The sequence below is a fragment of the Sneathiella sedimenti genome, assembly GCF_017313765.1.
Lineage (GTDB): Bacteria > Pseudomonadota > Alphaproteobacteria > Sneathiellales > Sneathiellaceae > Sneathiella > Sneathiella sedimenti.
In genome coordinates, this window is sequence record NZ_JAFLNC010000004.1 from 333510 (window position 1) to 390076 (window position 56567).

The 56567-nt window shown below is 57.0% G+C and carries 57 protein-coding genes and 1 pseudogene (2 of these 58 cut by a window edge); 37 read left to right on the forward strand and 21 right to left on the reverse strand.

Annotated elements, in window-relative coordinates:
* Window positions 1–69, forward strand: the final stretch of a protein-coding gene (locus J0X12_RS13415; RefSeq protein WP_207046607.1) for a hypothetical protein. 357 nt of this gene lie to the left of the window's left edge; only the last 69 of its 426 coding nucleotides appear in the window; the start codon falls outside the window, past its left edge; the stop codon is at window positions 67–69.
* Window positions 70–77: 8 nt separating this feature from the next.
* Here J0X12_RS13415 and J0X12_RS13420 read toward each other — a convergent pair whose 3' ends face one another.
* Window positions 78–491: a PaaI family thioesterase gene (locus J0X12_RS13420; protein ID WP_207046608.1), complete on the reverse strand. Its 414-nt coding sequence runs from the start codon at window positions 489–491 to the stop codon at window positions 78–80.
* A gap of 174 nt (window positions 492–665) precedes the next feature.
* Here J0X12_RS13420 and J0X12_RS13425 point away from each other — a divergent pair, with 174 nt between their 5' ends.
* A complete protein-coding gene (locus J0X12_RS13425; protein ID WP_207046609.1) occupies window positions 666–2225 on the forward strand; it encodes a long-chain-fatty-acid--CoA ligase in 1560 nt (519 codons plus the stop codon).
* A 15-nt stretch (window positions 2226–2240) separates the two neighbouring features.
* Here J0X12_RS13425 and J0X12_RS13430 read toward each other — a convergent pair whose 3' ends face one another.
* A complete protein-coding gene (locus tag J0X12_RS13430) occupies window positions 2241–3902 on the reverse strand; it encodes an OmpA family protein (RefSeq protein WP_207046610.1) in 1662 nt (553 codons plus the stop codon).
* 187 nt (window positions 3903–4089) lie between these two features.
* On the opposite strand from J0X12_RS13430, the gene ilvD reads away from it, so the two are divergent.
* The 3 genes from ilvD (at window position 4090) to J0X12_RS13445 (ending at window position 7478) form a co-directional block, all read left to right on the forward strand.
* Window positions 4090–5943 carry a dihydroxy-acid dehydratase gene (gene ilvD, locus J0X12_RS13435; RefSeq protein ID WP_207046611.1) on the forward strand — a complete coding sequence of 618 codons (1854 nt, stop codon included), beginning with the start codon at window positions 4090–4092 and terminating at the stop codon, window positions 5941–5943.
* Window positions 5944–6117: 174 nt separating this feature from the next.
* Window positions 6118–6597, forward strand: coding sequence for a hypothetical protein (locus tag J0X12_RS13440; protein ID WP_207046612.1), 480 nt, complete (start codon window positions 6118–6120; stop codon window positions 6595–6597).
* A 212-nt stretch (window positions 6598–6809) separates the two neighbouring features.
* The gene (locus J0X12_RS13445) at window positions 6810–7478 is read left to right on the forward strand and encodes a hypothetical protein (RefSeq protein ID WP_207046614.1); all 669 of its coding nucleotides are present in this window, start codon (window positions 6810–6812) and stop codon (window positions 7476–7478) included.
* 16 nt (window positions 7479–7494) lie between these two features.
* Here J0X12_RS13445 and J0X12_RS13450 read toward each other — a convergent pair whose 3' ends face one another.
* The 3 genes from J0X12_RS13450 to erpA all read right to left on the reverse strand — a co-directional run bounded on the left by J0X12_RS13450 (window position 7495) and on the right by erpA (window position 9649).
* Complete coding sequence (locus tag J0X12_RS13450; RefSeq protein ID WP_207046616.1) at window positions 7495–8400, reverse strand: hypothetical protein; 906 nt, start codon at window positions 8398–8400, stop codon at window positions 7495–7497.
* A 65-nt stretch (window positions 8401–8465) separates the two neighbouring features.
* Entirely contained in the window at window positions 8466–9233 is a 768-nt protein-coding gene (xth, locus tag J0X12_RS13455; RefSeq protein ID WP_207046618.1) for an exodeoxyribonuclease III, read from the reverse strand.
* 65 nt (window positions 9234–9298) lie between these two features.
* On the reverse strand, window positions 9299–9649 hold the full coding sequence (gene erpA, locus J0X12_RS13460; RefSeq protein WP_237688140.1) for an iron-sulfur cluster insertion protein ErpA: 351 nt from the start codon (window positions 9647–9649) through the stop codon (window positions 9299–9301).
* Window positions 9650–9768: 119 nt separating this feature from the next.
* Here erpA and J0X12_RS13465 point away from each other — a divergent pair, with 119 nt between their 5' ends.
* From J0X12_RS13465 to J0X12_RS13535, 15 genes and pseudogenes are all read left to right on the forward strand, one after another.
* Complete coding sequence (locus tag J0X12_RS13465; RefSeq protein WP_207046620.1) at window positions 9769–10794, forward strand: DALR anticodon-binding domain-containing protein; 1026 nt, start codon at window positions 9769–9771, stop codon at window positions 10792–10794.
* Window positions 10795–11670, forward strand: coding sequence for an SPOR domain-containing protein (locus J0X12_RS17600; RefSeq protein WP_207046622.1), 876 nt, complete (start codon window positions 10795–10797; stop codon window positions 11668–11670).
* Window positions 11663–12697, forward strand: coding sequence for a beta-N-acetylhexosaminidase (gene nagZ / locus J0X12_RS13475; protein WP_337925159.1), 1035 nt, complete (start codon window positions 11663–11665; stop codon window positions 12695–12697). The genes J0X12_RS17600 and nagZ overlap by 8 nt, the downstream gene beginning before the upstream one ends.
* On the forward strand, window positions 12697–13383 hold the full coding sequence (locus J0X12_RS13480) for a site-2 protease family protein (protein WP_207046627.1): 687 nt from the start codon (window positions 12697–12699) through the stop codon (window positions 13381–13383). Before nagZ ends, J0X12_RS13480 begins: the two co-directional genes overlap by 1 nt.
* Before the next feature lie 49 nt (window positions 13384–13432).
* Window positions 13433–14233 (forward strand): segregation and condensation protein A, encoded by an 801-nt coding sequence (locus J0X12_RS13485; protein ID WP_337925154.1) that lies wholly within the window; start codon window positions 13433–13435, stop codon window positions 14231–14233.
* Window positions 14223–14831, forward strand: a complete 609-nt coding sequence (gene scpB, locus J0X12_RS13490) for an SMC-Scp complex subunit ScpB (RefSeq protein ID WP_207046629.1) — start codon at window positions 14223–14225, stop codon at window positions 14829–14831. The genes J0X12_RS13485 and scpB overlap by 11 nt, the downstream gene beginning before the upstream one ends.
* Before the next feature lie 163 nt (window positions 14832–14994).
* Window positions 14995–16680 carry an ABC transporter permease gene (locus tag J0X12_RS13495; protein WP_420497082.1) on the forward strand — a complete coding sequence of 562 codons (1686 nt, stop codon included), beginning with the start codon at window positions 14995–14997 and terminating at the stop codon, window positions 16678–16680.
* Window positions 16680–17765, forward strand: coding sequence for an ABC transporter ATP-binding protein (locus tag J0X12_RS13500; RefSeq protein WP_207046633.1), 1086 nt, complete (start codon window positions 16680–16682; stop codon window positions 17763–17765). The genes J0X12_RS13495 and J0X12_RS13500 overlap by 1 nt, the downstream gene beginning before the upstream one ends.
* A gap of 148 nt (window positions 17766–17913) precedes the next feature.
* Window positions 17914–18069 (forward strand): annotated as a pseudogene (tatA, locus tag J0X12_RS13505) (twin-arginine translocase TatA/TatE family subunit); the annotation flags it as partial.
* 131 nt (window positions 18070–18200) lie between these two features.
* Window positions 18201–18683: a Sec-independent protein translocase protein TatB gene (gene tatB / locus J0X12_RS13510; RefSeq protein ID WP_207046637.1), complete on the forward strand. Its 483-nt coding sequence runs from the start codon at window positions 18201–18203 to the stop codon at window positions 18681–18683.
* The gene (gene tatC, locus J0X12_RS13515; RefSeq protein WP_288900641.1) at window positions 18680–19552 is read left to right on the forward strand and encodes a twin-arginine translocase subunit TatC; all 873 of its coding nucleotides are present in this window, start codon (window positions 18680–18682) and stop codon (window positions 19550–19552) included. The genes tatB and tatC overlap by 4 nt, the downstream gene beginning before the upstream one ends.
* Window positions 19553–19690: 138 nt before the next feature.
* Complete coding sequence (gene serS, locus J0X12_RS13520) at window positions 19691–20962, forward strand: serine--tRNA ligase (protein ID WP_207046638.1); 1272 nt, start codon at window positions 19691–19693, stop codon at window positions 20960–20962.
* 25 nt (window positions 20963–20987) lie between these two features.
* Window positions 20988–21746: a 5'/3'-nucleotidase SurE gene (gene surE / locus J0X12_RS13525; protein WP_207046641.1), complete on the forward strand. Its 759-nt coding sequence runs from the start codon at window positions 20988–20990 to the stop codon at window positions 21744–21746.
* Window positions 21746–22390: a protein-L-isoaspartate(D-aspartate) O-methyltransferase gene (locus J0X12_RS13530; RefSeq protein ID WP_420497083.1), complete on the forward strand. Its 645-nt coding sequence runs from the start codon at window positions 21746–21748 to the stop codon at window positions 22388–22390. Before surE ends, J0X12_RS13530 begins: the two co-directional genes overlap by 1 nt.
* A 72-nt stretch (window positions 22391–22462) precedes the next feature.
* Complete coding sequence (locus J0X12_RS13535; RefSeq protein ID WP_207046645.1) at window positions 22463–23629, forward strand: LysM peptidoglycan-binding domain-containing M23 family metallopeptidase; 1167 nt, start codon at window positions 22463–22465, stop codon at window positions 23627–23629.
* Window positions 23630–23633: 4 nt separating this feature from the next.
* Here the strand turns inward: J0X12_RS13535 and J0X12_RS13540 are convergent, their stop codons facing one another.
* Entirely contained in the window at window positions 23634–24047 is a 414-nt protein-coding gene (locus J0X12_RS13540) for a PaaI family thioesterase (RefSeq protein WP_207046647.1), read from the reverse strand.
* A 90-nt stretch (window positions 24048–24137) separates the two neighbouring features.
* Window positions 24138–24776 (reverse strand): thiopurine S-methyltransferase, encoded by a 639-nt coding sequence (tmpT, locus tag J0X12_RS13545; protein WP_420497084.1) that lies wholly within the window; start codon window positions 24774–24776, stop codon window positions 24138–24140.
* 78 nt (window positions 24777–24854) lie between these two features.
* Between tmpT and J0X12_RS13550 the strand changes: the two genes are divergently transcribed.
* Window positions 24855–25268, forward strand: coding sequence for a helix-turn-helix domain-containing protein (locus J0X12_RS13550; RefSeq protein ID WP_207046651.1), 414 nt, complete (start codon window positions 24855–24857; stop codon window positions 25266–25268).
* Between the two features lie 11 nt (window positions 25269–25279).
* Here the strand turns inward: J0X12_RS13550 and J0X12_RS13555 are convergent, their stop codons facing one another.
* Entirely contained in the window at window positions 25280–26137 is an 858-nt protein-coding gene (locus tag J0X12_RS13555; protein ID WP_207046653.1) for an ATP-binding protein, read from the reverse strand.
* Window positions 26138–26383: 246 nt separating this feature from the next.
* Between J0X12_RS13555 and yajC the strand changes: the two genes are divergently transcribed.
* The 5 genes from yajC to J0X12_RS13580 all read left to right on the forward strand — a co-directional run bounded on the left by yajC (window position 26384) and on the right by J0X12_RS13580 (window position 30467).
* A complete protein-coding gene (gene yajC / locus J0X12_RS13560; protein WP_207046655.1) occupies window positions 26384–26743 on the forward strand; it encodes a preprotein translocase subunit YajC in 360 nt (119 codons plus the stop codon).
* Between the two features lie 12 nt (window positions 26744–26755).
* Window positions 26756–28336 carry a protein translocase subunit SecD gene (gene secD / locus J0X12_RS13565; RefSeq protein ID WP_207046657.1) on the forward strand — a complete coding sequence of 527 codons (1581 nt, stop codon included), beginning with the start codon at window positions 26756–26758 and terminating at the stop codon, window positions 28334–28336.
* 12 nt (window positions 28337–28348) lie between these two features.
* Window positions 28349–29317, forward strand: a complete 969-nt coding sequence (gene secF, locus J0X12_RS13570) for a protein translocase subunit SecF (protein WP_207046659.1) — start codon at window positions 28349–28351, stop codon at window positions 29315–29317.
* A 29-nt stretch (window positions 29318–29346) separates the two neighbouring features.
* Window positions 29347–29724: an Mth938-like domain-containing protein gene (locus tag J0X12_RS13575; protein ID WP_207046661.1), complete on the forward strand. Its 378-nt coding sequence runs from the start codon at window positions 29347–29349 to the stop codon at window positions 29722–29724.
* A 128-nt stretch (window positions 29725–29852) separates the two neighbouring features.
* Window positions 29853–30467, forward strand: a complete 615-nt coding sequence (locus tag J0X12_RS13580) for a urate hydroxylase PuuD (RefSeq protein ID WP_207046663.1) — start codon at window positions 29853–29855, stop codon at window positions 30465–30467.
* A 53-nt stretch (window positions 30468–30520) separates the two neighbouring features.
* Here the strand turns inward: J0X12_RS13580 and J0X12_RS13585 are convergent, their stop codons facing one another.
* Window positions 30521–31111 (reverse strand): superoxide dismutase, encoded by a 591-nt coding sequence (locus J0X12_RS13585; RefSeq protein WP_207046665.1) that lies wholly within the window; start codon window positions 31109–31111, stop codon window positions 30521–30523.
* 169 nt (window positions 31112–31280) lie between these two features.
* Between J0X12_RS13585 and J0X12_RS13590 the strand changes: the two genes are divergently transcribed.
* Window positions 31281–32114 (forward strand): phytoene/squalene synthase family protein, encoded by an 834-nt coding sequence (locus J0X12_RS13590; RefSeq protein WP_207046667.1) that lies wholly within the window; start codon window positions 31281–31283, stop codon window positions 32112–32114.
* 18 nt (window positions 32115–32132) lie between these two features.
* Here the strand turns inward: J0X12_RS13590 and J0X12_RS13595 are convergent, their stop codons facing one another.
* From J0X12_RS13595 to uvrA, 3 genes are all read right to left on the reverse strand, one after another.
* Complete coding sequence (locus J0X12_RS13595; RefSeq protein WP_207046669.1) at window positions 32133–33071, reverse strand: hypothetical protein; 939 nt, start codon at window positions 33069–33071, stop codon at window positions 32133–32135.
* Window positions 33072–33259: 188 nt separating this feature from the next.
* The gene (trmFO, locus tag J0X12_RS13600; RefSeq protein WP_207046671.1) at window positions 33260–34597 is read right to left on the reverse strand and encodes a methylenetetrahydrofolate--tRNA-(uracil(54)-C(5))-methyltransferase (FADH(2)-oxidizing) TrmFO; all 1338 of its coding nucleotides are present in this window, start codon (window positions 34595–34597) and stop codon (window positions 33260–33262) included.
* 5 nt (window positions 34598–34602) lie between these two features.
* Window positions 34603–37497 carry an excinuclease ABC subunit UvrA gene (gene uvrA, locus J0X12_RS13605; protein ID WP_237688142.1) on the reverse strand — a complete coding sequence of 965 codons (2895 nt, stop codon included), beginning with the start codon at window positions 37495–37497 and terminating at the stop codon, window positions 34603–34605.
* Window positions 37498–37702: 205 nt separating this feature from the next.
* On the opposite strand from uvrA, the gene ssb reads away from it, so the two are divergent.
* The 3 genes from ssb to J0X12_RS13620 all read left to right on the forward strand — a co-directional run bounded on the left by ssb (window position 37703) and on the right by J0X12_RS13620 (window position 40708).
* Window positions 37703–38209 (forward strand): single-stranded DNA-binding protein, encoded by a 507-nt coding sequence (ssb, locus tag J0X12_RS13610; protein WP_207046673.1) that lies wholly within the window; start codon window positions 37703–37705, stop codon window positions 38207–38209.
* A 93-nt stretch (window positions 38210–38302) separates the two neighbouring features.
* Entirely contained in the window at window positions 38303–38686 is a 384-nt protein-coding gene (locus J0X12_RS13615) for a VOC family protein (protein WP_207046675.1), read from the forward strand.
* 21 nt (window positions 38687–38707) lie between these two features.
* Window positions 38708–40708 (forward strand): hydantoinase/oxoprolinase N-terminal domain-containing protein, encoded by a 2001-nt coding sequence (locus J0X12_RS13620; protein WP_207046677.1) that lies wholly within the window; start codon window positions 38708–38710, stop codon window positions 40706–40708.
* On the opposite strand, the gene J0X12_RS13625 is transcribed toward J0X12_RS13620, so the two are convergent.
* Window positions 40705–41163 carry an Lrp/AsnC family transcriptional regulator gene (locus J0X12_RS13625; RefSeq protein WP_207046679.1) on the reverse strand — a complete coding sequence of 153 codons (459 nt, stop codon included), beginning with the start codon at window positions 41161–41163 and terminating at the stop codon, window positions 40705–40707. The two genes, J0X12_RS13620 and J0X12_RS13625, sit on opposite strands and share 4 nt — an antisense overlap.
* A 150-nt stretch (window positions 41164–41313) precedes the next feature.
* On the opposite strand from J0X12_RS13625, the gene J0X12_RS13630 reads away from it, so the two are divergent.
* The 6 genes from J0X12_RS13630 to tgt all read left to right on the forward strand — a co-directional run bounded on the left by J0X12_RS13630 (window position 41314) and on the right by tgt (window position 47822).
* Window positions 41314–41577, forward strand: coding sequence for a DUF6356 family protein (locus J0X12_RS13630; protein WP_207046681.1), 264 nt, complete (start codon window positions 41314–41316; stop codon window positions 41575–41577).
* Window positions 41578–41755: 178 nt separating this feature from the next.
* A complete protein-coding gene (gyrA, locus tag J0X12_RS13635) occupies window positions 41756–44467 on the forward strand; it encodes a DNA gyrase subunit A (RefSeq protein ID WP_237688143.1) in 2712 nt (903 codons plus the stop codon).
* Window positions 44468–44529: 62 nt separating this feature from the next.
* Window positions 44530–45042, forward strand: a complete 513-nt coding sequence (gene coaD, locus J0X12_RS13640) for a pantetheine-phosphate adenylyltransferase (RefSeq protein ID WP_207046683.1) — start codon at window positions 44530–44532, stop codon at window positions 45040–45042.
* Between the two features lie 49 nt (window positions 45043–45091).
* Window positions 45092–45574, forward strand: coding sequence for a peptidylprolyl isomerase (locus tag J0X12_RS13645; protein ID WP_207046685.1), 483 nt, complete (start codon window positions 45092–45094; stop codon window positions 45572–45574).
* Window positions 45575–45663: 89 nt separating this feature from the next.
* On the forward strand, window positions 45664–46695 hold the full coding sequence (gene queA / locus J0X12_RS13650) for a tRNA preQ1(34) S-adenosylmethionine ribosyltransferase-isomerase QueA (RefSeq protein WP_207046687.1): 1032 nt from the start codon (window positions 45664–45666) through the stop codon (window positions 46693–46695).
* The gene (gene tgt / locus J0X12_RS13655) at window positions 46692–47822 is read left to right on the forward strand and encodes a tRNA guanosine(34) transglycosylase Tgt (RefSeq protein ID WP_207046689.1); all 1131 of its coding nucleotides are present in this window, start codon (window positions 46692–46694) and stop codon (window positions 47820–47822) included. Before queA ends, tgt begins: the two co-directional genes overlap by 4 nt.
* A 308-nt stretch (window positions 47823–48130) precedes the next feature.
* Here the strand turns inward: tgt and J0X12_RS13660 are convergent, their stop codons facing one another.
* Complete coding sequence (locus J0X12_RS13660) at window positions 48131–49429, reverse strand: hypothetical protein (protein WP_207046691.1); 1299 nt, start codon at window positions 49427–49429, stop codon at window positions 48131–48133.
* 178 nt (window positions 49430–49607) lie between these two features.
* On the opposite strand from J0X12_RS13660, the gene J0X12_RS13665 reads away from it, so the two are divergent.
* Complete coding sequence (locus J0X12_RS13665; RefSeq protein ID WP_237688166.1) at window positions 49608–49952, forward strand: Spx/MgsR family RNA polymerase-binding regulatory protein; 345 nt, start codon at window positions 49608–49610, stop codon at window positions 49950–49952.
* On the opposite strand, the gene J0X12_RS13670 is transcribed toward J0X12_RS13665, so the two are convergent.
* From J0X12_RS13670 to J0X12_RS13700, 7 genes are all read right to left on the reverse strand, one after another.
* Window positions 49949–50764, reverse strand: a complete 816-nt coding sequence (locus tag J0X12_RS13670) for a PAS domain-containing protein (RefSeq protein ID WP_207046700.1) — start codon at window positions 50762–50764, stop codon at window positions 49949–49951. The genes J0X12_RS13665 and J0X12_RS13670 overlap by 4 nt on opposite strands.
* A 16-nt stretch (window positions 50765–50780) precedes the next feature.
* Window positions 50781–51431, reverse strand: coding sequence for a hypothetical protein (locus J0X12_RS13675; protein ID WP_207046702.1), 651 nt, complete (start codon window positions 51429–51431; stop codon window positions 50781–50783).
* A gap of 34 nt (window positions 51432–51465) precedes the next feature.
* Window positions 51466–52161, reverse strand: a complete 696-nt coding sequence (locus J0X12_RS13680) for a ParA family protein (RefSeq protein WP_207046704.1) — start codon at window positions 52159–52161, stop codon at window positions 51466–51468.
* Between the two features lie 190 nt (window positions 52162–52351).
* On the reverse strand, window positions 52352–53110 hold the full coding sequence (locus J0X12_RS13685) for an NAD kinase (RefSeq protein WP_207046706.1): 759 nt from the start codon (window positions 53108–53110) through the stop codon (window positions 52352–52354).
* Between the two features lie 6 nt (window positions 53111–53116).
* The gene (moaA, locus tag J0X12_RS13690; protein ID WP_337925156.1) at window positions 53117–54109 is read right to left on the reverse strand and encodes a GTP 3',8-cyclase MoaA; all 993 of its coding nucleotides are present in this window, start codon (window positions 54107–54109) and stop codon (window positions 53117–53119) included.
* A 97-nt stretch (window positions 54110–54206) separates the two neighbouring features.
* Window positions 54207–55322, reverse strand: a complete 1116-nt coding sequence (locus J0X12_RS13695) for a DUF2336 domain-containing protein (RefSeq protein WP_207046708.1) — start codon at window positions 55320–55322, stop codon at window positions 54207–54209.
* 105 nt (window positions 55323–55427) lie between these two features.
* Window positions 55428–56567: the 3' portion of an ATP-binding protein gene (locus J0X12_RS13700; protein ID WP_207046716.1), read on the reverse strand. 450 nt of this gene lie beyond the right edge of the window; 1140 of the gene's 1590 nt are visible here — the last part of the coding sequence; its start codon lies beyond the right edge, outside the window; its stop codon occupies window positions 55428–55430.

Below are 56567 nucleotides of genomic sequence, written 5' to 3' on the forward strand. Positions count from 1 at the left end.
CTTGCAACACCGAAACTGTCCGACCGCCTGATCGATGATCATCGTCAGGGATCTCTGTTTAAAAAGTAACGGCTGTCCTAAAGCAGCATGACACTGGTTGTCACATGGGCGACCGGCTTTGACGCGTCTCCCATATGCAGATTGACTTCCCCGTAAACCAGACGCTTGCCGGACTTGATGACGCGGGCCTCTGCTAACATCTCTGTACCCTCCGCCGGGCGCAGGAAGGTCGTCTGCATATTTACCGAGGTCATGGAGACAAAGGAGCCTGCATTGGCGGCTACCGCAAACACCATGGCGGTATCGGCGAGCGCCATGATCGCCTGGCCGCAGATCATGCCGCCGAGGCGGTTGATCCGGGATGTCGCGGGTATCCGGAGCGTTGCGTTGCCTTTCGAGATCGAGGTGAGGGTGATATCCAGCTCCTTGATCCAGTCCGAGAAGCTGTTCTCATAGAAGTCTTGCGCTTCCTTTAAGGTGATTTCTGACATAGGGGCCTGTCTTGCTGAAGGAATTGAGGGAACAGGATGGCCTATGTTCGGGCGGCAGGCAATATCCAATCAAGAGGCCTGCTTTTTCATCGCATTATGATCAGCCGCTACACAGCCCCTTTACCTTCGACGCGAATTCTCTAATACTTCTGGAATACAGACAGGGAGCAGGGAATGTTTATTTCACAACTTTTGACGCGCGCGGTCCAGACCAAGCGCGATAGCATCGCCACCATCTGCGCCGGGAGGGAGAGGACCTACGGCGAGTTTGCCGAGCGGGTGCAGAGATTTGCCGGCGCGCTTCGGGAACTCGGGATCACGACCGGGGAGCGCGTGGCCATCCTCGCGCTGAATTCCGACCGGTATCTGGAGTTTTATTATGCGACACCCTGGGCGGGCGGGGTGTTCGTCCCGGTCAACACGCGCCTTGCGGTGCCGGAGTTCGCCTATTGGCTGAAAGATTCCGGATCGGAGATCCTGCTGGTCGATGATGCGTTTACCGGCGTTGTGGGCGAGCTTCGGGCGCAGGTTCCGTCGCTGCGGGAGGTAATCTATATCGGCGATGGCGATACGCCCGAGGGTATGCTGAATTATGAGGCGCTGGTCTCCAGTCACGATCCGGTCGCGGATGCCGGGCGCGGCTATGATGACATCGCCGGGCTGTTTTACACCGGCGGGACAACCGGCGTCTCCAAGGGCGTGATGCTGAGCCATACGAACTTTATCACCAACACCCTCAATGCCATGCCCTGCTTCAGCTTTGAGGAGGATGCGCGCTGGCTGCATGTGGCGCCGATGTTTCATATCGCTGATGGCGCCGCGGTCTTCGGGACGACCATGGGGCTCGGCGTGCATGTCTTCATCCCTGGCTTTACGCCGAAAGGAACAATGGAGGCTATCCAGAAATTCCGGATCACCAACACGCTTCTGGTGCCGACCATGGTCAATATGGTGGTCAATGACCCGGCCATTGGCGATTTTGACATGAGCAGCCTGAAAGCGATCATATACGGCGCGTCGCCGATGCCCGAGGCGGTGATCAAGAAGGCCCTGGAGGTATTGCCGGGCGCGGGCTTCACCCATGCCTATGGCCAGACGGAGTGTGCGCCGCTGGTCACCTTCACCGGGCCGGAGTTTCATGTGTTGGACGGGCCGAACGCGGGCCGCTTCAAATCGGCCGGCCGGCCGGTCTATGGGGTCGAGGTGCGCATCTTCGATGCGAATGATGAGGAGGTGCCCTATGGGACCGTTGGCGAAGTTTGCGTGCGCGGCGCCAATGTCATGCTCGGCTATTGGAACAAGCCCGAGCAGACGGCCGAGGCGCTGCGGGGCGGCTGGATGCATTCCGGTGACGGCGGCTATATGGATGAGCAGGGCTTCGTCTATATCGTCGACCGGGTGAAGGACATGATTATTTCGGGTGGGGAGAATGTCTTCTCCGCCGAGGTGGAGAACGCCGTATACCAGCATCCGGCGGTGGCCGAATGTGCGGTCATCGGTATCCCCCATGACACCTGGGGTGAGCAGGTCCACGCGGTTGTCCGCCTGCATGAGGGGCAGGCGGCGACGGACAAGGAGATTATCGAGTTCAGCCACACCCTGATTGCCGGGTTCAAATGTCCGCGCAGCGTCGATTTCACTAATGACCCGCTGCCGCTCTCCGGGGCAGGGAAGATCCTCAAGACCGAGCTGCGCAAGCCGTACTGGGCGGATCGGGAAAAGCAGGTCAGCTAGCCACGCCCGGCGGCATCACGGCCCGCGCGAGCAATCACGGATCTCCACCCGTCGCCGGGGGAGGTTGCTGCTGCTGTCCTCGCCCCGGCCGATCATATAAAGGGCCGTCTCGTCGAGCCCGGCATCCGCCATCAGGCGGGTGACCGCGGCCGCGCGCTGCCGTGACAGGCGATAGTTATCGAAGCTCGACCCGCTCGGGTCCGAATGGCCGGAGATAACGATGAAATGGCTGCCGGCCTCCCTGTAATCGGAGGCGAGTTTGCGAATAAGGCTTATGGGCTCCTTGCTGGTGATCTGGGTTGATCCCACGCCGAAGGTGACGATCATTTGCGGCGACTGGTCCCAGCAATAGTCCGGGATGGTGGCGACGATCCGTTTTGAATGATCGTGTTCTGCCGCGTTCAGCGCGTAGCTGATCCGGCCGAGACCCTCCTCAAGGGTATCGAGCACCGCTGCGGATTTCGCCGCGCTCCGTTCCAGCGTATCGAGCTTCAGCTTAAGGCTGACGGTGTCTGCCTCTGCGCGTTGCCGGGTTGTCTTGGCGAGGGTTGCGATTGTTTCGGTATTCTCCTGCGCCAGCTTCTCGATGGTCCCGATCCGGTCGTCAAGGGTCGTCAGCTGGCTGTTGTCCTCCCTGTTTTCGCCGGCAAAGAGGGGGCCGAGATTTTCAATCGGAACGGCGAAGGGCAGGCGGGTGCTGCCGTTGAAGAACAGCTCGAAGCGGGAAGTGGAGCCGAGATAGAGAACCGGTTCGGAATCTACGCCCTGGTTCAGATGCACCACCGGAAAGCTGAAAAAGCCGGCCAGCGTTTTCCGGAATTTAGACGACACATCCACATCTTCCGGCAGGTCCGCAAGGTCGCCATGGCAGATATTGGACATGTTCAGTCCCGGATAGAGCCTTGGCGTCTCCGGCGTGGCGGATACGATCTTCTTGTCTGCCACCATGATGATACATTCGCGTAGCTCGCGTGCCTGATGACCGGCATAGATAATCGAACCGGTGGACGCCAGCATCAGGACCAGCACCGTCACGAAGAAACGATGATTGTTGAAAGTGCAGACCGCCAGAAAACGGCGGTAGATATTACGGGCGACTTCCGTCCCGTCAGGGCTGGTGGCGGAACGACCCCCGCTTCTGTGGCGCTGCAGGGACAGCGCCAGATGTTCGCGCCCGATCAGGATTTGCGAGGGTTGCCGGCGGTTGCGCTTGGGCAGCAGGAAAACGAACATATGCAGCACGTTAAGCACAAATATACCGAGGCTGAGGCCGATGATCTTGAGCCGCCGCACGGGCTTCAGGTGCTTGTGCGAGGTGATCATCGTGATCCTGACCACAAGCCAGACACCGAAGATCACCGCAAGGATGGCCGTATAGATAGCCCATGATTTCAGGACGATGACCGTCAGGACTCCGCCAATTCTGAGGGCACTGATAAAGAAATCATCAAGGCCCGCATATTTCAGATACTGCAGGTCGAAGACGCCATAATGCAGGGTTTCGAAGAACAGACCGAACAGAAAGAAATAGCAGAGCATCAGCGTGGTCAGGAAGGGGACCAGCAACGCGAGATTATAGGTGCGGTTTACCCTCAGATGCACTTCGCAGAAAATTTCATCGTCCAGGGCCTTGTTTCGACAGCGCTGTCCGGCGCGTGTTACTCCTTCACATTGCATTGTTCGGTGCCTCTAGTTTTTATCTGATGTAAATAATCTTAAAAATAGTAAATAAAAATCTACAAACAAGTATAAGTAGTATTTTTAGGGAAAATTTCCCCCGGGGCCCCGTTAATCCTGGCAAATGCTTGTCCTGGCCCCCGGATCGTATTAACTAGAGGGCATAGATTTCACGAAAGAGAACCGCATGCCCCAATATAGATCAAGAACCACAACACAGGGACGTAACATGGCTGGCGCCCGGGCGCTCTGGCGGGCCACAGGCATGAAAGACGGCGATTTTGAAAAGCCGATTATCGCAATTTCCAACAGCTTTACGCAGTTTGTGCCCGGCCATGTGCATCTGAAGGATCTCGGCCAGATGGTCGCGCGGGAAATCGAGAAATGCGGCGGTGTCGCCAAGGAATTCAATACCATCGCCGTCGATGACGGGATTGCCATGGGCCATGACGGCATGCTCTACAGCCTGCCGTCGCGCGAGGTGATTGCCGACGCGGTGGAATATATGGTCAACGGCCATTGTGCCGATGCCCTGGTCTGCATCTCCAACTGTGACAAGATCACGCCGGGCATGTTGATGGCGGCGATGCGGCTCAACATCCCGACGGTCTTTGTCTCCGGCGGCCCGATGGAGGCCGGCAAGGGCATGGCCGACGGCAAGGAGATCGGCCTCGACCTGATTGACGCCATGATTCAGGCGGGCGATCCCAACGTGAGCGACGAGCAGGTTGCGGAAGTCGAACGCTCCGCCTGTCCGACCTGCGGCTCCTGCTCGGGCATGTTCACCGCCAACTCCATGAACTGCCTGACCGAGGCACTCGGCCTCGCGCTGCCCGGAAACGGCAGCATGCTGGCGACCCATGCCGACCGCAAGCAGCTGTTCCTCGATGCGGCGCGGACCATTGTTGATATCACCCGCCGCCATTATGAAATGGACGAGCCGGGGTTGCTGCCACGAGAGATCGCGTCGTTCAAGGCGTTCGAGAATGCCATGTCGCTTGATATCGCCATGGGCGGCTCGACCAATACGGTGCTGCATCTCCTCGCTGCCGCGCAGGAAGGGGAGGTCGATTTCACCATGAAGGATATCGATCGCCTGAGCCGCGGGATACCGAACCTGTGCAAGGTCGCGCCCTCAACGCAGAACTATCATATGGAAGATGTGCACCGCGCCGGCGGCATTATGGCGTTGCTGGGGGAGCTGTCCCGCGCCAAGCTTCTGCACACGGACGTCCCGACGGTGCATTCGCCGAGCATGGCGGAAGCAATCGAGCTTTGGGACGTCGCCCAGACCCGCAGCAACACCGTGCAGGAATTTTACCGTGCCGGCCCCGGCGGGGTTCGCACGACGGAGGCGTTCAGCCAGGCTAAACGCTATCCGAGCCTGGATACGGACCGGGAGAACGGCTGTATTCGGTCCAAGGAACATGCCTACTCGCAGGACGGCGGGCTTGCCGTTCTCTACGGGAACATTGCGCTGGATGGTTGTATCGTGAAGACGGCTGGCGTCGATGAGAGCATTCTCAAATTCTCCGGCCCTGTGCGCCTGTTCGAGAGCCAGGACGAGGCGGTCGATGCCATTCTCGGGGACAAGGTCGTCGCCGGTGATGTGGTCGTGATCGTTTATGAGGGACCGAAGGGCGGCCCCGGGATGCAGGAGATGCTGTACCCGACCTCCTACCTGAAATCGAAGGGCCTCGGCAAGCAATGCGCGCTGCTGACGGACGGACGTTTCTCCGGCGGAACCTCCGGCCTGTCCATCGGTCATGCCTCCCCGGAAGCGGCGGAAGGCGGGGCGATCGGCCTGGTGCAGGAAGGGGATATCATCGATATCGACATCCCGAACCGGACCATAAACTTGCGCATTTCCGACGAGGAACTGGCCGACCGCCGGATCAAGATGGATGCGAAGGGGGACAAGGGCTGGGCGCCAACAAAACCGCGCGCCCGGAAAGTCTCCCAAGCGCTTCGTGCCTATGCGGCTCTCACCACCAGTGCCGCAAGAGGTGCCGTCCGCGACGTGAGCCAGCTCAAGCGCTGAGGCAGCGTAAACCAATGAAAAGCCCGTCGGCATCCCCGGCGGGTTTTTTTATGGTTAACGCGCAATTCTCGTAAAAGTTTTTCCAAATTCTCTTGACCGCGTGGGATTCAGCACCTTTAATGGTTGAAAAAGAAGTCTTTGTTTGCACGGATTTTTATTGCGTAAGGGGGGTAGATGTTTCGCCGTTACATGTTCTTGCTGGCACTCATTTTGCCGATTGCCGGTTGTGCAGCACCGGAGCCGATTGGTCCGGTCACCTATCGGCATTTTGATTCAGGGTATCAGAAAACAGACCTTCTTTTACGCGGAAGCTTCACGGGAACAAGTACGGAAGTCTATTTACGCGCCGGGAAATCGGGCGCGAACCTCGAAGTTTGCGGTTTCTATATCAGACGGGGTGGCAATGAGGATAGCTGGATTGTGGATTGGCTCGAGGACGCGGAGGTTACCCTAAATGGTGAGGGAATTGTCTCCGCCGGATTTATAAATTCCCAATATCAGCCTGATTCCGCAAAAGCCGCCTGCGTTGTGACAGCCACGAAATACCAGGAAGACCAACCAAACGGATTTCTTACAATTTCAGAAGGTTGTCACAGTGTCATCTTGTTCGGGTTTCGGCGCAGCACATTCTGCTTCGAAAGGACGAGCTTTTAGCCGAGGTTTAAGTGGCATCACAAGTCTTTAAAAAATACTGTTCGCCTCTTTGGGCGCTGTTAGAGAACAGGGGGTAGTCAGTGTCTAATGCTAAATCAGTCTGTCGGTATTTAGTCGCAATCGCATTTCTTTTCCTTCTCTCCGCCTGCCAGACGCCTCAGAAGAGTGTGCCTGTCTTCAGTGATGCAGAAGTCCAGAGGATGGTGTCACTGATGGAGCAAAGCGAACTTGAAGGACGCACTTTAAGCGCAAAACAGATCAAGGCGTTTTTTGAAGGGACGAATGTTCGGGGTATTTCTCGTTTTGGTGAAAGAATTGGCTTTTCCCTCTCCAAAGAGGGAGACAAGATGTTCGAGTTATTGGCATCTTTCTACGATGAAAACGGGAATGTAATCCGGAAAGACGCGGGTTTCTGGTGGACGGCAGGTGACAAAAAGCTTTGCGGTAAGTTGAAATCTTATGACAGATACAGGTCACATTGCTTTATCGTTGGATGGAAAGAAGACGAATATTTTCTGACCGATATTCGGGAGGAGCAAGTTTACTGGTTTAAAATTGTCAGCCTATATGATCCCTCGGGGAGCGCCAAGCCCAATGCCAGCAAAAGTTCGCGCGCCAGTGACAAAGAGCCAGGCGAGTATCATGTAGGGCGTATTATCGGCTATAGCGAGGTTTGTAGTGAGTTTCGCGGAATTGCGGCTGATCCACAAATTCTTCAGACCATCAAGCAACTGTTTGGTGCCAATCCGGACTTCAAGCGTGGCTATGCCGAGTTCGACAATTTCACGGGATTTGACTTCGTGACAGGCCTGACAGAATGCGAGGAAGCGAAGGCAGGCGTTGAAAAAGCATACAGCATATTAAAGTCCAAGGGGGGCTAGGGACGATACACCCCCCTCACAAACTCTTCACATATTGATGGGCGTCGGTGAGCGATAGGCCGTGAATTTCGCGCGCGAGGGCAGTGGCGCCGATGGCGTCGCCGCGACGGACCATCTCACGGAGGCGATCGTCCTGTGCCTCCTTTGAGAGGGTGAGGAGCGGGGCCTCCTCCTCCGCTTCATCCGTCTGCGTTCGGTAGAGGCCGTCCAGAATGGCCTCCGCCGCCGTCATCGATGGGGTGAGACGGGTCTTGCGCGTTGTCCAGTCGATACGGATCCCGCCGCTGTCAGGCAGAAATTTAATATCCGCCCCCTTGGCGCGGGACGTTACGCCCTTGATCCATGTCGAGGTCTTGCGACGGCGCTCCTCATTGAGGGCCGTCTCTATCGGTGCGAGATCATTCCCGTAAAGGGCCACGTTGAGCCATTGCTCATTCTGGAGGTGTTTATCTTCCGGGATGTCCCTATCGCCGATCATGCGGGTTTTCTGCCCTATGAACCGCATCCTGCGGATTTCCCGGGCAGGGATAAAGGCGACGATGGGATCGGCGGCGTTCAGGCGATAATCGCTGTAATGGCGGAGTTTGAGATAAAGCCCCTCCGGCACGGCGCGCAGGGTCCAGTTGCTCTTTTTCATGGCAGCAAGAGCGGAGGAGAGAAAGACAAGGCCGACGAGAGTGCAGATCAGGACAGTCGCGCTGCAGATGAACCAGATAAAGCTAACAAAGACCATGCCGAAGAGGGAGCCGCCCGTGCTGAACAGGTCATTCATCGCGAGAAATGCCGGAAAAGCGACACTCCAGCCAAGAAGGAACAGCGCGACGATCAAATGCCCTTTCCAGGACATTTTCGCGGTCAGAAGCGCCGGGTTTTTCAGCGCCTCCTCCTCAGGGATCAACTCAATTTTGCCATAACGGCCCATATGTCGTGCACCTTAGGTCTTTAGATGCGCGCAGGATAGCCGGAATTCCTTAATATTCTTTTGAGTCAGTCCGCGAGATCGACCCAGATCGGCGTGTGGTCGGAGGGCTTTTCCTGTCCGCGCGGGCCCTTGTCGATGCCGACTTCCGTCATCCGGTCGGTCGCTTGCGGCGAGAGGAGGAGATGGTCGATGCGGATGCCGTGATCCTTGGCCCACGCCCCGCGCTGATAATCCCAGTAGGTGTAGTTCACCTCGGTCGTGAAGGCGCGGTAGGCGTCGGTATAGCCAAAATTGAGAAGCTGGCGGAAACGGTTGCGGCTCTCCGGGCGGGTGAGGGCGTCACCCTCCCAGGCCTTGGGGTCGTAGCAATCCTCATCCTGCGGGATCACGTTGTAGTCGCCGGCGAGGACGGTCGGCTCCTCCAGAGTGAGGAGGTATTTCGCGCGGGCGATCAGCCGGTCCATCCAGCCCAGCTTGTAGGGGAACTTCTCCGTATCCGTCGGGTTGCCGTTCGGCAGGTAGATGGAGGCGATGCGGACATTATTGACGGTCGCCTCGATATAGCGGGCCTGTTCGTCCGTGTCGTCGCCCGGCAGGCCGCGCATGATATCCTCGATCGGGTGCTTGGAGAGGATTGCCACCCCGTTGTAGGTTTTCTGGCCGTGGGTCTCGACATTATAGCCCAGTTCCTCGACCTCCAGCCGCGGGAAGTTGTCGTCAATGACCTTCAACTCCTGCAGGCAGAGCACATCGGGGGCGTAGTCCTTCAGGTAATCGACAAGCCGCGGCAGGCGCGCTTTCACCGAATTGACGTTCCAGGTGGCTATCTTCATCTCTTACCCCACAAAAAAGCCCGGTCTTCCGCCGGGCCTTTTTTCTAACATTTTTAGGGAGTCAATCAAATGGCAAATGACGATCCGCAGGAGCAGGAAGCCGTCGCGTTCGGGTTCTTGATCTGGAACGACGCGCCGATCATGTCCTCGACAAAATCGATTTCCGATCCCGCGAGATACATCAAGGACAGCTGGTCGACAAGCAGGGTCGCCCCCTTGTTAATGACCGCTACATCGTCCGGGTTTTGCGTATCTTCCAGGTCGAAACTGTACTGAAAACCGGAGCAGCCGCCGCCATTCACCGCGACGCGCAGCATTTTCTTGTCGGACTTCATTTCCTCGACAATGGCATTGATCCGGTCGGCCGCCGATTCTGACAGTTTGACAGGGGGTTCCATTGTATCCATGACAGACATTGTATTTAAATTCCCAAATTACAAAGACAACTGGCCTTCGTTATAGAGACTATATAGCAAATGATGTATTAATCCTAAGCATGTTTGTCAATCGACGGTCCCGAAAAGTATCCTGCATAATGTCCATCAGCTATATAACCCAGGCCCGTACGGCGCTTCAATCTGCCCTCGATGCGGTTGAGCTGCCCGAACCGGGGGCGAAAGCGGCGTTACAGCGGGATATTACCCTGCGTCCGCCAAGGGAAGTGTCCTATGGTGATATTTCAACAAATGCCTGTATTATACTGAAATCAAACAAAAATATTGACTTCGAAAAGACATCAAAGGCGGTTGTCTCGGCCTTGAAGGAGTTGGATGGGATCGCAACTGTCCGGCTGGAAGATAACGGCTATATCAACCTCTTTTATTCTCATAAATACTGGTTAAATAATATTATACCGGTATTGAAAGAAGGGTCTGACTTCGGGCTTGCCGGAATGGCAAAAGAAAAATGCGAAAGTCCCGTTCCGGCAGAGGTTCTCGATCTCGCCAGCTACCGCGAACAGGCAAATGCAGAGGCGCTGGAGCGTATCGCGGCGCTCATGGGGGCGGAAGTAGAGCGCGTAACCCTGCCGCAGCGGGCGGCGGCAGGTTATCCGCTTGCCTCCGCGATTGCGAAATGCAGCGAGGGGAAAACGCGATTTGCCGTTCTTGCCAATCCGCCCGGCTTTATTGATGCGTTCAGCCCTATTTTAGCCATAGACCGGCATTATGATAACCCGGTTTTCGCGATCCCTTATGCGCGCCTGATGCTGCACCGGCTCGGGGCGACAGCAGAGGAGGCGAAAGCCGGGATAAGCGACGGGGTGGATATGTCAGTTCTGAAATTGCCGGAAGAGGTGGCGCTGGCGCGGCGAATAAGCGACTGGCCGCTGGCGCTTGAGCGTGCGGTAAGGAAGCGGGACGCATTTTATCTGGCCTCTTTCCTCCAGGAGCTTTCCTTGCTATTTTTCCGTCTCAATAAGCGGGTGCATCTTATATCGTCGACCTATCTGACGGCGGAGGCGGAGCGGTCGGCACGTGTTGGGTTGCTGGGCGCGCTCGATGTGATTTTAATCGGCGGCGTGACACTTCTCGGCGTTGATACAGTAAAGGAGTATGGTTAAGTGACTGGCGAAGATGACTACCTGGACGACGACTTCTACGACGGCGATGACGAGCCACGCTTCAGCCGCAAAAAATGGATCGGCGGCATTCTCGCCCTCCTGATAATCGGCGGTTTCGGAATTGGTATCTGGTATGCCTATGACCAGGGCGTGAAAAAAGGCGTTCAACTCGCCCCGCCCATCATCAGCGCCGACACATCACCCGTCAAGATAAAGCCTGACGATCCGGGCGGGATGGACATTCCCAACCAGGACAAGCAGGTCTTTAACGTTCTTCAATCCGGCGATGCGCCCGAAAAGGTGGAAAAGCTGATGCCGCCGCCGGAAGACTCGATAAAGGATGAAACGGCAGAGCAGGCGCAGGATTCCGCGATGACAACCGCGGAAAAGGCGGCCGATGAAAGCAAGCTTGAAACCCTGATCGAGAAGGCAACGAAAGACGCCCCGGCGGCCGATGCAGCAGCGTCGCAGGCGGCTGACAAGGCGGCGGGCGGCGAGAGCGCCTCTAACGCGATCAAGTTGCCGGAGGTTGTTGTCCAGAAGGTGGAGGCCAAGCCGGTTGAGGAAAAGACCGAGGTGGCAGCGGCGTCTGCCCCTGCAAAGGTCGAGGAGCCAAAGACCGGCGGCCCGTTCTATCGTGTTCAGGTTGGCTCTTTCCGGTCACCTGATGCGGCTGAAAAACAATGGTCGACGCTGTCCAGCAAATATAAGTCGCTACTCTCCGGCCTCACCTATCGGGTGCAGGACGTTGCGGTCAAGGACAAGGGCACCTATTACCGCTTGCAGCTTGGCGCCTATGACAGCCGCGATGGGGCCAACAAGCTGTGCAGTGACCTGAAGGCACAAAAGCAGGATTGTCTCGTTGTCAGTGGTTGATTTAACCAACTGCCGCTCTGTCATTTTTGGCTGTGAAGGAACGACTCTATCCGCCGCGGAGAAGAAATTCTTCAAGGCGGAGCAGCCTGTCGGCTTTATTCTGTTTTCCCGGAATGTAGAGACGCCCAAACAGCTCAAGAAACTCGTCAAATCCCTGCGCACCGCGGTTGGCCGACCCGATGCCCCGGTGCTGATCGATCAGGAGGGTGGCCGGGTGCAGCGCTTGCGGGCGCCGCACTGGTTCGAGGCGAAGTCTTTCGGCCATTTCGGGGATCTTTACCAGACCGATCCGGAGCGGGCAATTGAGGCGCTGCGCCTGACCGCGCGCCTGATCGCGGCAGACCTGCGGGAGGCGGGGATCACTGTCAACTGCACCCCCTGTCTCGACCTTCACCTGCCGGAGACGGTGGATGCCATCGGCAATCGCGCCTTCGCCGACAACCCGCAGGTTGTCGCCCGTCTCGGCGCGGTGGTGGCGGAGGAAATGCTGACCGCCGGGATCATTCCCGTGGTCAAGCATATGCCGGGCCATGGCCGGGCCACCATCGACAGCCATCATGCCTTGCCTCATGTCGGCGCGCCGCATGATACCCTGCAGGAAACGGATTTCGCCCCCTTCAAGACACTCTCCGTGCTCCCCTGGGGCATGACCAGCCATATTGTGTTTGACGCCATCGACCCGGATCACCCGGCGACCCAGTCCGCTGCCATTATCAAGGACGTTATTCGCGGCGAGATCGGCTTTAGCGGGCTGCTCCTGACCGATGACCTTAATATGGAGGCGCTTTCTGGCAGCCTGGCGGAGCGGGCGACGGCCGCGCTGGAGGCCGGTGTGGACATCGTGCTTCATTGCTCGGGCGTGCTGACGGAGATGCAGGAGTTGGCGGCGGTCTGCCCGCCGCTGACGGAGGAGGCGCAGGCGCGGATTGAACTTGGCAACCGGGTATTTGATCACACGCCGGACAAGATAGACGCGAAGGCGGATCTCGCGCGGCTTAACGATCTTCTGGAAACGGACATCGCCTGATGGACTTTGGTCATATTCTCTACCAGATTTCCGTCTGGATCGTCCCGGCGCTTGCCGCGATTACCCTGCATGAGGCGGCGCATGGCTTCGTTGCCTGGAAACTCGGCGATGACACGGCGAAGCGGCAGGGGCGTGTGACCTTCAATCCGTTCAAGCATATCGACCCGATGGGGACCATTATTATTCCGGGTATCCTGTTGCTGGTGAAGGCGCCCTTCCTGTTCGGCTATGCCAAGCCGGTTCCGGTGAATTTCGGGCGTCTGAATAATCCGCGCCGCGATATGGTCTGGGTGGCGCTGGCGGGACCGGGAATGAACTTCCTGCTTGCCTTCCTCTTCGCCCTCGGCTTTCACCTGCTGGCGTTTATGCCGGTGGGGGCCATGGCCTGGTTCGCGGAGAATTTTAAAAACGGTATTATTCTCAACGTTGTCCTTGGTGTTTTTAACCTTTTGCCACTGCCGCCGCTGGATGGCGGACGGGTGGCCGTCGGCATTCTGCCCGACAGGCTCGCCCTGCCGCTTGCCCGGCTGGAACGCTATGGGTTCTTTATTCTGATCGGCGTTATTTTCCTTCTTCCCATGATCACGCGCCAACTCGGCATGGAGGTTGATCTGCTGAACTGGCTGTTCACCGGACCCATCAGCTATGTGGTCAATCTGATTGCCAATCTGGCGGGTCTGGGCTAGGCTTTTGTGATGTTGACATGGTCACGAAAAGCAGTTGAGGCGCCGCGCCGTGGATAAGGGATCCTTCGACGACGCGGGGCAGAAAAACACCGAGGTTATTCCGCTTCCCTCCCATGCCCTGCTGGTTGATCTTGACGGGTATGAGGGACCGCTGGATGTGCTGCTGGTGCTCGCACGGGACCAGAAGGTCGATCTTCTCAAAATCTCCATCCTACAACTGGCGGAGCAGTATCTCGCCTTTATCGAGCAGGCCCACGCGCTCCGTCTGGAAGTGGCGGCGGATTATCTGGTGATGGCGGCCTGGCTCGCCTATCTGAAATCGCGTCTGCTGCTCCCGGTGGAGGATGATGACGGCCCCAGCGGGGAGGAGCTTGCCGATCGGCTGGCGTTCCTGCTGAAAAAGCTGGAGGCCATGCGCGAGGCGGCGGAAAAGCTGATGAACGGCACTGTCGTTGGGCGGGACAGGTTGCAGCGCGGCCGGCCGGAAGCGATCCGGATTACGCGGCACTCAAAATATGAATGCAGTTTGCGCGACTTGTTGCAGGCCTACGCCGAACAAAAGGAACGCAAGGGCATTATCAACCCGCTGCGCCTGATGCGGGATACCGTCTTCACCGTTGAGGCCGCACTGGACCGGCTTGAAAAGATGCTCGGCACCCTGCCGGAATGGACCGATCTGATGGCCTATCTGCCGGAAAATCTCTCCGATCCGTTCAGCCGCCGCTCGGCCCAGGCCTCGACCCTGCTGGCAAGCTTGCAGATGGCAAAAGAAGGACAGCTTGAACTACGTCAGGGCGCGACCTTTGGCCCCATTCAGGTAAAAAAGAGGAATAACGGGAATGAGTCTTGATCCCGAACATGTGAGAATGGCGGAAGCCCTGCTGTTTGCCTCAAAGGAACCGCTGGATGAGGCGGCACTGGCAGAACGACTGCCCGAGGGCGCCGATATTCCAGCGATCCTCGCCACGATCGAGGAGCATTACCGGCACAAGGGGGTCAACCTGACGCGCCTTGCCGGGAAATGGACCTTTCTGACTGCGCCTGATCTTTCCTGGCTGCTGGAGGAGGAGCGGGAGACAACCCGCCGTCTCAGCCGCGCGGCGTTGGAGACCCTTGCCATTATCGCCTATCACCAGCCGGTGACCCGCGCCGAGATCGAGGAAATTCGCGGCGTCGGATTGAGCCGGGGCACCATGGACGTCCTGTTCGATGCAGGCTGGATCCGCCCGCGCGGGCGTCGCCGGACACCGGGGCGGCCGGTCACCTACGGGGTGACGGAAGACTTCCTTATTCATTTCGGTCTGGATGACATCAAGGACCTGCCGGGCTTTGACGAGATGAAGGCGGCGGGGCTGTTGAATACGGAACCGACCGGCATCTTCAGGGACCTTGCCCGTGCCAACGAGGAGGAAGACAGCCTCGAAGACCCGGAGGAAGAGGAGCTCTAGCCGGGTTTCGGCGCGGCGATTTGCCGCTTGATATCTTTCTTTTCTTTGCCAATGCAAATGATTACTATTTACGGATAGCGCCATGTGGCTTAGATAAGCCTCTGAGTGCGAACCGGAAAGAGGAACATTTTTGGCTGTTCTGGAATTTGAAAATCAGCAACCCCTGACAGGGCTGGGGCGGCGGCGCAAGGGCGCGTCCGCGGCGACAGCTTTTGTGTTGCTGATCGCGCTGGTCCTGTCGATCCCGGTCCTGGTCGTCCTCGGTTACGTCTTCGTGCCGGCGCAGGACATCTGGGCCCATCTCGCCAGCACGGTTCTCCCGGTTTATCTCTACAACACGGTACTGCTGGCGCTTGGCGTGGCCGCAATGGTGCTGGTTATCGGGGTAGGGGCGGCCTGGCTGGTGACCATGTGCGAGTTTCCGGGACGCAGGATATTCTCCTGGGCGCTGTTCCTGCCACTAGCCATGCCCGCCTATATCATCGCCTACACCTACACCGGGATGTTCGATTTCGCCGGGCCGATCCAGACAATGCTGCGCGACAGCTTCGGCTGGAGCCGGGCCGATTACTGGTTCCCTGCGATCCGCAGTCTCGGCGGGGCCATCGTCATGCTTGGCCTTGTGCTCTATCCCTATGTCTACCTGGTCAGCCGCGCTGCCTTTCTGGAACAGTCGATTTGCGCGCTGGAAGTGGGGCGCACTTTGGGGCGCGGCCCCTGGCGCGGGTTTTTCTCGATCGCGCTGCCGCTTGCCCGTCCGGCCATTGTGACCGGGCTGGCGCTCGCCCTGATGGAGACCCTGAGCGATTTCGGCACAGTCGAGTATTTCGCCGTCGATACCTTTACCACCGGCATCTACCGTACCTGGTTCGGACTTGGCGAACCGGCGGCGGCGGCGCAGCTCGCGGCGATCCTGATGCTCTTTGTCTTCACCCTGATCCTGATCGAGCGGTTCAACCGGGGAAAGCGCAAATTCCATCACACGACCGGCCGGTACCAGAAGATCACCCGCTACCGCCTCGGCAAGGGCCGTCAGACTCTCGCGTTTGTGGCCTGTGCGCTGCCGATCCTTCTCGGCTTCCTGCTGCCGACGGGCTGGCTGTTGAAAGACAGTATTTCCCATTCGAGCAGCGCCTTTAACGCGCATTTCCCGACCCTTGTCCTGAACAGCGTGACGGTCGCCCTGATTGCGGCGGGGTTGTCGTTGCTGCTGGCGCTGCTCCTGATTTACGGGCTGCGGCGGGAGAGCCGCGCACCTTCCCGGCTGGAACAGGGGGCGTTGCGCGTGGCGTCCATGGGGTATGCGGTGCCAGGTCCGGTCCTTGCGGTCGGGATCATGCTGCCGTTCGGGTTTATCGACAACACCGTCGATCAATGGATGCGCGCGTCCTTCGGGATTTCCACCGGCTTGCTCCTGAGCGGCACCATGGTAGCACTACTGTTCGCCTATATTGTCCGCTTCCTCGCCATCTCCCTCAACACGGTGGAGGCGGGATCTGACACGGTGACTCCAAACATGGATCGGGCGGCGCGGACGCTCGGGGTAACGGGACTCAAAAAGCTTCTCCGGGTACATATCCCAATTGTGTCCGGCAGCCTGATGACGGCGGTTCTCCTTGTCTTTGTCGATGTGATGAAGGAGCTGCCGGCGACCTTGGTGCTGCGGCCATTTGGCTTTGACACATTGGCGATCCGCGCCTATGAAATGGCGAGCGATGAGCGGCTGGCGGACGCGGCCGCGCCGTCGCTGGCCATTGTCATCGTCGGTATCCTCCCGGTTATTGTCCTGAGCCGGGCAATCGCCAAATCCCGTCCAGGGCAGAATTCACGCGCGAGAAGCGATTTTTGATGAGTAATCTGATTTTCAGGAATGTCCGTCACCAATATGACGGGGTCAATTCCGTTGATATTGAATATCTGGAAGTGGGGGCGGGCAAGCTGGTCTGCCTGCTGGGGCCGTCTGGCTGCGGTAAATCGACCACTTTGCGGCTTGCGGCGGGGCTGGAAAGCCCGATGAGTGGTGAAATCAGCATCGAGGGCGAGGTGATGGCCAACGACCGGATTTTCGTCGGGCCGGAAGATCGCCGTGTCGGGCTGATGTTTCAGGATTACGCGCTGTTTCCGCATTTGACAGTGGAAGATAATGTCGCCTTCGGCCTGACGCAGCTTGGCGGGAAAGAACGCCGTGCCCGTGCCCGGGCCATGCTGGAAACCGTTGGCCTGGCGGAGTCGGCGCGGAAATATCCGCATATGCTCTCGGGCGGGGAGCAGCAGCGCGTGGCGCTTGCCCGGGCGCTTGCGCCATCCCCGCGGATCATGCTGATGGATGAACCGTTCTCCGGGCTGGATGTGGTCTTGCGCAACCGGGTGCGGGATGAGACCCTGACCCTGCTGAAGGAAATGGGCACGACCGTGCTGATGGTCACGCACGATCCGGAGGAGGCCATGCGCATGGCGGACGAGATCGTGCTGATGCGGGACGGCCGGATTGTCCAGCAGGGCAGCGCCGGTGCGCTCTACAACCGCCCGGTAGATGCCTTCGCGGCATCATTCCTGGGTGACGTCAATACTGTCACGGCGCACCGAAATGGCGATATTTTCGAGACCGACCTCGGCCCGATACCCGTCTCCGCCGCCTCCAATGGTGATACGGTGACTGATATCCTGGTGCGGCCGGAGGCAATCCGCTTTCTGCCTGTCGTTAATCCAGAGAAGCCGACCGGCACAGTGGTGCTGTCCCGGAATCTCGGTGCCTACAGCCTTGTTGACGTCCAGTTCGAGAGCGGGATGCGGGTAACGGCGCGCGTCGCCTCGATGTATCAGCCAAAGGTGGGGACAAGCTGCTCTCTTTCGCTTAATTTGAGCGGCGTTTTCATTTTTCCGGAACCGGGAAATGCCCAATACGTCGATAAACCCATATCAAACACGAATTAAATGTCGTATAAACGCCTATAGACCTTTATATAAAGCGAAGGAAGAACCGCAGAGATCCTTGAAAAAGCTCCGAATCGGAAACTTTTCAGTCTATGTGGTCGTCATACAGTTTTAAGATATTCTCGAGACGAGAACAGGAGCATAAAACATGAGTATTGGTCCGTGGCAAATCATATTAATTCTTGTCATCGTGCTCATCATTTTTGGTGCGGGCAAGTTGCCGCGCGTTGCCGGTGATCTGGCAAAAGGCATCAAGAATTTCAAAAAAGGCATGACTGAGGAAGACAAGCCGGAAACGGCTGAGGACGGCAAGACGGAAGTGCTTGAATCCGCCAGCAATAATGACAAGCCCGAGAACAAGGACAAGGCTGCGCAGGGCTGAATCTGTTGCAGCTCAAGTCATGAAACCCTTCAACCTGGATGAAGTGAAAAGCCATGTTTGATATTGGCTGGTCGGAAATGGTGTTTGTGCTGGTGATTGCCGTTCTGGTCATCGGGCCAAAAGACCTGCCGCGTGCGATCTCGACCATCGGGAAGTATGTCCGCAAGGCGCGATCCATGGCCCGGGATTTCCAATCCGGTATCGACGATCTCGCCCGCGAGACAGAACTTGACGATATCAAGAAGGACATCCAGAAGGGGACGGATTTCAATATCAAGAAGCAGATTGAGGATGCGGTCGATCCAACAGGCTCCAAGGAGGGTATGTTCAACGACATCAAGCCGCAGATCCGCGATCCGCGCGACAGCGCCAACAACTATTCTGCGCCCCCCGAGAAACCCGCACCGGCCGCGAAAAGCGGGGACGGGGCGCCAAGTCCCTCCAAGACCGACGCTCCGGCAGAAAAGCCGGCCGCAAGCACCGCTGTAAAGGCGGATGTTCCCCCTGAGCAGAAACCGGAAACCAAAGCGTCGTGAACGATACTGAGATTGACGAGAACAAGGCTCCCCTGATGGAGCATCTGATCGAGTTCCGTAACCGGCTGGTCTACTCGGTCATTGCGCTTCTTGTGGCGTTTATCCTCTGTTACATCATCTCGGAAGACCTGTTCGCATTCCTCGTCCGGCCACTGGTCGAGGCGATGGGTGACGATGTGGAAGGCCGCCGGATGATTTTCACCGGCCTGCATGAGGCGTTCTTCACCTATATCAAGATCGCCTTCTTTGCGGCGATTTTTATCTCCTTCCCGATTATTGCGACGCAGATCTGGATTTTCGTGGCGCCCGGCCTCTACAAGAATGAGAAGAAGGCGTTTTTGCCTTTTCTGGTGGTGACACCGATCCTGTTTTTCCTCGGTGGCGCTCTGGCCTATGAAATTGTCATGCCGCTCGCATGGAAATTCCTGCTCAGTTTTGAAAGTAACGGCCAGGCCAGCCTTTATGCGCGGGCCGTTGCCGCAATTGTCGAGCATTACCCGACGATGGCAAATTACCTGCCCACACCGTCCGAGCCGATGGCCCTACCGATCCAGTCGGAAACGCGGGTCAGCGAGTATCTCAGCCTCTCGATGAAGCTGATCTTTGCCTTCGGGCTGTGTTTCCAGCTGCCGGTCCTGCTGACGCTGCTCGGGCGGGTCGGCATCGTTACCTCCGCCGGGCTGAAGGCGAAATTCAAATACTCGATCGTGTTCGCCTTTATCGCGGCGGCGATCCTGACACCGCCGGACCCGTTGAGTCAGATCACTCTCGCGATCCCGATCATTGTCCTCTACGCGATTTCCATCGTCAGTGTGCGTATGGTCGAGAAAAAGCGTGAGGAGCGTGAGGCCCTGGAAGACGAGGACTGATCTATCCCGTCATTCCTGTGGGCTGGCCACAACATTTTTTGACAGAAATTCACAAGACGGTGCAAACCCCTCTGGACGTCGGGCGGCCCGGCCCTTATACACAGAACATCCATCCTTCAATACCGAAATGACGTTCTTATGCTCGACTTAAAATGGATCAGGGAAAACCCGGAAGCTTTTGATGCGGCCATGGCGCGGCGCGGCCTGTCACCGCAGTCCGAGGGGCTGCTCATCCTCGATGCGGACAAGCGGAAAATCCAGACCGACATGCAGGAGGTTCAGGCCCGCAGGAACGCTGCCGCGAAGGAAATCGGCAAGGCAAAAGCGTCCGGCGGCGATGCCGATGCCCTGATCCGTGAGGTGGCCGACCTGAAGGGCGCCGCGCAGGATCTTGAGGCGCGCGAACGCGAGTTGCAGGCAGAGCTGGACATGGCGCTTTCCGTCCTGCCCAATATCATGAAGGATGACGTTCCGGATGGCGCGAGCGAGGACGATAATGTCGAACTCCGCCGTGTCGGCGATATCCGGAATTTCGATTTCAAGCCGAAAGAGCATTACGAGCTTGGCGACGCGCTCGGCATGATGGATTTCGAGACAGCGGCGAAGCTCTCCGGCTCACGCTTTGTCGTCACCAGCGGCCAGATTGCCCGGCTGGAACGGGCGCTTGCCGCCTTTATGGTTGATGTGCATACACTGGAAAAGGGCTATCTGGAAGTCTCCCCGCCGGTGATGGTGCGCGGCGACAGCCTGTTCGGAACGGGCCAGCTCCCGAAATTCGAGGAGGATTTGTACAAGACGGCCGAGGATCAGTACATGATCCCCACCGCGGAAGTGCCGCTGACCAACCTGGTTCGGGAAAGCATCCTCAGCGAGGAGGAACTACCGAAGCGTTTTACTGCCCATACGCTCTGCTTCCGGTCCGAGGCGGGATCAGCGGGCAAGGACACGGCCGGCATGCTGCGCCAGCATCAGTTCGCAAAGGTCGAGATGGTTTCCATCACCACGCCGGATCAGTCCGACGCCGAGCATGAGCGGATGACCGCCTGCGCCGAGGATATACTGAAAAGGCTTGGGCTGCCGTACCGCGTTGTCGTGCTTTGCAGTGGCGATACCGGCTTCGGTGCGCGCAAAACCTACGATATCGAGGTGTGGCTGCCGGGTCAGGATACTTACCGCGAGATTTCAAGCTGCTCCAACTGCGGGGATTTCCAAGCCCGCCGGATGAAGGCGCGGTTCCGCCCCGAGGGCGAGAAGGGAACGCAGTTCGTGCATACGCTCAACGGGTCCGGCCTTGCTGTCGGGCGGACGCTGATCGCGGTGATGGAAAACTACCAGCAGGCGGATGGATCGATCAAGATACCGGATGCACTCGTGCCCTATATGGGCGGGGTGACGGAAATCCGGGCCTAGTACAAGAAAAACAAGGAACAATATTTTGCGAATTCTACTCAGTAACGATGACGGATATAGCGCGCCCGGGATGGAAACACTTCGGCGCATTGCGGCCGCGCTTTCCGATGATATCTATGTGGTGGCCCCGGAAAAAGAACAGAGCGGGGCGTCGCGTTCGTTGACCCTGCATGATCCCATCCGCATCAATAAATACTCCGATCGCGAATATTCCGTGGAGGGAACGCCCACGGATTGCGTGATGATGGCGATGAACCACCTGTTCAAGGATAAGCGGCCCGACCTGATCCTCTCCGGCGTCAACCGGGGCGGCAATCTCGGCGAAGATGTGCTCTATTCGGGAACTGTCGCGGCCGCGAGTGAGGGATGCCTGCTCGGTGTGCGGTCAGTTGCGCTCAGCCAGTGTGTCGCTCCGGATGGCGCGACATTCCATTGGGACACGGCGGAGGCTCTGGCGCCTGATATCATTCGCAAGCTCCTCGATTTCGAGTGGGGTCCGGATGTGCTGATCAACCTGAACTTTCCGGCATTGCCAAAAGTGCAGGTAAAAGGCATCGATGTGACAGAGCAGGGCAAGCGTGACCTGTCCAATCTTTCCATCGATGACCGGGTCGACGCGCGCGGGCGGGAATATTTCTGGCTTGGCTACCGTCCTTCCTTCGGCGATCCGCCAAAGGGGACGGATCTATGGTCGGTGGCAAACGGTCGGGTATCCATTACACCGCTCAAGCTCAACCTGACGAAGGTGGCGCTGGCGGACAAGATAAAGAAGGCATTTGCGTGATTGAAAATCCTGCCCAGAAAATCCGCCTGATTATGGAGCTTCGCCGGCAGGGGATCAGCAATACCGAGGTCCTCTCGGCGATCGAGCGGGTGCCGCGCGACGCTTTCGTGCCCAAGACTTTCCGGGATCGGGCGTATGAGAATATCGCCCTTCCCATCGCCAGCGGCCAGACCATCAGCCAGCCCTATGTGGTCGCCTACATGACCCAGATGCTGAAGCTGGACAAACGGCGCAAGGTGCTGGAAATCGGCACCGGGTCCGGGTACCAGACGGCGATCCTTGCCCGTCTTTGCCGCCGGGTCTATTCGATTGAGCGATACCGCAACCTGCTGGAACAGGCGGAGGCGGCGTTCGAGGAGCTGAAGATCACCAACATCACGACGCGCCTCGGCGATGGCTATAAAGGGTGGCCGGAACAGGCGCCGTTTGACCGGATTATCGTGACGGCGGCGGCGGAGGAAGTGCCCGAGGCATTGCTCGATCAGCTCGGCCCGGACGGGATCATGGTCCTGCCCGTGGGCAAGGATTCCGCGAACCAGCATATATTGCGGTTAAGCAAGGACAAGGACGGTGATGTGTCGGAGGAGGTCCTGCTGCCCGTTCGATTCGTGCCCATGGTTCAAGGGGTTGCTGAAGAATCTTAATTTAGCACTATATATTGTATGTGCTTAAATTTGTTGTGATTCGCGGCCTTTTATGCTTAATATCGAAGCATTATGGCGAGGTATGTATCTTTTTTCAGTCGCGTTGCCTGCGTAAGCCTGCTTCTCCCTTTGATGGCGGGCTGCCTTTATGACGACTATTTGCCGCGCTATCAGAGCGCCAAGGTAATTCACGTACCGAAACCGGAGCTGGTGACCGCCAAGGTCGTCATGCCCGATGATTTTTCGCCCTATTATCAGGATCTTTCCTATCAGTATGTGACCGTGCGCAGCGGAGATACGCTCTCCGGGGTTGCAACCCGCAGCAATGTGCCGGTCCAGGCAGTCATCGCCATGAACAATATGCGCGAACCTTACATGATCTATCCCGGTCAGCAGTTGAAGGTGCCCGCGTTCCATGTTCATTCGGTCCGTCCCGGTGAAACGCTCTACGCGATTTCGCGTGTCTATGATGTGGAAATGTCGGAAGTGGCGCATTTCAACTTTCTCGATGTGCCCTACACGCTTATGCCCGGAACGAAGCTTAAAATTCCGCTGAAGACGCAGGGCGAGGTGAGGGTGGCCTCCGCCGACATGAACGCCTGGCCCGCGGCAAAACCGGCCACAGCCGCGACGTCAACGCAACCGGTTAAGCGGGTGGTGATAAACTCCCTGCCGCAGGTCGTTGCGGTGCCACAACCGCAACCCAAGGCCACGCCGGCTGTGGTGGCACCCAAGGCGGCGGCCCCGGCTGTGAATACCGCTCCGGCACCGAAAGAGGCGGAGCCCGGCTATCAGGTGGCGAAGCTCGACATTCCGCCGGTGCCGACACGGAAATACACGACCAAGGCGCCGCCGCAACGCAGCGGCAAGGCCTTCTCCTGGCCGGTGAAGGGCCAGGTCATTTCCGGTTTCGGCAAGAAGAAGACCGGGTATCACAATGACGGCGTCAATATCGCCGTAAAGGAAGGAACGCCCATCCGCGCCGCGGAAAATGGCGTGGTATCCTATGTCGGCAATGAGATGCGCTCCTTCGGCAACCTTATTCTGATTTCCCATGCCGATGGATATGTGACCGCCTATGGCCATACGGAACGGGCGACGGTCACCAAGGGCGACACCGTCAAGAAGGGCGAGGTGATTGCCTATGCGGGATCGTCGGGCAGCGTGACGCGCAGCCAGCTGCATTTTGAAATCCGTAAAGAAGGCCGCGCGATCAATCCGGTGGCGATGCTGGATTAACGCCTCAAGCTCTCGGGCGCAGCACCGTTTGTGTCTGGGTGACCTTGCCGACGAGCTTTCCGTCCGTATTCCGGAGTTCCGTTTCAATCACAATTGTCGAGCCACCGACATGAAGCGGTTTGGCCGTCGCGGTGACGCTTCCCTCCCGCACGGCACCGAGGAAGTTGGTCTTCGATTCAATGGTGGAGGTGCCACTTGCGCCTTCGGGCAGATTGGCGAAGGCCGCGGCACCGCCTGCGGAATCGGCAAGTGCCATGATCGCCCCACCATGCAGGATACCGGCGCTGGTGCAGAGGGCCGGGCTCCAATCGAGGGTCAGGATCACTTCTTCAGGGGACATTTTCTCGGCCTTCATGCCGAGGGTGGCGCAGAAGGGCATTCTGTCGTGAAGATATGCGGTGAAGTCAGTTGTCGTCATCGGGTCACTTCTTGTTGTTTGAACGGAGAGCCATCCTCGCCCAACCCCGTAGGATAATCAATTACCTCCAGGGTAATGACCACACATCCGTCATGTTTTTTCAAGATGCCAAGCGATTTCATCGGCGGTCACCCGGCCTTTCAACCCACCCGTCACATCTGATTTTTCAAGAAGGGTGGAGCTGTAGCAGGCGTCATAGAGCGCCTTTACGGTCAAGCCATCAATAGAAAAGGGCGGGCCCGCCATTTCGCTCTGGTCATACTCAAAGGTCAGGAGGAGCTGCGGCGCCGTATCGGTGATTTCCGTGACCTGCCGTGCATAACGCCTGCGCATCTCATCGGGGAGCGCCACCAGGGCCGCCCGATCATAGATGGCATCGACGCGTCCGAGATGATCGGCGGAAAGTTCGAAGATATCACCAACGAAAATGTCGATATCCGGGGCGCTATAGCGGGTAAGCGTGCCGGCCGGGGCAATGGCAGGTGTGACACCAAGTTCCTCAAAAAGCTGACGAACGGCTGTTTCGCTGAGTTCCGCGCCGGCGACACGGTATTCCTTCGTCAGCAGCCAGCCGATGTCGAGGGTCTTGCCACAGAGCGGCAGGAAAATGCGGCTTCCGGACGACAGATCAAGGTCGCCAATATGTTTTTCGAGCAGGGCATTTGGTTTGCTTTGGTGGAACCCGATTTCGTTCGCGCTCCACCTTTCGTGCCAGAAACTTGCTTCCATTGTCATTCCTTCTCCGTTGAATATGTGCGCCATTTTTCGTAGGATACAAGTTCAAGTCAACTTGAGGTCAAGAGGAAAATGACGCAGTCCAGAGTGTTGGATATCGGCGAGGTGGCAAAAGCCACCGGTCTGCCGGCCTCGACATTGCGCTATTATGAGGAAAAGGACCTGATCCGGTCGATCGGCCGTCGCGGGCTCAAGCGGCTGTTTGACTCGGCGGTGCTGGAGCGCCTGGCCCTGATTACCCTCGGTCAGCAGGCCGGGTTTTCTCTCGACGAAATTGGCCGGATGTTTTCCCCGGACGGGCGGCCGCAGATTGACCGGGCGCTGCTCGTGGCGAAGGTGGATGATCTTGACAGGAGCATTCGCCAACTCAGCGCGATGCGGGACGGGCTGCGCCATGCCGCGGTTTGCAAGGCACCAAGCCATATGGAATGCCCGACATTTCAGCGCCTGCTCCGGGTGGCCGGGAAAATCCGCGCCCGGGCGTGATCCGGCGTGATCTATTCTATGACGGTGCCGGTCCGTCCGGCGACATCCTGAACATACTGCCAGGCGACCCGGCCTGATCGGGAGCCACGGGTGCGGGTCCATTCAATCGCCTCTCTGGTGAACTCTTCCTCGCCGATGGGGATGTTGTAATGCGCAAGATAGCGGCGAATCATCTCGAGATATTCATCCTGCGAGCAGCTGTGGAAGCCGAGCCAGAGGCCGAAACGGTCAGACAGGGAAACTTTTTCTTCGATTGCCTCCGACGGCATGATGGCGGTCGAGCGTTCATTCTCGATCATGTCCCGGCGCATCATGTGGCGGCGGTTCGAGGTGGCGTAGAAGATCACGTTGGTTGGCCGTCCCTCGAGCCCGCCATCGAGCACGGTCTTGAGGGACTTGTAGGTTGAATCGTCGCTGTCGAAAGACAGGTCGTCGCAGAAGATAACGCAGCGGCGTTTGGTCTTTTGAAGCTGTTGCATCAGGATCGGCAGGGAGGGGATATCCTCCCGATGAATCTCGATCAGGGCCAGCGGGCTGCCGAGTTCCTTGTTCACCTGCGCGTGCGACGCCTTGACGAGAGAGCTTTTCCCCATGCCTCGCGCGCCCCAAAGCAGCGCGTTATTGGCGGGCAGGCCCTTGGCGAAGCGCAGGGTGTTCTCAAAAAGGATGTCGCGCACCCGGTCGATCCCGTGCAGGATTGACATGTCCACATGATTGACCTTTGCCACAACGCGAAGAAGATTGCTTTCCGCTTCCCAGACAAAGGCATCTCCGCTGTCCAGATTAACGGCGGCGGGAGCAGGCGGTGCCAGCCGGTCGAGGCTGTCAGCAATGCGCATCAGCTGCGCGAGGATTTTGTCGTTACTCATAATCACCAATTGAAATCAGAAGGGGCAAACCCCAATTTACGGGACAGGCAACATAAATGCCACCATACGGCAGAATGTTCAAGCACCGGTTCGTCAGGCGGCCTCGGCGGTCTCCAATTGAGGGAGTTTTCCGATTGCGGCTTGCATTGCGCGGCAGGAACAATATAAAAGTCGTTCTGTAATTTCATGGGGAGGGCAGATCGTTGTCGTCCCGTCGTCACGAATTGTACCAAAGGACCTATAAAGATGGACCAAGGATTAACCCAACTTCTGCCGCTCGTATTAATCGGTGTCGTTTTTTACTTTCTTCTTATCCGTCCACAGCAGAAACGGGCGAAGCAACACCGCGCCATGATCGAGGCTGTCCGTCGCGGCGACAGCGTGGTGACTGCTGGTGGGATCATGGGCAAGGTGACCAAGGTGCGCGACGATAACGTCGTCCAGATCGAGGTGGCGCCGGAAGTTCGCATTGATGTGGTAAAATCGACCCTGACCGACGTCAAGAGCAAGGGCGAGCCCGTTGCGGCATCGCCGAAAGACGATGACAAGGCCGAAGGCGACAAGCCCGAGGGCGGCAATCCGGTCAGCAAGTTTTTCAAGAAATAACGGCCATAACTCATGAACCGCTTCCCCACGTGGAAGATTATCGTTGTCGCCATTGTCTGCGCCTTCGGGGTAATCTACACGCTTCCTAACTTTGTCAGCAAAACGGTGCTCAGCGGGCTACCGGACTGGATGCCGACGAAGCAGGTTAATCTCGGGCTCGACCTGCAGGGGGGCTCTCACCTCCTGCTACAGGTCGATGCCGGAGCCGTGAAAACCAAGATGATGGACAGCCTTGTGGATGGGGTGCGCGACAGCCTGCGGCAGCAGGGGGATAATGTCGGGTATCGGGACCTTGGCCATAATGGCGAAGTTGTCTCCTTTACCTTGCGGGATCCGGCGGATGAGGATAAGGCGCGGGAGCGGCTTTCCGATCTTTCCAACATCATGGCGAACGGGCAGCGGGACGTGGTTATTGCGTCCGATGACGGACGTGTCACCCTGACACCGAGCGAGGCGGCAATTATCGCGCGCCTGAGCGCTGCGGTTGACCAGTCGATCGAGATTGTGCGTCGCCGCGTTGATGAAACAGGCGTGAATGAACCGACCATCCAGCGACAGGGCACGGACCGGATTCTTGTCCAGTTGCCGGGCGTTGACGATCCCGACCGGATCAAGCGACTGCTGGGGGAGACGGCGCAGCTGACCTTCCATCTGGTTGACCTGACCGCTGATGTCGGGGCTGCAGGGCGGGTGCCACCCGGTTCCAAGCGGCTTCCGGCAATAGAAGAGAATGGCCGGACATATATCATCAAGAGCCGGGTGATGGTGTCGGGCGAAAATCTGGAGGATGCGCAAGCCACCTTCCAGCAGGGACAGCCGGTGGTCTCCATCCGTTTTGACGGACTGGGGGCAAAACAGTTTGGCCGTGCGACGACCGAGAATGTCGGCAAGCCGTTCGCGATCGTCCTCGATAACAAGGTGGTCAGTGCCCCGCGCATTAACGAGCCGATCCTGGGCGGCTCCGCCGTCATCAGCGGCGGCTTCAATGTGGAGGGGGCGCAGGACCTCGCGCTTCTCCTCCGGGCGGGCGCGCTGCCGGCCCCCCTAGATATCCTCGAGGAACGCTCCGTCGGGCCGGATCTTGGTGCGGACAGCATCGCCGCCGGTGAGATTGCCGGGATTATCGGCATTATCGCGGTTGCGGTCTTCATGATCGCGAGTTACGGCCTGTTTGGCATTTTCGCCAATGTGGCACTTGCGATGAATATCTTCCTGATCATGGCGGTCCTGTCGGTTCTTGGCGCGACCCTGACCCTGCCGGGTATCGCAGGTATCGTGCTGACCATCGGTATGGCGGTGGACGCCAATGTGCTGATATTCGAGCGAATCCGCGAGGAAATCCGTGTCGGCAAGTCGCCGCTCAATGCGGTTGAAGCCGGTTTTGCGCGCGCCTTTACCACCATTATCGACGCCAATGTGACGACCGGTATAGCCGCCACCATCCTGTTCGTGATGGGGTCCGGGCCGGTCAAGGGCTTCGCGGTGACGCTGCTGATCGGGATTATCAGTTCCATGTTTACGGCAATCATGCTCTCGCGCATGCTGATATCCTTCTGGATGCAGCGCAAGCGCCCGAAGACACTTGAGATTTAGGGGACCGGAGACATGTATAAAATCAAGCTTATACCGGATAACACGGCGATCCCCTTCCTGAAATTCCGCATGATGGCCTTTATCGTGTCGGGGGTGCTGATCCTGGGATCAATCGGCGTCTTCCTGACTGCCGGGTTCAACAAGGGAATTGATTTTGAAGGCGGTATCCTTATTGAAATAGGAACCGAAACCGCGCCAGATCTTGGCGATATGCGGAGTTCCCTTGGAGGCCTTGGTCTCGGGCAGGTGGCGTTGCAGACCTTCGGCCGTGATACGGATATCCTGATCCGGGTCCAGAGGCAGGAAGGCGATGCCTCCGCGCAGGAAGAGGCTGTCTCCGTGATCAAACAGCAGCTCGCGTCTGATTACGGCGACAAGATTTCCTACCGCCGCGTTGAATTCGTTGGCCCGACCGTGTCGGAAGAACTGGTGATTGCCGCGACAGAGGCGGTGCTTGTCGCCGTTCTGGCAATGCTGGTCTATATCTGGCTGCGGTTTGAATGGCATTATTCCATAGGGGCGGTGGTTGCACTCGTCCATGACGTAATCCTGACCATCGGTATGTTCGCGATAACGCGGATCGAGTTTAACCTCGCCTCCGTTGCGGCGATCCTGACGATTGTCGGCTATTCGATCAACGATACCGTTGTGGTCTATGACCGTATTCGCGAGAATTTCCGCCGCTATAAGAAGCTGTCGGTCGCGGAGTTAATCAACCTCTCCATCAATGAGACATTGACGCGAACGACGATGACTTCGGTCACGACTTTACTTGCGCTTGTCGCCCTCTATATCTTCGGGGGTGAAGTGATCCGCGGCTTTGCAACGGCCATGATCTTTGGCGTTGTTGTCGGAACGTATTCGTCGATCTTCGTTGCTGCGCCGGTCCTTCTTCATATCGGCCTGACTCATCAGAAAGAGGAAGAGGACGGGTTTGCCGGCGCGGAAAAGGCTGACGGGGACGCGGACGAGAAAAACTAGGATTTCGCGATCCAACCACAGGAGACGTCATGCAAGACATATCCGGCCTTCCCAAAGAAGGGCAGCAACTCATCAATGGATACGGTGACGGCGGCTTCCGTGTAAGTGGCGTCCGCTATGAGGGATCTGTCCTGATTCTGCCGGAAAAAACGGAAAGCTGGTCTCTCACGGATATCGAGGCGCTTAGCCTCGATAGTCTCGACAGCCTTGCCCAAAACAGCGATGAAATCGATATCCTGCTGATCGGCTGCGGCGAGGGGATGGCTTTTATCGAGGATGACATCCGCGCAAGCCTGCGCGCGAAAGGGGTCGTTATCGACGCCATGAGCACAGGGGCAGCCGTCCGGACCTACAATGTTTTATTGCTGGAACGCCGCCGGGTCGCCGCGGCGCTGATCGCCGTTTAATACTCCCTTCATATTACGGACTTTACATATAAGGCAATCCGGCCTTATGATTCTCCGCATATATCCTCCCGGAAGAAGAAAATTGTAGGAGTGCCGGGCGGGATATCCTTAAGGGGAAGGAAAAAGTCATGTCCAGTATATTATCAAACCTCAGAAATACGGTTATTGCCGGGATTGTCCTGACCGTCATAATGGTGCTGATTGTCGCCGGGATAACCGGCGGCGGCTTCGAAGTGGGCGGCCATGCCTATGGCGCCTTTATCATGCGCTGGCTTCACGTGCTGAGCGGCGTTATGTGGATCGGCCTGCTATGGTATTTCAACTTCGTGCAGATTCCAAACATGCCCAATATTCCAGATGAACAGAAACCTGCGATTGGCAAGGTGATTGCGCCGGCCGCGCTGTGGTGGTTCCGCTGGGGCGCGATGGCAACCATCGTCACCGGCCTGCTGCTGGCCTGGATGAACGGCTATATCGGCGATGCACTGACACTTGGTGCGATGAATGGATTTGCCGTCGACAAGAGCCTTGCCATCGGTATCGGCATGTGGCTGGGCATCATCATGTGGTTCAATGTCTGGTTCGTGATCTGGCCAAACCAGAAGAAGGCACTTGGCCTCGTTGAAGCGGATGCAGAAACGAAGACGGCGTCCGCCCGGACGGCGATGCTTTTTTCCAGAACGAATACAATGCTGTCGATCCCAATGCTGTATGCGATGGTCTCGGCGCAGAATCTTTTCTAGGCAACAAAAAAGGCGCTTCCCGCAGGAAGCGCCTTTTCCCGATACTTTAGCGATTATGCCTTGGCGAGATTTTCATTCGCAAAGTCCCAGTTGATCAGGTGATCAAGGAAGGTTGCGATATAATCCGGCCGACGATTCTGGAAGTCCAGGTAATAGGCATGCTCCCAGACGTCCATGGTGAGTAATGGCGTGGCGCCATCGGTAAGCGGGCAGGCCGCATTCGGGGTCTTGGTGACCTTGAGCTTGCCGCCGTCGAGAACCAGCCAGGCCCAGCCGCTACCAAACTGAGTGGCGCCGGCAGCCTTGAATTCCTCGGCAAATTTTTCGTAAGAACCGAAATCAGCATTGATCTTGTCGGCAATTGCGCCGGTCGGCTTGCCGCCGCCGTTCGGCTTCATGGAATGCCAGTAGAAGGTATGGTTCCAGACCTGGGCCGCATTGTTGAAGACGCCAGCCTTTGCCGCGTCACCCGCCGTATCCTTCATAATCTCTTCGAGCGATCGGGAGTCGTTGTCGAGGAGATTGTTCAAATTCGTCACATAAGCGTTGTGATGCTTTCCGTAATGAAAATCGAGGGTATTTTCCGAAATATGGGGAGCCAGAGCATCTTTTGCGTAAGGAAGGGGGGGAAGTTCAAAAGCCATAATTATCCTCTTGCCATTTTATTGGTCAATTTTTCAGTTCATAATTCCGTGAAAATTCAAGCCCCTGAACGGGGAAAGAACTCGCATATCGCTACGCTTACAGATATATAGCAAATTATGCGCGCTTCCAGTTTTTTATAATGATTCTATATGAAAGTTGAGACAGCTTGTGAATGAGTCCGGTCAGAACAGCTATCTATCCGATGAAGTTAAGCGATATGATTATGATCGCTGGCTGACAACCCTCTTCGCTCCGCCCGACGCCCGTGATGGGATTTTTACGATCCTGGCCTTTCATGCGGAGATTGCGCGAATCCGCGAGACGGTGACTGAACCGCTGCTCGGTGACATTCGCCTGCAATGGTGGCGCGACGCGCTCACGTCGATTGCGGGTGGATCCTTGCCCGCCCATCCGGTCGCCGAGGCGGTGGCGCGTCTCATTCCGGCCCATGATCTAGATGTTGGTGACTTTCAGAAACTGATTGAGGCCCGATCCAAGGATCTTGATCCGCTGCCTTTTGGCCGGACCGACGAGCTGCTGGACTATGCGGAGCAGACCGGTGGTCTGCTAAATGTCCTTATTCTGAGAATATTGGGTGAAGAGACGGACGCAGGCCTGGCCGTGGCACGCCAGGTCGGCAAGGCCTATGCGCTTAGTGGCATCCTCAGGGCAGTCCCGTATCATGTCGCCCAGGACGTTCTGCGGATTCCCTCGGATGTTATTGCGGCGCATGGCCTGACGGCGGACACACTCTTTACATCAAAGAACCGGGAGGGTTTCTTTCGGATCATGCAGGAACTGGCGGCGATTGCCGAGCAGGAACAGGCGACGGCGCGCCAGTTGATGCAGGGAAGGCCGAAAACGGAAAAGGCCGCCTATCGACTGGCGGCGCTGACGACACTGTATCTCGATCGCCTCCGGACGGCAGGTTATGATCCGGCACATGAGAAAATGGATATTGGAAGATTACGGAAAATATTCGCGCTCTTTTTCTGGCGATAGCGATAGCGAAGAACGGCTCTAGACGCCGCCCAGCCGCCAGCTTTGGGATTGCATATAGTTCCGGGCAAGGAACTGATAGGTTTCCCTGAGGAGCCGTTCAATCTCCTGGCTTTCCTCAATGATTGCGCTTTTCCATTTATCCAGAATTTCGTGCCAAACCATGAAATGCTGATGGAGCTTGTCGCGCGTTTTGCGGATCGCAACGACCGTCGGCTGGAAATTCCGAAGGATCACCATGACTTCGCAGGTCTGGGCGTCAATATCGATAAAGTTTCGGTCGAATTTCCGGATAACCGGATCGATCAGAACCTGCATCCGGCCGATATCGTCGGACGTTGCCCGGTCACGTTTGTAGAGGACCGCTAGTCGATTGAGATTGGTACTGATCTTCTTGATTTTTGCATAATGTTCGCGCAAGGCCTCGATGTAGGCGAGCTCGCGTACAACTTCATCGATCTTCGCAACCACGTCTTCGCGTCGAACACCGAGGTCAACAGCAATCTCGCGGAAGGCCTCCTGAACCTTTTCCTTTGTTTGCGGGTCATTGGATATTTCTTCTAGCTCATTGAGGTTAAGGACGACGCCCTCGTTCCCCTTGAGCCAGGATAGAACCTGCATGGTGATGCGGCCGCGGGCAATTTCCTTATGCCTGTCCTCTATTGACCAGGAGGCAGACCCATCGAGCAGTTCCTTCGGGATAGAGTCATTCGGCCGGATTTCCCGAACATATTTGAGCGCACGACCAACGGTGCTCAGAAGCTGGGCATCCGAGCTTTCATCTTCGATACCAAATTCCTTGCACAGGGACTTCGTTGGTATTGCCCCCTTCATTTCGCCAAGATTGACGTAAAAGCAAGGTTCTTTCGTATCGTGAGTCAGTCTGAAATACGCTCCCTCGAAACTGAAGATCTTATGATCAAACGCGAAGAAGACGTTAGGGTCTCGTTTTTCATCCATGGAATTGCCCACTGCATCTCATGCAATCAAATAGTCTGGTTTAATATACACTTACTGTCCGCTATTCAGTTTTCCGCCGCGCCGACCTGTCAAAATAGGGGCGTCAGGGCGAATAAATGAACGTTCGAGAGTGATCATAGGTAAACATTCTATACAAATGGTTACCGTATTGCGATGTTTTCAAAAAATCAGATCAACGCTTTGTTGAGCCAGCCCGAAAAGTCCTCTGCGGCACGTGCGGTATAGGCCTGCTTGCGTTCCTTTTTCTTGACCCGGCCTTCCGGGGGCGGAAAAAGTCCAAAATTTACATTCATTGGCTGGAAGGATTTGGCGTCCGCCCCACCGGTGATATGGCTCAGGATTGCGCCCATGGCCGTGGTAACAGGCGGCAGGGCAAATACGCTCCCCGCGATATCCGCGGCAGCGAGCCGACCGGCGATCAGCCCGATTGCGGTGCTTTCCACATATCCCTCGACCCCTGTGATCTGGCCCGCAAAGCGGATATGAGGATGATTCTTGAGGCGAAGCTGTTCATCCAGAACTTCCGGACTGTTGATAAAGGTATTGCGGTGCAGGCCGCCAAGGCGGGCGAACTCCGCTTTTTCGAGCCCGGGAATGGTCGAGAATATGCGCTTCTGTTCCCCATAGGTGAGCTTGGTCTGGAACCCGACCATATTATAGAGCGTGCCGAGCTTGTTATCCTGACGGAGCTGGACAACGGCATAGGGTTTCTCGTCCGAATTCGGGTTGGTGAGGCCAACGGGCTTCATGGGCCCAAACCGGAGTGTTTCCGGTCCGCGTTCCGCCATCACCTCAATGGGCAGGCAGCCATCGAAATAGGGCGTATTCTTTTCCCATTCCTTGAATTCTGTCTTGCCACCCTCATTCAGCGCCTGGATGAAGTCTCTATATTGCGCCTCGGTCATCGGGCAGTTGATATAGTCGGATCCGTCGCCCTTGTCATAGCGGGACTGGAACCAGGCGATATCAAAATTAATACTGTCTTTATAGACAATCGGGGCAATGGCATCGAAAAAGGCGAGGGCATCGGCGCCGGTCGCCGCATGGATTTTTTCCGCGAGCGCCCCGGAGGTTAGGGGCCCCGTGGCGATTATTACCTGTTCCCAGTCGGCGGGGGGCAGGTCCGTGACTTCCGCGCGTTCCAGCGTGACCAGGGGATGGGCTTCTATTTTCTCCTGAACATAGGCGGAGAAACCATCCCGGTCGACCGCAAGCGCGCCGCCCGCCGGGACCCGGTTGATATCGGCACTCTCCATGATCAGTGAGCCCATATCCCGCATTTCCCGATGAAGGAGCCCAACAGCGTTATTTTCCGCATCATCAGAGCGGAAGGAGTTGGAGCAGACAAGTTCCGCGAGACCATCGGTCAAATGCGCATCCGTCCCGCGAACGGGGCGCATTTCATGCAGGATGACGGGTACACCCGCCGTAACGAGCTGCCAGGTGGCTTCGCTTCCGGCCAGGCCGCCACCGATAACATGTACGGGTTTTTGATCTGCACTCATGGACTTTACGCAGCCTTCGTTTTCTTGGTCTTTTTCGCCTTGCCTTCGGCCTGCTTGACCGCGGGCCGCTTGGCGAGAATGTCTTTCAAATACCGTCCGGTGTAGCTTTCCGGGACCTTGGCAACTTCTTCCGGCGTGCCTTCGGCAACCAGATAGCCGCCCGCATCACCACCATCGGGGCCCATATCCACGACCCAGTCGGCGGTCTTGATAACCTCGAGGTTATGCTCAATCACGAGGACGCTGTTGCCCGCATCGACAAGGGCCTGCAGCACTTCCATCAATTTGCGCACATCCTCGAAGTGAAGGCCCGTGGTCGGCTCGTCGAGGATATAGAGGGTACGGCCCGTTGCCCGGCGAGAAAGTTCCTTGGCCAGTTTGACGCGCTGCGCCTCACCGCCTGAGAGGGTCGTCGCCTGTTGCCCGACATGGATATAGCCGAGGCCGACCTGTTGCAACGTCTCGAACTTTTCGCGGACGTTCGGCACGGCCTTGAAGAACACGGCGGCATCATCAACGGTCATGTTCAGGACGTCGGAGATGGACTTGTCCTTGAACTTGATCTCCAGTGTCTCACGGTTGTAGCGCTCCCCCTTGCAGACGTCGCATTGTACATAGACGTCGGGCAGGAAGTGCATCTCGATCTTGATCACGCCATCGCCCTTGCAGGCCTCGCAACGGCCCCCCTTCACGTTGAAGGAGAAACGCCCGGACTTGTAGCCGCGGGCTTTCGCTTCGGGCAGGCCCGCAAACCATTCGCGGATCGGCGTGAAGGCGCCGGTATAGGTCGCCGGGTTGGACCGCGGCGTGCGGCCGATGGGCGATTGGTCGATATCGACAATCTTGTCGAGCCATTCAATCCCCTCGATCCGGTCATGCGGTCCCGGGTGATTGCGGTTGTTGTTCAGCTTCTTGGCGATGGCCTTGTACAGCGTCTCGATAATCAGTGACGACTTGCCGCCGCCTGACACGCCGGTCACGCAGGTGAAGGTGCCAAGCGGGATGTTGACATTCACGCGCTTAAGGTTGTTATGCCGCGCGCCGATGATATGAATCTGGCGGCTTTCCTTGATTTCACGCCGTTGCTTCGGCAGCGGTACTTCCATCTCGCCGGAAAGATATTTGCCGGTGATGCTTTCCGGCTCTTTCATGATGTCTTCCGGGGTGCCCTGCGCAATCAGGCGCCCGCCGTGACGGCCGGCGCGCGGGCCCATATCGACCACATGATCGGCGGTCATGATGGCTTCCTCGTCATGCTCGACCACGATCACGGAGTTGCCCTGATCGCGGAGGTTGACGAGGGTTTTAAGAAGCCGGGCATTATCACGCTGGTGCAGTCCGATGGACGGCTCGTCCAGAACATACAGCACGCCGGTGAGTCCTGATCCGATCTGGGAGGCGAGGCGGATACGCTGGCTCTCGCCACCGGAGAGCGTGCCGGAACCCCGCGAAAGCGTCAGATATTCAAGCCCGACATCGACTAGGAAGCCGAGCCGTTCATTGATTTCTTTGAGCACCCGCTCGGCGATGGAATTGTCCTTGTCCGACAGGGCGGTCGAAAGTTCCTCAAACCACTTGCGGGCATCAAGGATGGATTTTGCACAGACTTCGCCGATATGATGGCCATTGATGCGGATGGCGAGGCTTTCTTCCTTCAGCCGGTGACCCCCGCATTTACTGCAGGCTGTCTTGTCCTGGTATTTTTCCAGGTCCTCGCGGACCCAGCTGCTGTCTGTCTCGCGCCAGCGTCGTTCGATGTTGGGGATAACACCCTCAAACGGCTTGTTGGTCTTGTAGGTCCGCAGGCCGTCGTCAAAGGTGATCTGGACTTTCGTCTCTCCCGTGCCGAAGAGGATTGCCTGCTGGGCTTCCTCGCTGATCTCTTCCCACGGCTCCGTAGTCGTAAAGCCGTAATGTTTGGCGAGGGCCTCCAGCGTCTGCATGTAGTAGGGCGCCGGTGTCTGGGACCGGGACCAGGGGGCAATCGCGCCCTCCCGCAAGCTCAGTGTCACGTCCGGCACGATCTGGTCCGGATCGAAGAACATTTCCGTCCCCAATCCGCCACAGGCGGTGCAGGCACCGTAGGGGTTGTTGAAGGAGAAGATGCGCGGCTCGATCTCCTCGATCGTGAAGCCGGAAACCGGGCAGGCGAATTTGGAGGAGAACATCGTCCGCTCCTGCGTGTCCGCATCTTCCACGGCAAACAGGCCATCCGCGAGGTCGAGCGCCGTCTCGATGGAATCGGCAAGACGGCCCTGGATATCCTCATTCAGGACCACGCGGTCCACGACCACGTCGATATGATGCTTGATCTGCTTGTCGAGATCGGGCGTCTCCTCGATATCATAGATTTCACCGTCGATCTTGACCCGCTGAAACCCTCGCTTGCGAAGGTCCAGGAACTCCTTGCGGTACTCGCCCTTGCGGCCGCGCACGATGGGGGCCAGCAGGTACAGCCGCTTGCCCGTGCCCATGGCCATGACCTGGTCAACCATCTGGCTAACGGTCTGGCTGGCAATCGGCAGGCCCGTCGCCGGGGAATAGGGCACACCGATACGGGCGTAGAGAAGGCGCAGGTAGTCGTAGATTTCCGTTACCGTGCCGACCGTGGAGCGCGGGTTCTTCGATGTGGTTTTCTGCTCGATCGAGATAGCCGGGCTGAGGCCGTCAATATGATCCACATCCGGCTTCTGCATCATCTCCAGGAACTGCCGGGCATAGGCTGACAGGCTTTCCACATAGCGCCGCTGCCCCTCCGCATAGATGGTGTCGAAGGCAAGGGAGGACTTGCCGGACCCGGAAAGACCGGTGATTACCACCAACTGGTCGCGGGGGATATCGATATTGACATTCTGCAAGTTATGTTCGCGTGCGCCGCGGATGCTGAGGATCTTCTGCATTCGGATAGTATACCTGACCTGTGCTTGAAACTGTGCCGGAATTTATAGGGTATCATGTGAAAAGGCCAGACTTATTGGCAAAATATGTTTTCATTTTGTTCACGGCCGACATTATGCTCGAAAAGCACTGGCCAGAGCCGCTTTTGCACGTTATTGTCTGGCCAGAATTTTTTAAAAGAATACAGAATCGGAAGCGGAACACACCATGGCGGGCAGCGTTAATAAAGTCATTCTTGTTGGAAATCTGGGGGCGGATCCTGAGGTTCGATATATGAACAACGGAAAGCCCGTCTGTAACCTGCGTGTTGCGACGAGCGAATCCTGGAAAGACCGCGACAGCGGCGAACGGCGCGAGCGGACGGAATGGCATAGGGTCGTTATATTCAACGAGGGGCTTTGCAAGATTGCCGAGCAGTTCCTGAAAAAAGGCTCCAAGGTTTATCTGGAAGGCCAGTTGCAGACCCGCCAGTATGAGCAGGATGGGATCACTAAATATTCAACGGAAATCGTGCTGCAGGGCTTCAACTCTGCACTGACCATGCTGGATAGCGCCGGTGGCGGCCAGGGGCAGGGCGCAGGCTATGGCGGCGGCGCGGCGCAGCAGGGCGGCAATGATTTCGGCGGCGGGGGTGCCCCTGGCGGTGATCGCAGCTATGGCGGTCCGTCCGGCAGCGGCATGGGCGGCGATTTTGATGACGATATCCCGTTCTAGGAGCGTGGTAATCACGACGAAACAAGGAAAAGGCTGTCCGTCACGGGCGGCCTTTTTTTATGAGATGGAAAGACAGGCAGAGGAGGGTAACGCATGGCGCTGGATCATATTTCCGTTGCTGTGAAGGATCTGGAAAAAGCCGGGAGGTTTTACGATGTGGTTTTTGCGCCTCTGGGCATGGTCCGGCTGGCGGATCGTCCCGAAACCATTGGCTATGGCAAGAAGTTCCCGGAATTCTGGATCAATGCGCGCCCCGATATGGCGCCGGTCCCTGCTGATACCGGGGTTCATATCGCCCTCCGTGCCCGCAGCGAGGAGCTGGTCCTCGATGTCTACCAGACGGCGCTGACCAATGGCGGATATGATGCCGGCGCCCCCGCGCCGCGTCAGGCCGTGCTCGGCCCCTATTTCGGTGCCTTCTTCAAGGACCCTGATGGAAACAAGGTCGAGATTTTGACCTTCCCCAAACCCGAGTAGCCCGGCGGGTATGGTGGCATAATGGCGCTATTGCTGGGGATTGATACCGGAGGCACCTATACGGATGCCGTGCTGTTCGATGAGGAGCGGGGCGTGATCGCCAGCGCCAAGTCTCTTACCACGCGGGCAAATTATGCCGTCGGTATCGGCAAGTCTGTGGCGGCCGTGGTCGCGGCGGAAAAGATTTCTCCCGCCGATATCGGTCTTGTTTCCCTTTCGACAACGCTGGCGACTAACGCGCTGGTGGAGGGGCAGGGCGGCCGTGTCTGCCTGGTCATGATCGGTTTTGACGAGGCGGCGCTGGATCGCAATGGCCTGCGCGAAGCCCTGAAGGGTGATCCCGTCATATTTTTGGGCGGTGGGCATAACGGGCAGGGAGAGGCCGAGGTTCCGCTCGACGAGGCAGCGCTTGCGGCGGAGCTCGCAGAAAAGGCGGGTCATGTCACGGCCTTTGCGGTTGCCGGCCTTTTCGCCATCCGCAACCCCGAGCATGAACTCCGGGTTCGCGAACTAATTCTACAGCGGTCAGACAGCTACAGCGTCACGTGCAGTCATGAGCTTTCCAGCAAGCTCGACGGACCGCGGCGGGCGCTGACGTCTGTCCTGAATGCGCGGCTGATCAATCTTATCCATCACCTGATCACCTCAAGCGAGTCCCTGTTCGCGGAGATGAAAATTGACGCGCCGCTGATGGTGGTGCAGGGGGATGGCGCCCTGATCTCGGCGGAGATTGCCAAGGTGAAACCGATCGAGACGATCCTTTCCGGTCCGGCGGCAAGCCTTGTCGGCGCGGCCTACTTAAGCGGCGAGAAAAACGCGATTGTCTCGGATATCGGCGGGACGACGACAGATATTGCGGTTCTTGAAAACGGCAGTCCACGCCTTGATGCAGATGGCGCGACCGTTGGCGGCTGGCGCACCATGGTGGAGGCGGTGGCGATCCATACGGTCGGGCTTGGCGGGGATAGCGAGGTGGCGGCGGTCAAGTCCGGATTCGGGCTCGCGCTGGCGCTGGGGCCGCGGCGCGTGGTGCCGGTCAGTCTGCTCGCCGTGGACTATCCCGATCTTGTGCAGACCACACTGGACGCGCAACTGTTGCGGGAGCGATGGCAGGATAATTTTGGCCGCTTTGCCCTTGCGGTGGGTCGGGAAAGCGCGCATCTGGCCATCCTTTCTGATCTCGAAAGAGAGCTGCTCGCCGAGTTGCAGGCTGGACCAATGCCTTTGGAGAAGCTGGTCACGCGGAGAAAACAGGCGGCAGCGCTGGACCGGCTGGTGTCGGCGGGCCTGGTGATGATTGCCGGGCTGACGCCGTCAGATGCGGCGCATGTTCTGGGGCTGCACGAAGCCTGGGACCGGAGCGCGGCGGAAAAGGCGGCGACCCTCTTTGCCCGGCAAAAGGATGGGCGCGGTGTTCCGCTCGCCCGGTCGGCGACAGAGGTGAGTGACATGATTTTTAACGCGCTGGTGACCACATCGAGTGAGACATTACTCGCCGCGGCGCTGGGCAAGGATTCCTTACTGACGCCGGGCGAGGCAGTGACGGTTCTTCATGCGGCGCACAGGGAGGATCCCCATCCGCTGGTCAATGTGGATATTGGCCTTCGCCTGCCGGTTATCGGGCTCGGCGCGTCGGCCCATATCTACTATCCGGAGGTGGCGGCACGACTCAAGACAAGGGCCGTCATCCCCGGACATGCCGGTGTCGCCAATGCGGTGGGTGCGGTGGTAGGGCAGGTCCGTGTGAGTGCCCATGCCAGTATTTCCCCGACGGATAACGACGGCTATCGCCTTTATCATAGCGGAGAGCCGCTGGATTTTGCGAGCCTTGAGGCCGCGGCTGCCGAAGCGGAGAAATGCCTGACCTGTGAGGCGCGGGAACTGGCGATTGAGGCCGGGGCGGCGGAAATAAACACGAAGTTCGTCCGGCGAGATAATATCGCCCACATCAATGGTCAGGAAATGTTTGTCGAGAGTCTTCTCGACGTCACTGCCTTCGGACGGCCGCGGATCGCCCGTTAAGGCGTTTGCAGGGGTAGGGCGGTGGTGAACTTGATCTCCTCCATCGCGAAATTCGAACTGACATCGGAGAGATCGATCTCCCGGATCAGGCGATGATAGAACTTGTCATAGGCGGCGACGTCCGGGACCACCACTTTCAGCAGATAATCGATATCACCGCTCATCCGGTAGAATTCCATGATCTCGGGGAATTTATCGACCGTTTCGGCAAATTTGCGGAGCCAGTCCGCATCATGGCGGCTGGTCTTGATGGCAACGAAGACGGTGACCGGCAAGTTGAGCCTGTTCCGGTCGAGGAGGGTGACCTGCGCCCGGATGACGCCCGTCTCCTCCATCGACTTGATCCGCCGCCAGCAGACAGTGCGGGAGCAGCCGACTTTCTCGGCCAGGTCAGCGACGGCGATCGAGCTGTCCTGTTGCAGATGGGAGAGGATCTTGCGATCTATGGCGTCCACGGAAATTTATCCCTTATAAATGCAAAATATTGAAACGTATGTTTCATAATATAGGAATTTTGCGTTAATAAAAGGCAAAATTTCCGGTAAATATCGTTATGATTACCCCATATTAAAGCTGTGAGTGCAACCAGATACCGGATGAATAACATGACGATCCTGAACCTTTTTACCGATCATCCCGCTTCCGTGAATGAAAGCTATGTCGAGCATATGGAAATGTCCGGCACATTTGCCGCCTGGTTGTTCGCTGCCGGATTCTGCGCCGCGGTTCATGCTGTCTTTCCATTCCTTTTTGAGAAAACAGGTAGCCGGATCATAACCAGACTGCATAACCGGATGGTGACGGGACGGGTGACAAAGCCGACCCCCATGCCGCTGGCTCATCAGGCTCTCGACAGCGCGGCCTTGTAGGGTTACCTGCTGGGCGAAATCGGTGCGTTTTTGAGGCCTGCTAAAGGTTGCTTATGGGGCTGATATCTTGTAGAACAAGCCAACCTTGACGATGGCTGAAATCGGCAGGGGAGTTTAATGGTTTTTTCTTTGCCGGGCGAATGTCTGGCATACTTAAGTTTATTCAGGAACCCCTGCCTTGAATGATGTAACGATACCTCCTTCCGATAACCATATCGTTCCGGTTACTATTGAAGAGGAAATGCGGCGGTCGTATCTCGACTATGCCATGAGCGTGATTGTCTCGCGTGCGCTTCCCGATGCCCGCGACGGGCTGAAGCCGGTGCACCGGCGGATCATTTACGCCATGTATGAGAATGGCTACACCTCCGACAAGGCATTCCGCAAATCCGCCCGCGTCGTCGGTGATGTGATGGGTCGTTACCATCCCCATGGGGATAGCGCGATTTATGACGCCATGGTGCGTCTCGCGCAGGATTTCTCCATGAGCCTCAAGCTGGTCGAGGGGCAGGGCAACTTTGGCTCCATGGACGGCGACAAGGCGGCTGCCATGCGGTATACGGAGGCGCGCCTGCAAAAGGCCGCCGAGAGCCTGATCGATGACATCGACAAGGACACCGTTGATTTCGTTAACAACTATGATGATAGCGAGCGCGAACCCTCTGTTCTGCCGGCACGCTATCCCAATCTTCTGGTCAATGGCGCCGGCGGTATCGCTGTCGGCATGGCGACCAATATTCCGCCGCATAACCTGGGTGAAGTGGTCGACGGAGCGCTCGCGCTTCTCGAAAAACCGGAAATGGCCGTCGAAGAGCTTGTCGACTTTATTCCGGGTCCGGATTTCCCGACAGGCGGGACGATCCTCGGGCGAAGCGGATCTATCAGCGGTCTCACCACCGGGCGTGGCTCGGTTATCATGCGGGCGAAAGTCGATATCGAGGAAATCCGCAAGGACCGCCAGGCGCTGATCGTGACCGAGATTCCCTACCAGATCAACAAGGCGCGACTGGTTGAGCAGATTGCCGATCTGGTACGGGCCAAGAAGATTGAGGGAATTGGCGACCTTCGCGATGAGTCGGACCGTCATGGTGTTCGCGTGGTTATCGAAATCAAGCGCGATGCGATGGCGGAAGTGGTGCTGAACCAGCTTTACCGCTTTACCTCGCTGCAAACCTCCTTCGGGGTGAACATGCTGGCGCTCAATAGCGGCAAGCCTGAGCTTCTCAACGTCAAGGAACTGCTGGAAGCCTTCCTGGATTTCCGCGAAGAGGTAATTTCACGGCGGACCAAGTTCCTGCTGGGCAAGGCACGGGAGCGGGCCCATGTCTTGATCGGCCTTGCAATCGCCGTTGCCAACATTGATGAAGTGATCAAATTGATCCGCGCCGCGCCCGATCCGGCTACAGCGCGCGCAGAGTTGATGGAGCGTGACTGGAATGCCGCCTCGGTGGAGCCTCTGATCCGGCTGGTTGATGATCCGGAATATGCGATCAGTGATAGCGGTACCTACCGTCTTTCAGAGGCGCAGGCCCGGGCGATCCTTGATCTCCGCCTGCAACGGCTGACCGCACTTGGTCAGAATGAAATCGGCGACGAACTGAAAGACCTGGGGACTAAAATCCTCGACTATCTCGATATCCTTTCCAGCCGGCCGCGCCTGATCGGCATCATCCGCGACGAACTCCTCGAGATGAAGGAAAAATACGCGGTGCCACGGCGCACCCGGATAGAGGAAAATGAGTTCGAACATGATATCGAGGACCTGATCCAGCGCGAGGATATGGTGCTGACGGTCAGTCACAAGGGTTATATCAAGCGCGTTCCGCTCTCGACCTACAAACCGCAGCGCCGCGGCGGCAAGGGCCGCGCCGGCATGCAGACCCGTGATGAGGATTTCGTGACGCAGGTGTTTGTGGTGAATACGCACACGCCTGTGTTGTTCTTCTCCTCCTTCGGGCGGGTATACAAGCTGAAAGTTTATCGTCTGCCGCAGGGCTCCCCACAGAGCCTCGGCAAGGCTATTATCAATCTCCTGCCGCTGGAGGAAGGGGAGGTTATCTACACCCTGATGCCATTGCCGGAGGAAGAGGAAAGCTGGTCCGAACTGGAAGTCATGTTCGCGACCGCCAAGGGCAATGTCCGGCGCAACCAGCTCAGCGATTTCTCCAATGTGAAGTCGAATGGCAAGATTGCCATGAAACTGGATGAGGACGACCAGCTGGTCGATGTCCGGATCTGTACCCCGGACTCCGATGTACTGCTCGCGGCAAAGGGCGGGAAATGCATCCGCTTCCGCGCGACCGATGTACGGTTGTTCAAGGGCCGGGATTCCAGTGGTGTGCGCGGCATGAAACTTGCCAAGGGCGACAGTGTTATCGGCATGTCTATCCTGAAATCCGTCGAGGCAGATACGGAAACCCGCGATGCCTATCTCAGGGCGCGCAGATCCGTGGATGAAGCCGGGAATGTCACGGATTACGGCAGCCTCACGCCGGAGCAATATGACGCTCTTCTGCAGGACGAGGAAGTCATTCTTGCGATCACCGAAAACGGCTATGGCAAGCGGACAAACGCCTATGAATATCGCGTCACCAATCGAGGCGGTCAGGGGATTATCAACATTGAAACCTCCAGCCGGAATGGTGATGTTGTTGCCACCTTCCCGATCACGGAAGAGGAACAGATCATGCTAGTCACCAATGGTGGCAAGCTGATCCGGACACCGGTTACCGATATCCGCATTGCTGGCCGGAATACGCAGGGGGTTACCCTGTTCAAGACCGCGCAAGGGGAACAGGTTGTCTCTGTTACCGCGCTTGCCGATGCCAAATCCGACGAAGACAACGGAGACGACGACACCGGGCCTGCCGACGAGGACGCGAGCGACTGAGATGGCGCGCCTAGAATATAAAGCTAACAAATAGAAGTAGCGAAGAAAGGGAAGGAAGTTTCATGTCGAAAAATCGCGTAGGACTATATCCGGGGACGTTTGATCCGATTACGGTGGGTCACTATGACATTATCCGCCGGGCGTCGAAGCTGGTCGATACGCTGGTGATAGGTGTGGCGATGAACCCGGGGAAGAATCCTCTCTTTACCGTCGAAGAACGGGTTGAGATGGTCGAAAAGATGACCGAGGAATTTCCGGGGACCAATTTCCAGGTTAAACCCTTCAACAACCTGTTGATGCATTTTGCGGAACAGGTTGGTGCGGCCATCATTATCCGCGGGCTTCGGGCCGTGTCCGACTTTGAGTATGAGTTCCAGATGGTCGGCATGAACCGGCGGCTGAACTCGGAGATCGAGACGGTCTTCCTGATGGCCTCCGACCAGCATCAGTTCATTGCCTCCAGCCTGGTCAAGGAAATTGCCCTGCTGAACGGTGATATCACGAAATTTGTATCGGCGACGACAGCCAAGAAAATTGTCGATCGCGTCGAGCTTATTCACAACAATTCGAAATAGGTTAAATTTTATCGCGGGGCTGTACGCGCGCGGACAACAGGAGAAAGTTATGGCACGAGACCTAGAAAACACCCTCTATCTTGAAACGAAGGATGGCCGTGTCATCATCGAGATGCGCCCCGATCTGGCGCCGAACCATGTCGCACGCATCAAGGAGCTGGCGCGGCAGGGTTTTTATGATGGCATCGTCTTCCACCGGGTGATTGACGGGTTTATGGCGCAAACAGGTTGTCCGAACGGTACCGGCACAGGTGGTTCGGGGCAAAATCTTACCGCTGAATTTTCCGGTGAAGCCCATATTGAGGGTACCTGTTCCATGGCCCGCGCGGGTCATCCCGACAGCGCAGACAGCCAGTTCTTCATCATGTTCGACCGGGCGCCGCACCTGGATAGCCAGTATTCCATCTGGGGTCAGGTGGTCGAGGGCATGGATGCCGTGCACAAGATCAAAAAAGGTAACAGCATGGACAACGGTTCCGTCAAGGACCCGGATAAGATCATCAGTCTCAAGGTTGCGGCTGACGTCGAGTAGCATATTAGTATTTCCAGACACGAACGGCTTGGTCTTCCAAGTCGTTCGTTTGCGTTTTGGAGCAAATTATAGGGACCCGATCCTGAGTCATGAAAGTCGAAGCATTTGATTTTACGCTGCCGCCGGAGCTGATCGCCGATCGCCCCGCGGTTCCGCGTGAGGCGGCAAAGCTGCTCGTGGTTGGCGAGACGCTCGGCGATCATCATGTTGCGGATCTGCCCGATCTGCTGCGGGAAGGGGATTTGCTGGTCTTCAACGACACCAAGGTGATTCCGGCGCGACTGCGCGGGACACGGCGGTCTGCGAAGATTGAGGTGACGCTCCACAAGAATGTAACCGCCGATAGCTGGCACGCCTTCGCAAAACCGGCGAAAAAGCTGAAAGTCAGCGATGTTATCGAATTCTCCCGCGGCTTTACCGCGTTGGTGACGGATAAATACGACGGGGGAGAGGTGGCCCTTGCTTTCTCCGCCTCCGGTCCCAAGTTGATGGAAAAGCTGATGGAGCATGGGGAAATACCGCTTCCGCCCTATATCAGCAGCCTGCGGGCCGTCGATGAACAGGACAAGCGCGATTACCAAACCATCTTCGCAAAAGACGAAGGGGCGGTTGCCGCACCGACGGCGGGCCTGCATTTCACCGAAGGGTTGCTGGCGGCATTTGCGGAAAAAAAAATTGATATGGTGACGACGACTCTGCATGTCGGCGCGGGGACGTTCCTGCCGGTGAAAGTCGACGATACCGACGATCACAAGATGCATGCGGAGCGGGGCTTCCTGAACGCGGAGACAGCACGGAAAATCAACGAGACCCGCTCGCGCGGCGGACGGATCGTCTCGGTAGGGACGACCAGTCTGCGCCTCCTTGAGAGCGCGGCGGATGAGGCGGGCGTTCTGCACCCTTTCGAGGGGGAGACGGATATTTTTATCACGCCCGGCTATCGTTTCAAGGCGATCGATTTGTTGATCACGAATTTCCATTTGCCGAAATCGACCCTGTTTATGCTGGTCTCCGCCTTTTCCGGACTTGAGACCATGAAGGCGGCCTATGCCCATGCAATTGCGGAAAAATACCGTTTTTATTCCTATGGCGACTGTTCGCTGCTATACCCGAAACCATGACAAACGCATTTGAATTCAACATCACCGCCACCGACGGCGCGGCCCGGCGCGGCACCCTGAAAACGGCGCATGGGGAAATCCGTACACCGGCCTTCATGCCTGTCGGGACGGCGGCGACCGTGAAAGGGATGACGCCGGAGGCCGTGCGGGAGACAGGCGCCGATATCCTTCTTGGCAATACCTATCACCTGATGCTGCGACCCGGATCTGAGCGGGTGAGGCGGCTCGGTGGCTTGCACAAATTCATGAACTGGGAACGGCCGATCCTAACCGACAGCGGCGGCTTCCAGGTGATGTCGCTCAATGAGCTACGCAAGATTGATGAAAATGGCGTCACCTTCAAGTCCCATATCGATGGGCAGCGGTTCGAGTTGACGCCGGAACGATCCATGCAGATCCAGAATGATCTCGACGCCACGATCACCATGGCCTTCGATGAATGCACACCTTATCCGGCAACGGAAGAGGTCGCCGCGAGTTCCATGCGCCGCTCCATGCGCTGGGCTGAGCGCTCCCGCGAGGCTTATGAGCAAAGGGCCGGCTATGGCCTGTTCGGGATTGTGCAGGGGTCGACCTATGAGGATTTGCGGCTGGAATCCATTGCGGCACTGACCGGTATCGGGTTTGAGGGATATGCTGTTGGCGGTCTTGCGGTTGGTGAGGGACAGGCGGAGATGTTCCGCACACTGGAGTTTACGACACCGGCACTTCCGCAAGACAAGCCCCGGTACCTGATGGGCGTCGGCAAGCCCGATGACCTTGTGGGCGGTGTGATGCGCGGTATCGACATGTTTGACTGTGTGCTGCCGACCCGGTCGGGCCGAAATGCGCAAGGCTTCACCCGCTATGGCACGGTCAATATCCGCAATGCCCGCCATGCGGATGATCCGCGCCCTCTCGATGAGCGATGCGCCTGCCCGGCCTGCCGGAATTACAGCCGCGGCTATCTTCATCACCTGTTCAAGGCCAAGGAGATGCTGGGTTCCATGCTGCTGACCTGGCATAATCTGCATTATTATCAGGAAGTCATGGCCGGCATGCGCGGCGCGATCGAAGACGGCAGGCTCGCAGATTTTGCGCTCGATTTCTTCGCCATGCAGGCGCAGGGAGATATCGAGCCGGTTTAGCGCTGGACTGGAAGGGGAGGTATGGTAATCGAAGCCATCCTTGCCTTTGAGGGGAGGGGGTGGAATCGGCAAAAACAGCTTCGATCAACCTTGGACAGCTTTATCATCAGGCCAGTAGTCTTAACATCGCGTTAATTTTAACTGAGGCGGAAAGATTGACGGCGGGAAGGCATGCGAATTGCCTTTTTCTAATGCAAGTTAACCATGTTTGTTAAGTCGCCGGAAACGGATAGCGGATATTCACCTGGGTGAAAATTCGAATCTCCAATAATTCTTCATCGAATCTCCCTTGCAAATTCCAGGAAGCGTTAGGACGGCGAGGGGGGCGTTGCCTTGCCGGGAGATGTTTTCTTCTCCGGTAGGGGCGATGATTTTGCGAGCGTCGTCGTCGAGCGCGTCGTCACCGTGGAAATGATTTTATCGATCACGTAGAAAATAAGCTCAACGCTGTAACCCGCAAGGAAGGCAATGGCCAGCGGGCTGAAGTCCGCAAGGCTGGAGGAGCCGAGCTTTACCGTTGCAATCGCCGAGGAATGGGACGTGAGGGAATAGAGCTTGTTCGGCGCTTCGGTGAAAAAGAAGCTGGCCATGATCCCGGCGAGAGGACCTTGGGTGATCCGGAGACTGTAATCGATGTGGGAATTCATCGAGAAGGTCAGGCTTTCAATATCCTTTGGCAGCTGGCGGAGCACATAGAAGGACGCTCCCAGCAGCCCATACAGGATTGGCAGGAAATAAGCCGAGATCGCGTGCAGGACATACTGGGCGGAAACATAATGGACATGGAGTTTTGATTCCGGGGACAGCTGACTATAGTCCGGCTTTTCCCAGGTCTGCTCGCTGAAGAAGATGATCCGACCCCAGAAACGGTTCCAGTTTTTCAACTCGATAATCTCGGCATTGCGCCATGAAATATATTCGCCGATCTGACGGTTCAGAACTTGCACATCCGTGGGACGTGACGATCCTTCCTGACTATCCGGGATGTTGGACGGAGTCTCGTTTTCCTTCTCGGATCCACTGTTAGCCTGCAGCCGTTGTCGTTGCGAGAGGGTGCTTTCGCTGCCTGACCGGATCGATCCGTGATCGTTGAAAAGCTGCTCTTCCAGCTCAATAATCCGGTCAGACTGATCCTTGATATCTACGACCAGGGTATTGCCGATCGCCCAGAAGACCTGCAGCGCAATCAGGGTCAGCAGGGTCAGCAGTGACAGCAGCTTATAGCTGAAAGCGGATTTGCGGGAAAAGGGAACATAGTTCCGGCCCTGCAAAGACCCCCAGACACCCGCGCGGAGGCCGCGCATATCATGTGTCGCGCGAACGCTGTCAATGGTAATCGGGCTCAAGGTATGGGAAAGGACCTCATAGGCATGCCAGAAGCCACTCGCAATTGCCGGTGTGAGCTGGTTTTTATCGAAAGCGTTACTCGTCTCGAGGATGGTCCGCGTTACTTCTTCATCAAGTTCGATGCCGCGTTCCGCCGCTGTCATCATCAGAAGCTGGGCGTCGACGAGCGACGTCTGAAGAAGACTAGACATCAGCGTATGCTCGGGCACCTTCGGTTCCCGCGCAGCGTTCGTCGTCGATCGTCTGGAGGATAGACCCATTTTCCACTCCTTCTTTCCTGTGACGAGCGGAGCGGAGTGTCTGTGAGCGGAAATCCCGGTTTTTTGCGGGTTTTCGGCTCAACTATCAAGAATATTTGGGTAAGGGTTGTCGAGCCCGGTAACGCCGCGGTACAAGGGAGCCTGACCGGTTTATGGAGGAGAGATACGCGCGGTGATTATGTATGGAATAAAAAACTGCGATACCTGCCGAAAGGCGCTCAAATGGTTGGAGGCAGAAGGAATAAGCTGTCAGTTCCATGATATGCGCGGTGATGGCTTGCCGCCGGAGGAACTTGCGCAATGGCTCGACAGCATCGATCGCGCAATCCTGGTCAACAAGCGCGGAACAACCTATCGGCAGCTGGACGAGGCGGCCAAGGCAGCCCTGGACGGCGACGATCCGTCCGCCGAGATTATCGCCCAGCCAACTTTGCTGAAACGACCGATTTTCGCGCATAAGGGCACCTATCTGGTCGGCTTCAAGGAACCGGAAAAAGAAACTCTCAGGAAATGGGGCGCTTAGTCCAGCTTCTGGACGTAGCAGAGGACATGGTCGACCTGGATCTGGTTCTCGCTGAGCGGCAGGGCAATCACCCTGAGCGGGATTTCATCGAAGGTGGACGGGAAATATTCGGTCCCATGAGTTGGTTTGCCCGAGTTCGCGACATCCCGGGCGAGGCTGAGAACCCAGTCGACGACCATCGGTGAAAAATCAATATCCGAGACATATTTCTGGTGCGGATTTTCTGCCAGAACAGCCTGACGGATTTCGCTCGCAAATCCATTTTCCAGCTGCAGGCGGCCGACGGCCCGGTCGCAATAGACCAAGGTACAGTTGGGCCAGTATTTCCCGATCTTGGCGGTATCCAGGTTTTGCCAGGATGGATAGCGGTTCCCGTCGCGTATTTCCATCCAGTAGGTGAGGATATCCGGTGTTGCCCGCTTCTTCTGCCAGCCGGATGCGGCGGCTGGCCGTGCCCAGTTCGCCCGTCTTGGCGGGACGGCGGAGACAACGCGCGGCGCGGGCGCAACATCTACCGGAACGGATGCCGGGCGCTTGGGTGCGGGTTTGGCGCGCGGTTTCGTCTTTTTGCGGGCTGGCGATTTAGCCGGGGCTTCCGGTTCCGCGGTGAAAGCGGGTTCGGGGTTGATTGAAGTCGGTTTGCTCGCCTCCAGCTCTTCCGCCAGCGTTTGCAAGCGGTCGGTAATGTCACCGGATTTCACCTTGCGGGGGGAGGCCGTTGTTTCTTTCGGCCGGCGTAATTTGATCCGTGACAGCGATGCCGCGTTCAGGCCGGTCTCCAGCTCGTTATTGTCATCGGTGTTTTCACGCATGACCGGTTACTTCCACTCAGTGGGACGACTTGTCCAGGACACAATTGCATGATTGCGGCAGTATTTTCGTTCCGTGATTTGCGACATACTCTTCCAGTGCCGTTTCAAAGATTGATTGCGCGGACATCTGCGTATGCGCGGCAATCAACTTGAGTTGCAGATGGTCTTGCGGGGCCATGCGGACGGATATCCGGATGCGGCCAAGGCCATCCTTTTTCAGTTTTGAAACTTCGGCTGCAATTCTCCGAGCCTGTTCCTCACCGAGGGGCGACGGGACCGTCTCTGGGGAAGAACCATTCATGGCGGCTTTGGTTGCGGAAACCGGCTGATACTTATGCTCCGCGAAAGACTGATGAGAGTCGGTTTGCGGAGGCGGTGCGGCGACATCTTGTCTGCCTGCATAGTCCTCGTCAGAGAAGGAATCTTCAGGGCCCAGGCTGTGGGTTGCGGTAGTTTCGGTGTCAAGCGTGGCGTTTTCTTCAGGAGCCTCCGGCTGGTCATGGTGCGGATCGGCATAATCGCGCACCCTGTCATAGATGCGCGAGACATGATTCTCGCCGTTTCTTCCGCCGTCGTTAAGAAGGTTCTTCGGCGTCTGGCGAGGCGATGCCGGGGCGGCCTTGCCTTTGGAGGCAATCAATGAACTGGAGAGAAAAGCAGCTTTCATGACAAATCTTCTTCTTGTTAATGACCGTCAGGTATCAGTTAAATGCCGCGCCATTGCTAGCCCGAGATGCGGTTAGATGATGCGATGTCGGCATCGGATGGTTCGTCTCCATCCGGGACAGGCGCTCGTCGATATAGGCCCAGAGTCTGGTGATCTCGTCGCTTGACCGCGAGGAGGGGTTCAGTTCCATGGTTGTCCGGCCGTCAATCATGCTGGAGGCGAAATCAACGCGCTGATGGATGATCGCCGGGGCCAGCGTGCCGTGCTGTGACAAGGCAATGGCGGCTTCGCTGGTGATCCGTGCACGGGGCGTCGCGCCGTTGACGACGAATATCAGGGGGGTATTCAACCCTTCCGCCAGTTCCACTGTCGCTCCGACAGCGCGCAGGTCATGCGGGCTGGGCCGGGTCGGGATAATCAGCAGGTCCGAAAGACCGATCACATTGGCGATTGTCGAGGTAATGGCAGGCGGCGTGTCAACGAATAACAGATTGATCCCCATCTGTTCCATCCGGCCAATATCCGCACCGAGGCGCTCTACCGTAGTCCGGGCAAACAGCGGTGTTTCCGCTTCGCGCTCGTTCCACCATTCCGACAGGCTGCCTTGGGGGTCTGTATCCACAAGCGCCACCGGGCCGCCGCCGGCCATTTCAGCCTGGACTGCAAGATGTCCGGCAAGCGTTGTTTTACCTGAACCACCCTTTTGTGATGCAACTGCGATAACCTTCATCAGAACTCTCCTGCTCGGTTCTTGTTACTGGAGGTGATGAATCCGTTCTCGCCGCCGATTGATCCGCTCCAGTCGTTGTCTCATAGAGCAAAATTAGCGATTAAAAATTAAGGAAGATTTACGAACTCCGTCAAATCTTAGCTAATAATTAGCAAAATTTTATAAAACGTAAATTGGCGGCCCTGTTGCTTTACAGAATAAACTGCTCGTCGAGGATCCGCTTTTCCAGATTATGTTCCGGATCGAACAGGAGGCGGAGAGTGATATCCCGCTTTTCCTCAACCTTAACCGTGGAGACATCCCGCACTTCCACCGCATCGGCAACGGCGCTGACCGGGCGTTTTGCAGCTTCCAGCACTTCCAGCTCAATACGAGCCTCCCGCGGCAGAATGGCGCCACGCCACCTTCTGGGCCGAAAGGCACTGATCGGAGTGAGGGCAAGAACACCGGCGTTCACCGGAAGGATCGGGCCATGGGCAGAATAATTATAGGCAGTGCTGCCGGCGGGTGTTGCCACCAGCACGCCGTCGCAGGTCAGTTCCGCAACCTTGATATGTCCGTCGATGGATATCCGTATTTTCGCCGTCTGGCGACTCTCCCGGAGGAGGGAAACTTCATTTATGGCAAGGGCTTCCGTCTTATTTCCATGCATATCCACGGTCGCCATGCTGAGTGGGTGAAGTTCCGTAATCTCGCCGGCGTTTAACCGCTCGATCAGGCCTTCCTCGCGGTAGTTATTGAGCAGGAACCCAACCGTCCCCTTGTTCATGCCATAGATGGGCAGGTCCGCGTCCATGAAAGCATGCATGGTTTCCAGCATGAAACCGTCTCCGCCGAGCGCGACAATGATCTCCGCCTCCTTCGCCGGAACATGGCCATAGCGCGCAATCAGGCTCTCGCAGGCATTCTGCGCATCTTCCGATTCGCTGGCGGTAAAATGTATTTTCATCTGCCGTTAGCCGCCCGTCACGCTCATATGGCGGGGGACGGCCGGGCGATCGTCATTCTGTCGGTCGATGACAAAATCATGGCCCTTGGGCTTGCGGCCGATGGCCTCGTCGATGGCGGCATCCAGTGCCGCGAGGCCGTTTTCACCGCGCAGGACCGTTTTCAGATTGGCGCTATCCTCCTGTCCGAGGCACATATAGAGCATGCCGGTGCAGGTCAGGCGGACCCTGTTGCAGCTTTCACAGAAATTATGGGTGAGGGGGGTGATAAAGCCCACACGCCCGCCAGTCTCCGCGATCTCGAAATAATCTGACGGTCCGCCGGTGCGGTAGGTGGAGGGCGCCATGGTCCAGCGTTCTGCGAGCTGCATCTTCACCTCCGAAAGGGGGAGATACTGGTCGGAGCGCTGCCCGTCAATGGTGCCCATCGGCATGGTTTCGATGAAGGTGATATCCATGCCCTCGTCACCGACCCACTGGATCATGTCATTGAATTCATGGTCATTAAAGCCCTTGAGGGCGACGGTATTGATCTTGATTTTGAGCCCGGCGGCCTGTGCGGCGCGGATCCCCGTCATGACTTTGTCAAAATTTCCCCAGCGGGTAATGTCCTGAAACTGATAGGGATTAAGCGTATCGAGAGAGACATTCAGCCGCCGCACACCCGCGTCATAGAGGTCCGCCGCATATTTTTCGAGCTGGCTGCCGTTGGTGGTGAGGGTCAGCTCATCCAGCTCACCGCTTTTAAGGTAAAGACCCAGATTCCGGAAAAGCTCCATAATGCCCTTGCGGACCAGGGGTTCGCCGCCGGTAATCCGGATTTTGCGCACGCCCTTGCGAATAAAGGCCGCGGACACCATTTCCAGTTCTTCGAGGCTGAGGACATCCTTCTTTGGCAGGAACGTCATATTCTCCGACATACAGTATTTGCAGCGGAAATCGCACCGGTCCGTGACCGATACGCGAAGATAGCTGATTTTTCTGCCGAAGGGATCAATCACAATTACATTCCAATAAAGAAGAGACGCGCAACTTCTCCTTTAAAAATATATTTTTAAATATGTTTTGCAAGCAATGACGCTAAAGAAGCGACGGTTCCTAGAATATGTCGCCGTATTTGATCTCGCCGGACATGAAGCCGTCATGCTTTAGGGCCTGCTGGGCGGACTCCAGCGTCAGAAGGTCATAGAAGTCCATCGGTGCTGACTGGACAGGCGAGAGGACCGACAGGTTCTGGTCGCGAATGGACGCGGTGAGGTCATAAATTGACTTGAAAATAACCCGGTCGATATCAAGGCTGCGGCAGGCGACGGCGAGGATTTCGGAATTTTCTGAATAGATGACATCCTTGATCATGTCGCCACTTATATCGAGAAGCTTGGCGAAGGAAAATTCGAAAAGATCTATTTCCCCCTGATGCAGTGACTTGATCATGAACCGGGTGGAAAGCTCGCCCGAACGATGCAGCTTTTCAACAAGGCGAAAGGAGGGGTCATTCTCCATGGTGATCGATTGGATCGTTTCTTCGCGATCATTGATATCCATTTCGAGCGAGCGGATATCCACGTCGAAATTATTGCCGATATACTCGCGCAAGGACATCGAGACCCAGCGGTACATCTTCTCCGCGATCGGCTTGGGCAGGAAGGGCCGCTCAAGGAGCGGGCGCTGATACTCCGGAATAAATTCGGACTGCTCTCCAAGAAAGTTCAGCATCTGTAGTGGCATCTGGGCACTTTGGTTTTGCAGCAGGGTCACCGTGATATCAGGATCATTTATCTCGCACAGTGCGGTGCAGACGTCTTCCCCGATATTTTCCCGTGTGGCGACAGCGAGCCGGTGCTGCTTGGAGCGATGCTTGACGATTTCCAGGAGATCATATTCTGCCAACAGCCCACAGTCGCGAAGGATCGGCAAGGCGACTTCAATTTCATCATTGGCAAGAAACACCAGAAGATTTTTTGGGATATCATCGCGCAGCGCCAGCTTTTTTGCAAATTTCGCGCGGATTGACTTTTCGACATCGGATGTGATCCGGCAGATGATGTCCGCCATGATTTCTTTTTCCGAGTCCGAAAAGGTCATGCGATTTTCAGCCAGAAAATCGCTAATTCTATTGTACAGAAATTCCCGTTGTTGCGGAGAGTTTGCTTCCGCAAGGCCGACCAGCATCTTTAATGTGTCGATATTCTCCTGTGCGCTTGCGGGCATCATAATTTGTCCAGAGGTTAAGTTAGCTCAACCTCAACGTATATAGTTATTATTAAAATTCTGTTAAATTTCGGCTTGGTTGGCGGAGGAGAGTGACCGGTAAAAACCTTAGTGAGCGAGGGGGAGACGCACCTTGAATCGGCTGCCGTCTGACAGGCTGCTCTTCACCGTAATATTGCCGCCCATGAGCCGCGCGAGCTTGAGTGACAGCGTCAGGCCGAGGCCGACGCCATCCGTTCCGCGGCTGTACACACCTTCATGGGCCTGCTTGAACGCCTCAAAGATTTTTTCCTGATCTTCCTCGGCGATGCCCGGGCCCGTATCCCAGATGGTGATATCGACGAAGGCGTCGTCGATGATCTCATACTCGATACCGATCGTGCCGCCCCGCGGCGTAAATTTTACCGCATTGCCGATGATGTTGACCAGAATCTGCAGACAACGTGTCGGATCGACGGCAAGGTTGATATCTTCAGTAATTCGGGTGCCCAACATTTCGAGTTGTTTCTCCCGTGCATGGTTCTGCACCAAAACATAGGCGTCCGCCACCATGCCGGCGAGAGGAGTCGAAACGATCTCGATCGGGATTTTGTCACTTTCAATACGCGCGATATCGAGAATATCCTCGATCAGGCTCAGTAGATGTTTCCCGGAATTCAGGATGTCGCCGACATACTCACGATATTTGCCGCTGATCGGGCCAAAAGTCTCAAGCCCGATAACCTCCGCAAAACCGATAATGGCATTGAGCGGAGTCCGCAACTCATGGCTCATGTTGGCAAGGAAGGTATCCTTGGCCTTTGCAGATTCCAGCGCCTTCTTAGCTGTCATCTCCAACTGCATGTTTTTCTTGGTAATTTCGTTGATGGCCTTCTCAAGGTCGGCCTTCGAGGACATCGCCTCATCCTCCGCCAGAAGCCGGGCGGTAATATCATCGCTCGTCCCGCGATAGCCGACAAAGCGGCCCTTATCATCAAAAACGGGAACGCCGGACATATTGAAAATCTTGTATTCGCCGTTGGTATCCTGAATTTCCAGGGGCACTGACCTGAACGGGACATGCTGCCCGATGGCCGTCTCGGCCTTGTTGCTGCCATCCGCCTCCGGCTTGAAAACCCCGAGATCGGCAAGACGCTTGCCCTTGAGCAGCATCGGCGGCAGGCCGACGGCCTGCACCACCCGGTCGGAGACAAATGTCAGCCGACCCTCCGCATCCGTTTCCCAGATCCAGTCAGAGGCGGCACGGGT

What these genes read in the sequence shown, in the direction of transcription:
- J0X12_RS13695 (WP_207046708.1), bottom strand. Translation starts at nt 55,322, where the DNA reads ATGATGCCCGCAAGCGCACAGGAGAATATCGACACATTAAAGATGCTG.
- secF (WP_207046659.1), top strand. Translation starts at nt 28,349, where the DNA reads ATGTATAAAATCAAGCTTATACCGGATAACACGGCGATCCCCTTCCTG.
- J0X12_RS13575 (WP_207046661.1), top strand. Translation starts at nt 29,347, where the DNA reads ATGCAAGACATATCCGGCCTTCCCAAAGAAGGGCAGCAACTCATCAAT.
- J0X12_RS13665 (WP_237688166.1), top strand. Translation starts at nt 49,608, where the DNA reads ATGTATGGAATAAAAAACTGCGATACCTGCCGAAAGGCGCTCAAATGG.
- J0X12_RS13680 (WP_207046704.1), bottom strand. Translation starts at nt 52,161, where the DNA reads ATGAAGGTTATCGCAGTTGCATCACAAAAGGGTGGTTCAGGTAAAACA.
- erpA (WP_237688140.1), bottom strand. Translation starts at nt 9,649, where the DNA reads ATGTCTGTCATGGATACAATGGAACCCCCTGTCAAACTGTCAGAATCG.
- tgt (WP_207046689.1), top strand. Translation starts at nt 46,692, where the DNA reads ATGACAAACGCATTTGAATTCAACATCACCGCCACCGACGGCGCGGCC.
- J0X12_RS13450 (WP_207046616.1), bottom strand. Translation starts at nt 8,400, where the DNA reads ATGGGCCGTTATGGCAAAATTGAGTTGATCCCTGAGGAGGAGGCGCTG.
- xth (WP_207046618.1), bottom strand. Translation starts at nt 9,233, where the DNA reads ATGAAGATAGCCACCTGGAACGTCAATTCGGTGAAAGCGCGCCTGCCG.
- tatB (WP_207046637.1), top strand. Translation starts at nt 18,201, where the DNA reads ATGTTTGATATTGGCTGGTCGGAAATGGTGTTTGTGCTGGTGATTGCC.
- J0X12_RS13425 (WP_207046609.1), top strand. Translation starts at nt 666, where the DNA reads ATGTTTATTTCACAACTTTTGACGCGCGCGGTCCAGACCAAGCGCGAT.
- J0X12_RS13555 (WP_207046653.1), bottom strand. Translation starts at nt 26,137, where the DNA reads ATGAGTAACGACAAAATCCTCGCGCAGCTGATGCGCATTGCTGACAGC.
- J0X12_RS13620 (WP_207046677.1), top strand. Translation starts at nt 38,708, where the DNA reads ATGGCGCTATTGCTGGGGATTGATACCGGAGGCACCTATACGGATGCC.
- J0X12_RS13645 (WP_207046685.1), top strand. Translation starts at nt 45,092, where the DNA reads ATGGCACGAGACCTAGAAAACACCCTCTATCTTGAAACGAAGGATGGC.
- J0X12_RS13500 (WP_207046633.1), top strand. Translation starts at nt 16,680, where the DNA reads ATGAGTAATCTGATTTTCAGGAATGTCCGTCACCAATATGACGGGGTC.
- queA (WP_207046687.1), top strand. Translation starts at nt 45,664, where the DNA reads ATGAAAGTCGAAGCATTTGATTTTACGCTGCCGCCGGAGCTGATCGCC.
- J0X12_RS13630 (WP_207046681.1), top strand. Translation starts at nt 41,314, where the DNA reads ATGACGATCCTGAACCTTTTTACCGATCATCCCGCTTCCGTGAATGAA.
- J0X12_RS13615 (WP_207046675.1), top strand. Translation starts at nt 38,303, where the DNA reads ATGGCGCTGGATCATATTTCCGTTGCTGTGAAGGATCTGGAAAAAGCC.
- ilvD (WP_207046611.1), top strand. Translation starts at nt 4,090, where the DNA reads ATGCCCCAATATAGATCAAGAACCACAACACAGGGACGTAACATGGCT.
- J0X12_RS13550 (WP_207046651.1), top strand. Translation starts at nt 24,855, where the DNA reads ATGACGCAGTCCAGAGTGTTGGATATCGGCGAGGTGGCAAAAGCCACC.
- uvrA (WP_237688142.1), bottom strand. Translation starts at nt 37,497, where the DNA reads ATGCAGAAGATCCTCAGCATCCGCGGCGCACGCGAACATAACTTGCAG.
- J0X12_RS13685 (WP_207046706.1), bottom strand. Translation starts at nt 53,110, where the DNA reads ATGAAAATACATTTTACCGCCAGCGAATCGGAAGATGCGCAGAATGCC.
- secD (WP_207046657.1), top strand. Translation starts at nt 26,756, where the DNA reads ATGAACCGCTTCCCCACGTGGAAGATTATCGTTGTCGCCATTGTCTGC.
- yajC (WP_207046655.1), top strand. Translation starts at nt 26,384, where the DNA reads ATGGACCAAGGATTAACCCAACTTCTGCCGCTCGTATTAATCGGTGTC.
- J0X12_RS13540 (WP_207046647.1), bottom strand. Translation starts at nt 24,047, where the DNA reads ATGACGACAACTGACTTCACCGCATATCTTCACGACAGAATGCCCTTC.
- J0X12_RS13430 (WP_207046610.1), bottom strand. Translation starts at nt 3,902, where the DNA reads ATGCAATGTGAAGGAGTAACACGCGCCGGACAGCGCTGTCGAAACAAG.
- J0X12_RS13675 (WP_207046702.1), bottom strand. Translation starts at nt 51,431, where the DNA reads ATGAAAGCTGCTTTTCTCTCCAGTTCATTGATTGCCTCCAAAGGCAAG.
- J0X12_RS13420 (WP_207046608.1), bottom strand. Translation starts at nt 491, where the DNA reads ATGTCAGAAATCACCTTAAAGGAAGCGCAAGACTTCTATGAGAACAGC.
- J0X12_RS13660 (WP_207046691.1), bottom strand. Translation starts at nt 49,429, where the DNA reads ATGGGTCTATCCTCCAGACGATCGACGACGAACGCTGCGCGGGAACCG.
- ssb (WP_207046673.1), top strand. Translation starts at nt 37,703, where the DNA reads ATGGCGGGCAGCGTTAATAAAGTCATTCTTGTTGGAAATCTGGGGGCG.
- J0X12_RS13480 (WP_207046627.1), top strand. Translation starts at nt 12,697, where the DNA reads ATGGACTTTGGTCATATTCTCTACCAGATTTCCGTCTGGATCGTCCCG.
- J0X12_RS13580 (WP_207046663.1), top strand. Translation starts at nt 29,853, where the DNA reads ATGTCCAGTATATTATCAAACCTCAGAAATACGGTTATTGCCGGGATT.
- J0X12_RS13440 (WP_207046612.1), top strand. Translation starts at nt 6,118, where the DNA reads ATGTTTCGCCGTTACATGTTCTTGCTGGCACTCATTTTGCCGATTGCC.
- J0X12_RS13535 (WP_207046645.1), top strand. Translation starts at nt 22,463, where the DNA reads ATGGCGAGGTATGTATCTTTTTTCAGTCGCGTTGCCTGCGTAAGCCTG.
- scpB (WP_207046629.1), top strand. Translation starts at nt 14,223, where the DNA reads ATGAGTCTTGATCCCGAACATGTGAGAATGGCGGAAGCCCTGCTGTTT.
- trmFO (WP_207046671.1), bottom strand. Translation starts at nt 34,597, where the DNA reads ATGAGTGCAGATCAAAAACCCGTACATGTTATCGGTGGCGGCCTGGCC.
- serS (WP_207046638.1), top strand. Translation starts at nt 19,691, where the DNA reads ATGCTCGACTTAAAATGGATCAGGGAAAACCCGGAAGCTTTTGATGCG.
- J0X12_RS13585 (WP_207046665.1), bottom strand. Translation starts at nt 31,111, where the DNA reads ATGGCTTTTGAACTTCCCCCCCTTCCTTACGCAAAAGATGCTCTGGCT.
- tmpT (WP_420497084.1), bottom strand. Translation starts at nt 24,776, where the DNA reads ATGGAAGCAAGTTTCTGGCACGAAAGGTGGAGCGCGAACGAAATCGGG.
- J0X12_RS13670 (WP_207046700.1), bottom strand. Translation starts at nt 50,764, where the DNA reads ATGCGTGAAAACACCGATGACAATAACGAGCTGGAGACCGGCCTGAAC.
- J0X12_RS13595 (WP_207046669.1), bottom strand. Translation starts at nt 33,071, where the DNA reads ATGGATGAAAAACGAGACCCTAACGTCTTCTTCGCGTTTGATCATAAG.
- J0X12_RS13445 (WP_207046614.1), top strand. Translation starts at nt 6,810, where the DNA reads ATGGAGCAAAGCGAACTTGAAGGACGCACTTTAAGCGCAAAACAGATC.
- coaD (WP_207046683.1), top strand. Translation starts at nt 44,530, where the DNA reads ATGTCGAAAAATCGCGTAGGACTATATCCGGGGACGTTTGATCCGATT.
- J0X12_RS13465 (WP_207046620.1), top strand. Translation starts at nt 9,769, where the DNA reads ATGTCCATCAGCTATATAACCCAGGCCCGTACGGCGCTTCAATCTGCC.